Consider the following 53,977-nt stretch of genomic DNA (forward strand, 5'->3'; position numbering starts at 1 on the left):
AGCGCCCAGGATGCCCACGTGCAGGCGCTCAACACGCGCGTCGCCGAACTCGAACAGCAGGCGGCGGCCTCGAAGAACCAGCCCAAGCCCGTCACCCAACCCGACTTCGAGGCCGCCCGCAAGTTGCTGGACGAACGCCTGGCACAGGTGGAGCACACCCAGGGCGCAGACGCCCATGCCGGCGACTTGCAGGCGCTGCAGGCGCGCATGGGCGACCTCGAAGCTCGCATGAAGCGAACCGCCGCGCCTGCCGCGGCACCCCGGCGCACCGCCGAGCCGGCCAAGCCCAAGGTGCCCGAACCGCCGTTCAACGTCGTGGGCGTGGAGCTGCGCGGCGGCGAGCGCTTCCTGTCGGTGGCGGCACCCAAGGCGTCGTCGGTGCTGGACGTGTGGCTGCTGCGCGAAGGCGATGCCGTGGGCGCGTGGCATCTGCTGGCGATCGAGGCGCGCGCCGCCGTGTTCCGCGTGGATGGACAGACCCAGCGCCTCGCGCTGCCGTAGGAGCCGGCCATGAAGCACGCCGCGATCTGCTTCGCCGCCATCCTCGCCGCTGTCGCAGGAACGGCAGGCACGGCCTCGGCACAGTCGGCGCCGGTCGCGTCCTCGCGCACGGTGCCCGCCCAGATTCAGAACAGCAGCGACGCCGCGCTGGACGAACGGCTGGCGCGCGATTGGGGCCTGCGCTCCGATGAGTGGGCGCGCTACCGCCAACTGATGCAGGGGCCGCTGGGCATCTATTCCCCGAACCTCGATCCGCTCACGGCGCTGGGCATCGAGGCGCGCAGCGACGAGGAACGCAACCGCTATGCGGAGCTGCAGGTGCAGGCGGAATCGAAGCGCGTGGGCAAGACGCTGGCCTACCAGCGGGCCTACGACGCGGCGTGGAAGCGGCTCTATCCGGGACAGCAGCGCGTGAACATGCCGGGTGCGAAGGCGCCGGGCGCCGGCAACCGGGGCTCGGGCCGGCTGGCGGTTTTCGTGAAGGCCGAGTGCCCGTCGTGCGAGCAGCGCGTGCGCCAGCTGCAGGTGGCCGGCACCGCCTTCGACCTCTACATGGTCGGCAGCCGCCAGGAGGACGCCCGCATCCGCCAGTGGGCGACGCAGGCCGGCATCGACGCCGGCCGCGTGCGCTCCCGCACCATCACGCTCAACCATGACGCCGGGCGCTGGCTGTCGCTCGGCCTGCCCGGCGATCTGCCCGCCGTGGTGCGCGAGGTCAACGGCCAATGGCAGCGGCAGTAACCCGCCGTGCAGGCTGCGCGGCCTTGGTCCTCGGCCTCAGCGCCCATGCCGCCATCGTCTTCGGCCAGGAGGTGCCACCACCCGCCTACCAGCTCGCCGCCCAGCAGGCGGGCGTGCCGTCGCCGGTGCTGTATGCGGTGGCGCTGCAGGAGAGCGGCGCCCGGCTGCGCGGCCGGCTGATCCCGTGGCCGTGGACGCTCAACGTCGCCGGCCGCGCCGAACGCTATGCCACGCGGGCCGAGGCCTGCGCCGGCATCCGCCGGGCGCTCGCCCGCACGCCGGTCAACCGCATCGACGCCGGCCTCGGCCAGGTCAACCTCGGCTACCACGCGCACCGCTACGCGCATCCCTGCGAGCTGCTCGACCCATACCGCAACCTCGCCATCGCCGCGGAAATCCTGCAGGAGCAGCACACGCCGGGCGAGGACTGGCTGGTCGCCATCGGCCGCTACCACCGCCCCGCGGGCGGGGCGCCCGCCGCCCGTTACCGCCGCAGCGTCCACCAGCACCTGACCCGCGTGCTCGGGCCGGGAGCCTCACTTCCCTCTGCCCGGAGTCCCATGCCATGAACCGCATCCTCGTCGCCGCGACTGCGGCGCTGCTGGCCACCACCGCAGACGCGCAGGACCGCGGCCCCGTTACCAAGAACAGTTCCCCGCCGCTGATCGTGGTCGAGGACAAAGGCGGCACCTCGGCGCTGCCGTACTACCGGGCCTTGAATCCGCAGGATGCGCAGCCCGGTCAGCCAGCCACGCCGCAAACCAAGCCGCGCATTGGCGGCCCGGCCGAAGCCGAGGCGGCCATGCTGCCGGTGCGCTCGATGCGGCTGACACCCGGCGACGAGCCGCGCCGCGTGATCCGCGCGCCGGGCCTGACGCCGCTGTTCCTGATCGGCGACGACGACCGCTCACGAGCCTGGCTCCAACGACGGGGCAAGGACTTGCAGGCGCTACGCGCCGTGGGCTTGGTGGTCAACGTGGCGACGCCCGAAGCCCTGGCCGCGTTGCGTCGCCTCGCACCGGGCTTGATGCTGTCGCCGGCCTCGGGCGACGAGCTGGCGCAGCGCTTGGGGCTCAAGCACTACCCGGTGCTGATCACCGCCACCGGCATCGAGCCCTGACGTGACGTGAAGCACCCGCCATGCCCCAGTCCCAAGCCGTCGAAGTCTTGCTGCGGCCAGCGGTGGAGCTATACACCGTCGCGGTCTGTGCGGGCGCCGCGTTTCTGTGCCTGGTGGCCCCGTGGTCGCTCGCGCTGAGTCCCTTGCTGGGCCTGGGCAGCGCGCTCGCTTTCCTCACCTTCGGCGCGCTGCGCTTTCGCGACGCCTGGGCCATCCTGCGCTACCGGCGCAACATCCGGCGCCTGCCGCGCTACGTGATGACCAGCCGCGACGTGCCGGTCAGCCAGCAGCGGCTGTTCGTCGGCCGGGGCTTCCACTGGGACCAGCGTCACACGCACCGACTGATGCAGACGTATCGGTCGGAGTTCCGTCGCTACGTGGAGCCGACGGCAATCTATCGGATGGCACGGCGCATGGAAGAGCGCCTGGAGTTCGCGCCGTACCCGTTGTCCAAGATGGCGAAGGCCCTGGCCTGGGACAGCCCGCTGAACCCGGCGCGGCCGCTGCCGCCGGTGGGCGGCCTGCCGCGGCTGCACGGCATCGAGCCGCACGAGGTCGACGTCACCCTGCCGTTGGCCGAGCGCGTCGGCCACAGCTTGGTGTTAGGCACCACGCGCGTCGGCAAGACCCGCCTGGCCGAGCTGTTCATCACGCAGGACATCCGGCGCAAGGTCAATGGACAGCACGAGGTCGTGATCGTCTTCGATCCCAAGGGCGATGCGGATCTGTTGAAGCGCATGTACGTGGAGGCCAAGCGCGCCGGACGCGAAGGCGAGTTCTACGTTTTCCACCTGGGCTGGCCGGACATCAGCGCCCGCTACAACGCGGTGGGCCGCTTCGGACGCATCTCGGAAGTTGCCACGCGCATCGCCGGCCAGCTTTCCGGTGAAGGCAACAGCGCGGCGTTCCGCGAGTTCGCCTGGCGCTTCGTCAACATCATCGCGCGGGCGTTGGTCGAGCTGGGGCAGCGGCCCGACTACCTGCTGATCCAGCGCCATGTCATCAACATCGATGCGCTGTTCATCGAGTACGCCCAGCACTACTTCGCCCGGAACGAGCCCAAGGCCTGGGAGGTCATCGTCCAGCTCGAAGCCAAGCTGAACGACAAGAACATCCCGCGCAACATGATCGGCCGCGAGAAGCGCGTCGTCGCGCTGGAGCAGTACCTGTCGCAGGTGCGCATCTACGACCCTGTGCTCGACGGCCTGCGCAGCGCGGTGCGCTACGACAGGACGTACTTCGACAAGATCGTCGCATCGCTCCTACCGCTGCTGGAGAAGCTGACCACCGGCAAGATCGCGCAGTTGCTGGCGCCGAACTATTCGGACCTCGCCGACCCACGCCCGATCTTCGACTGGATGCAGATCATCAGGAAGCGGGCCGTGGTCTATGTCGGCCTCGATGCACTGTCGGACGCGGAAGTCGCGGCGGCGGTCGGCAATTCGATGTTCTCCGACCTCGTATCCGTCGCGGGTCACATCTACAAGTTCGGCATCGACGACGGCCTGCCGGGTGCCGCGACGGGCATCAAGGTGCCCATCAACGTCCATGCCGACGAGTTCAACGAACTCATGGGCGACGAGTTCATACCCATGGTCAACAAGGGCGGCGGCGCGGGCGTCCAGGTCACGGCCTACACGCAGACCCTCTCGGACATCGAGGCACGCATCGGCAACCGCGCGAAGGCGGGCCAGGTGGTGGGCAACTTCAACAACCTGTTCATGCTGCGCGTGCGCGAGACCGCCACGGCCGAACTGCTGACGCGGCAACTGCCCAAGGTCGAGGTCTACACGACGACGGTGATGAGCGGCGCCACCGACAGCTCGGACCCGACCGGCAACACCGCCTTCACCTCCAACACGCAGGACCGCATCAGCAGCAACAGCGTGCCGCTGATTGAACCGGCGCACGTGGTCGGGCTGCCCAAGGGCCAGTGCTTTGCACTGATCGAGGGCGGGCACCTCTGGAAGGTGCGCATGCCCTTGCCGGCGCCCGACCCCGACGAGGCCATGCCCAAGGATTTGCAGGAGCTGGCCGGCTACATGCGCCAGCACTACGTCGAGGCCGGCGATTGGTGGGACAACAATGGGCTTCCCGGACTGCAGGACCAAGCACTGCCCGACGACTTGCTCGCCGACTTCAAGCAGATGGCCAGCGCGGATGAAGGGGCCACGGCATGAGCGACCCCGCCGTCGCCGTCCAGCGCCAGCAGGTTCGCCAGCAGGGCCTGATCGCAGGCCTCATCACGCTGCCGTTCCGGCTGTTCGGGGTGTTGGCCGGTTCGCTGGTGCTGTGCATCGCGATCGAGTGCATCGGCATGCACTTCTTCTGGCCCGAGCAGGGCTGGCGCCATGCGCAGGGCATGCTGAACTACGAGCTGTCGCAGGTCTCGGAGCATTTCACGCAAAGCGTGCTGGTGCAGGAGCCGGGGCGCAGCGCCCTCCAGCTCGTCGAGTGGGCCTACCAAGGACTGTTCGTGAAAACGGGCCTGCTGGACTGGATACGCGACGCGGCGGCGCAATCGCGTGCCGGCGCGCGCAGCCAGGCGCAGGACTTCCGCTACTACATCGGTCAGCTCTACGTGCATGTCGAGAGCTACCTGATCGCCTCGGCGTACACAGTGCTGGTGTTCCTCGTGCGGCTGCTGGTGCTGGTCCTGACCTTGCCGCTGTTCCTGATGGCGGCCTTCACCGGCCTGGTGGACGGGCTCGTGCGCCGCGACGTGCGCGGCTTCGGCGCCGGCCGCGAATCGGGCTTCGTCTACCACCGGGCGAGAGCCAGCCTGATGCCGCTGGCGGTGCTGCCCTGGGTCACTTACCTCGCGCTGCCGGTCAGCGTGCATCCGCTGCTGATCCTGCTGCCCAGCGCGGCGCTGCTCGGCGTCGCGGTGTGCATCGCGTCGGCGACGTTCAAGAAGTATCTGTGAAAGCGGTTCAAGATAATCTCCGTCTCACTCTTCATGGCGACTCATCGACACCAAACATCTTTTGACCTTTGACACTGCATCCACCCTACATCTTCGAGGCCATGTGGCCACTCAGACACACGAACGCAAATGGCCTCAGCGGCGCCTGCTGCGTCCCGGCCACGGTAGCTGCCCAGTGAGTTCAGCCAAGCCACCGTCGTCCTCGACGCGTACACCGAAGCGGTTCACTTCGACCTCAGGTAAATCGTCGCTGTCGAACCAGAGCAGCGAGGTCGTGGTGTCAGTACGTGCGTAGTGCCTGGAGAGTTCCCAGAGATCGAGGCCCTTTTCCCAGTTGTCGAACCAGATGTCTTGTGCAACCTCATCTGTGTCGGCAGCACTGCTGCCTGAAGAACGGAGACGGTGAGCCACAGAGCCGACAGGAATGGCAGACCTGGGAGATATCCAAGCCCCAGCCTGTCGCAAACTGGTGGAGCGTGCCGCGTAGCGCACTGCACCGCGCTCCATGGTGACGAAGGCGCAAGGGATGTCGCTGAGGGAGGCGAACCGCGACGCAGCGGCGGGAAATGATGTGCTGAAAAGCGCCGCCATGCCCTGGATCAGCTCCAGCGAAGGTTCTTCCTTGGGCACAAGCGATAGCCATTGCTGATACGGCATCAGCAACTCGGCGGCGAAAGTGTCGCATGCGATTTCGTTCGGATGCCGCTTCGCATAGGACCAGGACGGCACCTCTTCGTGGCTCGATTCCAGCGCAAGGACGATATGCGCAATTTCGTGGCAGATGGTGAAGCGTTGGCGTTCTTCTGTCTCCAGCGAATTCACCGTGATCACGTGCTTGCCATTCGGCTTGGTGATCGTGTAGCCGGACTCCCCCTCACTAAGCTCCTCTTTCTTGACTTTGGCGTTGGCCGCGACCACATAGGGCGTCAGGTCTTCTCGGATGCCGGACACATCAACCTTCGCAACAAAGGCCCGTGCTTTCTGTGTGACATCCGCTTCATCCATATTCAGTCATCCTCGTCCTCGAATGCTCGCTGTATCCGGGCGATCAGTGTCGCGGGATCGGGCCTTGTATTTCCACGATGCCTCACGCCTGCTGCAGCCGAAAAGATGTCGATGCTGATGGAAGGATCGTTCAGCACGAATTCAACAAGGCGGGGATCGGCCTCCGCATGGTCGACAAGCCACATCACCAGCGCAGCATCTCTTTCACCTGGTTTGAGAACCTTCAGCAGCTTCTCGACTAAGTCCACTGACGGATTTGTCTTTTCGCCGGACTCCAGCCGGTGGACATAGGCATGGTCCACCGAAGACAGTTGACCGATTTCGCGCAATGAGAGGGTTCTGCGCTCGCGTAGCGTCTTGAGGGCGACGCCCAGGCCTGTTTGTGACATCCGTTCCGTTCCTTGTGGCTGCGGCGGACAACGGTGTGTGTCCGGTCCGAAGCAGTTGCGTTCTGCGGCACCAATCCCACCATTTGCAGCTTGGCACCAAGTCTGATACATTGTTGTCCAGCCAGACAACAGAAGTGAGTTCTACGACTGCAGCAAGTTGATTTGGCTTGACTCGCCCGTTGTCTGCAAGAGCAACGAATTTTGCTTCAACCGGTGGTCATTGGCAACCCGGCCGGCTGGCCGGGGTCTCGATGGTTCAACTTTAGGAAATTCGCCATGACAGGCAAAAATCAGCATGTAGTTCCTCACCAGGACGGTTGGGCCGTCAAGGGTGCCGGCAATCAACGGGCAACCTCCGTGCACGATACGCAGCAGCAGGCCATTGACGCGGCGCGGGACATCGCACGCAACCAGCAGTCCGAACTGGTCATCCACCGTCCGGACGGTCGCATCCGTGACAAGGACAGCCACGGTAACGACTCCTTCCCGCCGAAGGGCTGAGTGCCATGATGGGCGTGCCCACCTACCATGTGCTCGCCCTGTCTGGGGGCGGCTATCGCGGCTTGTACACAGCGACGGTTCTTGCCGAGCTTGAAGCCGTGCTAGGCCGCCCCATCGCTTCTCACTTCGACCTGATCTGCGGCACCTCTGCAGGCGGGATGCTGGCCTTGGGGCTGGCCGCGGAAATCCCCGCCATTGAACTCAAAGCCTTGTTCGAACGACAGGGCTCCCGCATCTTTGGTTGCCGAAGTCTCGCTCGGCGCCTTCTGGGCTTCTGGTTGACCGCCAAGCACGACTCCGCAGGGTTGCGGGGCGTGCTGACCGAGCGCTTTCAAGACGCCACGATCGGCAACTTGAAGCACCGCGTTCTCGTGCCAGCCGTCAACTACTCGACGGGGCGCGGCCAGTTCTTCAAAACGCCTCACCATCCCTCATTTGAGATGGACCACCGCATGAGGATCGTGGATGTGGCGTTGGCGACCGCCGCTGCGCCCGTTTACTTTCCGCTAGCGCGCAACGATCGTGGCGTCTTTGCGGATGGAGGACTGGTCGGCAATGCGCCAGGACTGTTCGGGCTGCACGAAGTCAATACGTTCCTCGCGCCGAAACAGAATGCACTGGTCCGGGTGCTGTCCATCGGCACGATGACGATCGGTGCAACCGTCCGTGGCGGCGCCAGCCTCGACCGCGGATTCGGCAAGTGGCGCGGAGGGCTGTTCGATCTGGTGATCTCTGCCCAGGAGTCGTCGGTGGACTACATGCTGCGCCAGTCGTTGGGTAGCAACTACTTCCAGATCGACGACAAGGCCACGCCCGATCAAAGCAAGGACGTAAAGGCGCTGGACCGGGTTTCCATCGGCGCCACGAATACGCTGAAGGACCGCGGCAATCATGCAGCGCAGCGCGCGCTTGGCGACCCTCTTTTCCAACCGTTTCGAGCGCACCAGGCCGGCGCACCCACCTTCTATCACGGCCCCAACAAGAATGTGCCGGAGGCCGAATGCTGAACCTGAGCCCGCTTTTCTTTACCACCGTCGATGACGAATCCTGCATGCATGACGAGCTGGATCTGTCGCCCGAGCAACGAGCCTGGATCGCCAGCGCCCGAAATGATGTCAGGAACTGCCTTCGCACCGGAATTCCGCGCGTGCTGCGCGAACGCGGGTACACGGACGACGTGCCGCAGCCACGCTTCTTCACGCAAGGATCGTGGGCGTACAAGACCTTGAACGGCCCGGCACAACGGCCCCAGCAGGCGGATGTCGATGATGGTTGCTATCTGCCGTTGAGTTTTGTCTCGCAGACGAAGCGTCCCAGCAGGGCCACAACGGTGTTCTTTGCAGCTGCTGAAGAAGCCTTGAGGCTGTTGGTCGAGGAGAAGCACTGGAAGCTTGTCACCGACAAGCCGACATGCATCCGGATTGTCATTGCGGCCTATGCCCACATCGACATTCCGTTGTACGCCATCCCCGACGAAGAATTCGTCACGCTCGCGAAAGCCTCGATGGAGCGATACGGCTATGACTCGCTGACGGAGGCGGTGAACATGGCAGAGCGGGATGCCTGGACGGCATTGCCCGCTGATAAAGTGCTCCTGGCTCACCGCGAGTGCAACTGGATGCCCTCCGACCCCAGGCCTGTGAAGGAATGGTTTTTGGGCGAGGTGGAGGCCAAGGGCGAACAGTTCCGCCGCGTGATTCGCTACTTGAAGGCGTTTCGCGATTGGCGGTGGTCGAGCGGTGGACCGGCTTCGATTCTGTTGATGGCCGCTGCGGCTCCGCTATTCGAGAAGCGGGATCGGCGCGACGACCTGGCGTTGCTGGATGTCGTCGCGGCATTGCCGGCCCGGCTGCGCGCGGGGGTGAACAACCCCGTTGATGAGTCGGAGTCGCTTACTGCACGCCTTGGTAAAGAGGGCGTCGAAGAGGCTGCGAAAGCGTTCGAAGCATTCGAAAAAGTGCTGCGCGGAGCCACCAACGCCGGCAGCCCTTCACAGGCCTGCGTCTGGATGCAAGGCGAATTCGGTCCGCGTTTTCCGAACGAGCCGGACCGGGTCAAGGTGGTATCCGTTGTCGCCACCATTGCCGCAGCGCCGGCTACGGCTGGTCCGAGCGAATTGGTCGGGCGCACGAAGGCCGGATGAGCAGCGTCGCCGTGGTCTCCGATGTGGTCGAAGCCTTCAGGCTGCAAGGCTTCGAGTTTGTCGGCAAGACGGACGACGGCTGGTTCAAGCTGAGGGGGCCGTTGATCCCGTGCGGCGCGGACGATGGCATTCCATGTGAGGTTCAGCTCGACCCTACCTTCTTCGACCTGCCTCGCATTCGGCTGCTCGAAATTCCGCCTGAACTGCCCAATGCAGTTCCTCATCTTGGCGCGGAGGGCGGCCTTTGCTATCTGGCCAAGGGAACTGTCGTGCTGGACATCTACGATCCTGTAGGGCAGTCCTTGGCGTGCCTGCAACGGGCGGCAGCGGTGCTCGGGCAGATCTTGAAGGGCGAGATGATCGAAGATCTCGCCGAAGAGTTCTTTGCCTACTGGAACGGCTGGCTTTGTTTTGTGGACATGCAAGGCGAAGATCTGGGGCGACAAAACTGTATCGTTGCGCAAGCCAATGGGAATCCACTCTGGTTCATCACCGACAACGAAGATCGAACAACAAGAAAGTTGCATTCACTCGGCTACCAGGTCACTGATAAAACGGTGCTGACATACCGGGTCAAGACCACCGCGCAACCCCGCCCACTAACCAGCCACTGGCCCCCCGAAACGGTGGGGGACGTCTTGGCTTGGCAAAGCACCCTGGACCCACGGTGTCGGCGCAAGATTCACGAACGAATCAAGGAAGGGCAAAGCAAAAAAGCAAATGGCGTCCTGATCATCATCGAATCGCCACTGATGACCTACGGCTTTGCCGTGCTCTTTGACCACCAAGTGAGTCAAAAGACCAAGCTTGCTGATCGCAGGGATTCGAGTTTTGGGCTGAAGGTAATGCCCGTCTCAGTGATCAGGATCGATGACCGGTATCTGGCCCAGCGCAACATCCCCAAGTCGAAAACGTTGGCGGGGAAACGAATCGCACTTGTGGGTTGCGGCACGATCGGCGGATACCTCTCGGACATGCTGGTCAAGGCCGGGGCAGGATCATGCGGAGGGAAACTCACGCTGGTGGATTTTGATGGCCTCCTTCCACAGAACATCGGACGGCATCGGCTCGGCTTCCCGGACCTGTTGTCGAACAAGGCTGAGGCGATGGCGAAGGAACTCAAGCGCTTGTCGCCAGGCGTCGAGGTTCATGCGCTCCCCGTGGACGTGAGACAGGCCCAACTGGGAAAGCTGGACCTACTCATCGATGCCACCGGCGAAGAATCCCTCGGGCATTGGCTGTGCGGCCGCTACAGGGCTCCCACGCCCATGCTTTCTGTTTGGATCGAAGGGCCGGGAACGGCTGTGCGTGCGCTCCTGAGAACGAACGCATCGGGTGCGTGCTACCGATGCCTATGGCAGAGCCACAGAAGAGGCGAACTTCGCTCGACCATTGATGCTCTGCCTAACATCTTGGCAGGCCACGGGTGCGAGGGCTTGTATGTGCCATTTCCGGCTTCGGTGTCGGTGCAGGCAGCCAGCTTGGGTGCTGAGATGGCCCTTGATTGGGTCAAGGGCGTCCACTCTCCTGCATTGCGGACCCGGCTGATCGACCAGACCCATCATCTGGCCACGCCTGACTGCGATCCTCTGCGAGATCATGATTGCCCTCTATGCAATTCCTAGGGTCCTGGGCAACTGGCGACAAGAGCAGGTTGCTGCATTTTTCGACCCAGACGCTGGAGACATTCAGTCAGCATATCCAGGCTAGTGATGCCGACTGCGAAGCGGGCGGACTCTTGCTTGGTTCTGTACATGGAGCCCATTTGCTCATTGAGCAGGCGACGGTTCCTACCGCGTGGGACAAGCGGTTTCGCTATCTGTTCGAGCGGATGCCGTTTGGTCATGAGGCTATTGCGTTGTCGCGATGGACGGCGAGTCAGGGAACTGTCCGCTATTTAGGCGAATGGCATACCCACCCGGAAGACCATCCCCAGCCTTCTAGCCTTGACAGATCTGAATGGACTTTGTTGGCAGCGCAGCGTCGGGACAAGCGGCCAGTGCTCGCTGTCATCATCGGGCGTAGATCTCTGTATGCAGAGTTGGTGCCGAGATCAGGCGAAGGGTCGATATTCTTCCCCGTGGAGTAGAGCACTAGCGCAACAACCATCATCGTCTTGACTTGCACCTCCACTCAGACGGTAGTGCATTAAAGACGACGTCATCGGGGAAATTCCTTCCTCTGCAGCGGAGTTTGCCGCGGAAAGCGGTGGCTGGCCGGTTCCGATTGATTGCGGCGCCGGAAGACCGGCCGTTTGAGCATCGAGCCATCCGCATCCCTCGGAGAACGGCTCGATGGAAACCACTCGCAATCCCGCGCAGGTTCGGCGCTTCGCCGTCGAGGCACCCTGGGCCGTGCGTGTTGCCGCGCTGCTGCTTGCCGCTGCCGGATTGCAGCCCGCCATCGCCGCTGACGCCTCCGACAACGCTGCGGAGCGCGAGATGCTCGCCGCGGTAACGCGCCAGCTCGAACTGCTGGACCGCCTCGCCGAGCACGCCGCCACCACCGCGCCGCAGGAGCGCGCCCGCTACCACTTCGACTACGCGCGGCTGCGCGCCGACCTGGAGCGCGTGCGCACCGGCGTGCGCGACTACCTCGTTCCGCAACGCGCCCAGCCGCGTGATCCCGTGCCGCTGGCCGGTGACTACACGCGCAGTAACGCGGCGCCTGCGACGTCGCCCAAGGAGGCGCCGTCGTCATGACGCCTTCCGCCGATCAGGTCGCCGCCTTCACGGCCAACGGCGGCTTCGCGCCCGGGGCCGTCTCCACCGTCGTGCTCGGCTTCGTCTTCGCCATCCTGCTGCTGTGGGGCGTGTGGGCGATGCGCACTGCCTATGTCGGCTGGGCCGAGCACCACCTGACCCAACGCCAGTTCCTCGGCGTCATCGTGCGCTTCGTCGCGATGTACCTGGTGCTGGGCTTTTTCCTCCTGTCCTGACCCCATGAAAGGTACTTCGCCATGAACGCTCCCGCTACTTCTCGCCGTCCCACGTCGCGGCCCGCCGCGCGCATCGCCGCGCTGCTGATCCCGCTGGGCATCGCCGCCACGCCGCTGCCGTCGTTCGCCGACCTTCCCACGCTGGAAGACCCGTCGCGCGGCACCGGCAGCGGCATCATGCAGACGCTGCAAAACTACGGCTACGACATCGTGCTGCTGATCGCGCTGCTCGTCGTCGCCTCGATGTTCGTCGGCGTCTGCTACCACGCCTACACGCGCTACGCCGAGATCCACACCGGCCGCGCAACGTGGGGGCAGTTCGGGTTGACCGTCGCGGTGGGCGCGATCCTGCTGGTCGTCGGCATCTGGCTGCTGACCAAGGCTACCGGCGTCCTGTAAGGCCCGGCAACGATGGCCGGCGCCCTGGAGAGTCCGTCGCGCGACGGGCTCGTGACCTTCCTGCCGCACCGCCTCAACCGCCACCCGGTGGTCGTGCGCGGGCTCACGGCCGACGAGCTGTGGGTCTGCGCCGGGCTGTCCGGCGCGGCCGGTCTCGTGGCCGGCGTACCGCTGGCCTGGCTGACGCACAGCATCGCGATGGTGCCCACGCTGATCGTCGCCGGCATCGGTGTCGGTGTCTTCGTGGGCGGCGGCCTGCTGCGGCGGTGGAAGCGCGGCCGGCCCGACACCTGGCTGTACCGCCAGCTCCAGTGGCGCCTCGCGCTGCGCTACCCCGCGCTGGCTGCGCATGCGGGCGGGGGCCAGCTCATCACCCGGTCGGGCTGGTGGTCCACGCGGCGCCTGCGGCCCGATCCGTCCCTGCGTCGAGGTAGACCATGAGCCGATTCAAGAACGAGGTCGCGCACCTGCAGGCGCATGTGAAGACCTTGCGCCTGGCTGGCGCCGCACTGTTCGTCGTGGCGCTGCTGCTCGGCTTCGGCTGGTGGAGCGCACCCAAGAGCCTGACCATCCACGTGCCACCCGACCTGCGCTCGGGCAGCACGCGCAAGTGGTGGGACGTGCCGCCGGAGAGCGTCTACGCCTTCACCTTCTACATTTGGCAGCAGGCCCAGCGCTGGCCGACCAATGGCGAGCAGGACTACCCGCGCAACCTGCATGCACTGTCTGCGTACTTCACGCCGAGCTGCCGTGCCTTCCTGCAGCAGGACTACGAATTCCGGCGCAGCAACGGCGAGCTACGCCAGCGCGTGCGCGGCATCTACGAGATTCCCGGCCGCGGCTACGGCGACGAGCCGGCCATGCGCGTGCGCACCGTGTCGGCCAACAACTGGATCGTCACGCTGGACGTGAGCGCCGACGAGTACCTGGGCGCCGAGCAGGTCAAGCGCGCGCTCGTGCGCTATGCACTCAAGGTTGTGCGCATGGACGTGGACCCCGAGCGCAACCCCTTCGGCCTGGCGCTGGACTGCCATGCACGCGCGCCGGAGCGCATCGAGACCCCGCCGCCTGCGGCGCCGCCCGGCCGGGCCGCAAGCGCCGGCTCCAACTTGCAGGGAGACACCCCATGAAGTCCCTCGGGAAGCGTTCATCTGCGGCGGCCCTGGCTGGCCTGCTGCTGTGCCTGGCCTTCGTGCCTGCGGCCCATGCCGTCGAAATCCTGCGCTGGGAGCGCCTGCCGCTGGCGGTGCCGCTGGTGGTCGGCCAGGAGCGCGTGGTGTTCATCGAGCGCAACGTGCGCATCGGTGTGCCGCCCACGGTTGGCGAGCAGTTGCGCGTGCAGAGCGCTGGTGGCGCGATCTACCTGCGCGCGAGCGCGCCGATCCCGCCCACACGGCTGCAACTGCAGGACGTGGAGTCGGGCGCGCTGATCCTGCTGGACATCGCGGCCGAGCCGGCGAAGGCGGGCCAGCCTGCACTCGAACCCGTGCGCATCGTCGAAGGCGACGTGCCGGCGACGCGCTACGGCGAGCCGGCCAAGCCGGCGGACGACGATGCGGAGCGCACCGTACCCGCAGCGAAGCGCGCCACGCCGGTGGCGGTTGTGCTCACGCGCTATGCGGCGCAGAACCTCTACGCGCCGCTGCGCACCGTGGAGCCCGTTCCCGGCCTCGGCCGCGTCAATCTGCGCCGTGGGCTGGAGCTTTCCACCTTGCTGCCCACACTGCCGGTGCGTGCGCAGGCGCTGGCCGCTTGGCGGCTCGAAGACCAGTGGGTGACGGCGGTGAAGCTCACCAACGCCTCCGGGCGCTGGCTCGACCTCGATCCCCGCGCGCTGCAGGGCGACTTTCTCGCCGCGACCTTCCAGCACCCGAATCTGGCGCCGGCCGGCCGCGCCGCCGACACCACGGTGGTCTACCTCGTGACCCGTGGCCACGGCCTGGCCGAGTCGCTGCTGCCCAAGCTCTCACCGATCGACGCGACGGTGAACCTGCCGCCGGCCGCGGCGGCCGGCCAGGCCGAAGGAGGTGCCCGCCATGAAAAGTAACCCCCTCCTGAAGTGGCTGCTGATCCCGATGGCGCTGGTGCTGCTGTTCGTCGGCATCAAGATGTTCTCCGGGGATCGCGGCGCCAAGCCCGTTCCGGCCGGCAGCGCCAACTCGCTCACGCCCGAAGAGATGAAGGCGCTGGGCATCGAGGGCGACACGCCGCGCGATACCGTTGCCACACTGGTGGCCCAGGTCAAGCAGTTGCGCAACGAGCTGCAGACGGCGCTCAACGACAACAAGAACCAGAAGAGCGAGAACGAGCGTATGCGCGCGCGGGAAAGCGCGATCGACCAGCGCATCCAGTCCGCGCTGGATGGTGAACGCGGCCGCCTGCAGCAGTACCGCGAGCAGTTGGCCGGCGACCGCCAGCAGACCCAGGGCCTGCTGCAAGACCTGCAGCGGCGCCTGGATGGGCTTTCCGGCAAGGGCGGCCAGGCCGATCTGCCGGTCGGGCTCGGCCTGGAGGACGGCGACGGCAAGGGCTTCAGCGGCAGCCAGGGCGGCGCCGCGCGCAGCACCAGCGGCACGCGCTGGGTGGAACCGGACGATGCGAAGCCTTCGGCGAAGAACGGCAGCAGCGGCGGCCTGAACTTTCCGACCAGCTTCGGGCCGGCGCAGAAGACGCTTTCCGACACGGCCGACAACGTGGCCAGCACCGTCGCGGATGCAGGCAGCCGCGCCGTGGGCACGTCGTCCAAGCCGGTCTACACGGTGCCGTCGAACTCGACGCTGATGGGCTCCATCGCGATGACCGCGCTGATCGGCCGCGTGCCGATCGACGGCACGGTCAACGACCCGTACCCCTTCAAGGTGCTGATCGGCCCGGACAACCTCACCGCCAACGGCATCGACATTCCCGACGTGGCGGGCGCGGTGGTCAGCGGCACGGCCTCGGGCGACTGGACGCTTTCCTGCGTGCGCGGCCAGATTCGCTCGGTGACGTTCGTCTTCAACGACGGCACGGTGCGCACGATGCCGGAGGACGGCAACCGCAACCAGAGCGGCGGCGGCCAGGGCAATGGTGCAAACAGCACGACGCAAGGCGGCCTGGGCTGGATCAGCGATCCCTACGGCATCCCCTGCGTCAGCGGCGAACGGCGCAGCAACGCGCAGCAGTACCTGGGTTCGCAAGCCCTCATCACCGCGGCCGGCGCCGGCGCCGCTTCACTGATCAAGTCGGACAACGGCAGCGTGGCCGTGGTCGCTAACAGCAACGGCTCGCTTGGCACGGTAGGCATCAGCGGCAACGAGGCGATGGGCCGCATCCTGGCCGGGGGCGTCCGCGACATGGCCGATTGGGTCAACAAGCTTTACGGCCAAGCCTTCGCCGCCGTCTACGTGCGGCCCGGCGCCAAGGTCGCGGTGCATCTGGAGCAGCCGCTCAACATCGACTACGACGCCAAGGGGCGCCGGGTCAATCAACGCATCGGAGGCAAGCATGCGTCGGATTTGGATTGAATCGGCCGCGATCCTGTGCGCGGTCCTGGTGCTGGGCGGCTGCGCCACCAGCAAGGACAAGTTGCTGCCGCACGGCGATCACACCATGCTCGACGTGTGGAATCAGGAGACGGGCGGCAGCGCCGGTGGTGGGCAGGCAGCGCGGCAACTGCTCGATGCACGCCAGGACTTGCGCCGGCCGCTGACCGAGGCCGACGTGCAGGCGGTGCCCGCCGCCGCTGCCGCCTACACGCGCACCGCGGCCAACGAGATTTACCGCCAGTTCCGACGCCTGCCGAACCCGGACCTAGTGATGTACGTGTTCCCGCACCTGGCCGGCACCGACCCGGTGCCCGTGCCCGGCTACACCACCGTGTTCCCGCTCTACCAGCGCGTGCAGTACGCGATGCCTGGCGAGCGCCTGGAGGACTACTGATGGCTTGGTCGTTGCCCTGGGCACGCAAGGCCGTCACGCCCGCCGGCCCCGACCTGGATGCCGATGACGCCTGGTCGCAGCATGTCTCGACGCTGGCCGCGCACGGCATTCCCGAGCCCGGCAGCGCGATGGGCAGCCAGCCGCGCCCGCCGACCACCGAAGCGGACCTGCAGGCGCTCTACGGCGTGGCACCGTCCTTCGCCGACCTGTTGCCGTGGATGGAGTACCTGCCCGGCTCCAAGAGCATGTTGCTGGAAGACGGCCAGTCGGTTGCGGGCTTCTTCGAACTGGCCCCGGTCGGCACCGAAGGCCGTGAGATGGCCTGGCTGTGGCAGGCACGCGATGCACTGGAGAACGCGCTGCAGGACTCGTTCGACGAACTCGACGAGAACCCGTGGGTCGTGCAGCTCTACGCCCAGGACGAATCGACCTGGGACACCTACCTGCGCGGGCTGGCCGACTATGTGCGGCCGCGCGCCCAGGGCAGCGCCTTCACGGACTTCTACCTGCGTTTCTTTGGGCACCACCTGCGCGCCATTGCCAAGCCCGGCGGGCTGTTCGAGGACACCACGGTGACGCGGCTGCCGTGGCGCGGCCAGGTCCGGCGCGTGCGAATGGTGGTCTACCGGCGCGCGAACGCTACGACCGCATCGCGGCGCGGCCAGTCCCCCGAGCAGGCGTTGACGACGATCTGCGACCGGCTCGTGGGCGGCCTCGCCAACGCGGGCGTGAAATCCCGCCGCATGGAGGCGGCCGACATCCACGACTGGCTGCTGCGCTGGTTCAACCCGCACCCGACGCTGCTCGGCCCCAGCGCCGACGACCGCGAGCGCTTCTATGCGCTCACGCGCTACCCCGAGGCAGTCGAAGACGGCGAGATCGAGCTGGCTAGCGGAGACTTCGCGCAGCGCCTGTTCTTCGGCCAGCCGCGCTCGGACGTGGCGAACGGCACGTGGCTGCTCGACGGCATGCCGCACCGGATCATCGTGATGGACCGGTTGCGCATGCCGCCTGCGACCGGCCACGTCACCGGCGAAACGCGCAAGGGCGGCGATGCCGTCAACGCGCTGTTCGACCAGATGCCCGAGGACACGGTGATGTGCCTGACCGTCGTCGCGACGCCGCAGGACGTGCTCGAAGGGCACCTGAACCACCTGAGCAAGAAGTCGGTCGGCGAGACGCTGGCTTCGGAGCAGACGCGCCGCGACGTGCAGGAAGCGCGCGGGCTGATCGGCAGCGCGCACAAGCTCTACCGCGGTGCGCTTGCCTTCTATCTGCGCGGACGCGACCTCGCGCAGCTCGACGCCCGCGGCCTGCAACTGGTCAACGTCATGCTCAACGCCGGCCTGCAGCCGGTGCGCGAGGAAGACGAGGTGGCGCCGCTCAACAGCTACCTGCGCTGGCTCCCGTGCGTGTTCGATCCGGCCACCGACAAGCGCCAGTGGTACACGCAACTGATGTTCGCGCAGCACGCGGCGAACCTCGCGCCGGTGTGGGGCCGCAGCCAGGGCACCGGCAATCCGGGCATCACGTTCTTCAACCGCGGCGGCGGGCCGATCACCTTCGACCCGCTGAACCGGCTCGACCGGCAGATGAACGCTCACCTGTTCCTGTTCGGTCCCACCGGCTCGGGCAAAAGCGCCACGCTCAACAACATCCTGAACCAGGTGACGGCGATCTACCGGCCGCGGCTGTTCATCGTCGAGGCGGGCAACAGCTTCGGCCTGTTCGGCGACTTCGCGGCGCGGCTAGGCATGAAGGTGCATCGCGTTAAGCTGGCCCCCGGTGCCGGGGTGAGCCTCGCGCCGTTCGCCGACGCCCACCGGCTGGTGGAAACGCCCAGCCAGGTGCAGACGCTGGATGCCGACGCCCTGGACGAGGACCGCGACGAAGCGGCACAGGCAGCGGATGCCGACGAGCAGCGTGACGTGCTGGGGGAACTGGAAATCACCGCGCGGCTGATGATCACCGGCGGCGAGGACAAGGAAGAGGCGCGCATGACGCGCGCCGACCGCAGCCTGATCCGCCAGTGCATCCTCGATGCGGCCCAGCGTTGCGTGGCCAACCAGCGCACCGTCCTGACGCGCGACGTGCGCGATGCGCTGCGCGAGCGCGGCCGCGATACGGCACTACCCGAGGTGCGGCGCGCGCGGCTGCTGGAAATGGCCGACGCGATGGATATGTTCTGCCAGGGCGTGGACGGCGAGATGTTCGACCGGCCCGGCACGCCCTGGCCCGAGGCCGACATCACCATCGTCGATCTGGCGACCTTCGCACGCGAGGGCTACAACGCGCAGCTTTCCATCGCCTACATCAGCCTTATCAACACGGTCAACAACATCGCCGAGCGCGACCAGTTCCTCGGCCGGCCGATCATCAACGTGACGGACGAGGGGCACATCATCACCAAGAACCCGCTGCTTGCGCCCTACGTCGTCAAGATCACGAAGATGTGGCGCAAGCTCGGCGCCTGGTACTGGCTGGCGACGCAGAACATCGACGACCTGCCCAAGGCCGCCGAGCCCATGCTCAACATGATCGAGTGGTGGATCTGCCTCTCGATGCCGCCCGACGAGGTGGAGAAGATCGCGCGCTTTCGCGAGCTGAACGCGGCGCAGAAGGCGCTGATGCTGTCGGCCCGCAAGGAGGCCGGCAAGTTCAGCGAGGGCGTGATCCTTTCCAAGAGCATGGAAGTGCTATTCCGCGCGGTGCCGCCCAGCCTGTACCTGGCGCTGGCTCAGACCGAGCCGGAAGAGAAGGCCGAGCGTTTCCAGTTGATGCAGCAGTACGGCATCGGCGAACTGGACGCCGCTTTCAAGATCGCCGAGAAGATCGACCGCGCCCGCAGCATCGAGCCGCTGGTGCTCGATGCGCTGGCGTGACGGGGAGTCCACGATGCGCATCCCTCGCTTCGCGCCGTCCCGCACCGTCCTTGTCGTCGCGCTGCTGATGGCCGCGGCCCTGACAACGGCCGCATGGCTCGGCCTGCGGCCGCAGTCGCCGCCCGCCGAACCCGATTTTCCTTCGGCAGAAGCAACGCCTGCGCCGGCAACGGCACCAGCCGGCCCGCCCTGGCGCTATGGCCGCGCCGATGCGCGCTTCACGGTGGTCGAGTACGCCGACCTCGAATGCCCGTTCTGCCGCGCCTACTTCGCAGTGCTCAAGCGCTGGATCGACGCGCACCCGGACGTGAGCTGGCAATGGCATCACCTGCCGTTGCCGTTGCACGAGCCGGCCGCGTCTGCCGGTGCGCGCCTGGTGGAGTGCGTCGGCGAGGCCGGCGGCCAGGCCGCGTTCTGGCAGGCCGCCGAGTGGGTCTACACGCACACCCGCGGCGACGGTCAGGGCCTGCCCGAGGGCCTGCGCTATCCCGACCTCACGCCGGCCGCGCAGCAGTGCCTCGACAGCGACCGCCCCGATGCGCTGATCCGCGCACAGTCGGCGAGCGCGGCGCAGGAGGGCATCAAGGTCACGCCCACGCTGCGCCTGCAGGATCGCCAGTCCGGCAAGACGCTGCTGCTGCACGGCCCGGTCGAAGGAGATGCCTTGCTGTCCGCGATCGACCTGCTGGCGGCCAGTGCAGCGGCCGAGCCCGCATCGAAGGAAATGCCTGCCGAGTCTCTCGGAGACATGCCCAGGTAGCCACGATCTTCAAGGCTACGACGCGGCTTGGCCGTGCTGATCGACCCCGTTCGCTGCGCATCCCTGGACGCGAACAGCCACTGTGCATGCGGTGGCGGATGCCCGCTCTTCTGCCGCTTGTTCTTCATCGTCCCCGGAGGGTTTGTCCCTCCCGGGACAGGCGTCCTCCGACTTCATCCCGTGGAGGTTCGCCATGTCCTATGTCGTCGCCGACTCGCGTCCCGAGTCGCTCAGCCTGATCGCCGCCCAGCACGAAGACTGGATCATCCGCCAGGCCATCGCCTTGCTGGAACAACGCATCTTCAAGGCCGGCCCGATGCTGAACAGTCCCGCCGCCGTGCGCGACTACCTGCATCTGAAGCTGGTCGCGGAGCCCAACGAGGTCTTCGCCGTCGTGTTCCTCAACTCTCAGCACCAAGTCCTCGCCTACGAGCCGATGTTCAAGGGCACGGTCGATCAAACCTCGGTGTACCCGCGGGTGCTGGTGCAGCGCGCCCTGGCCCTCAACGCCTCGGCGGTCATCCTGGCCCACCAGCATCCATCTGGCATGACCGTGCCTTCGGCCGCCGATCAGGCGCTGACCGACCGGCTCAAAGCCGCCCTGGCGATAGTCGATGTCCGGGTGGTGGATTACTTCATCGTCGGCAAGGGCACGCCGTACTCCTTCGCCGAATCCGGCCTGCTGTAGCGCCGCTGACCGCCTGGTCCCCGCGGGAGCCTCGGCTGCCGCTTTTCTTTCGCCTGTCTGCCCAAAGCGGAGCGCGCGCGGTGCGCATTCCTTGTCGCGGTTGGACTGCCTTCGGCGTTCGACTAGAGCCTTGCTCTCATTCCCAGGACGCCCGCCATGACGGCTCCCTTCTTGAAACCCATCCCGCGGCTGCGGTGTACGCGCATCGCCTGCGCGGGAGGGCTGCTGCTGTGCCTGCTCGGCCAGGACGCATCCGCAGCCGACGTGCTGGTCGTGACCGACAGCCGCCATCCCGTGCAGTCCGCATCCGGCGCGCGCGTGATCGAGCTGGATCTGCCCGAGCGCATCGAGGCCGAACTGGCCGCGGGCCTGCCTGCCGATCCGGGCCGCGCGGCCGCGCTCGTGCAGCAACGCCTGCGCGATGGCAGCCAGGCACTACAGCGCCGCATCGGCAGCGCCTACCAGGGCGTCGCCGATGCCTGGGGCTTGGGGCTGGCCAAGGTGCCTGCCGTGGTGGTCGATCGCCGCTACGTGGTCTACGGCGAGCCCGATGTCGCGCGCGCCGTGGCACGCATCGAATCACATCGGAGGGCACAGCCATGAACCGCCTGCTGTCGGCGTCGTCGCGCCGGGCCCGCCTTGCCATCGCTTCGGTGCTGCTCGGCGGCGCCGCTTCGAGCTTCGCGCTGAACACGGCTACCATCGTGTCCTCGGCCCTGTCGCCCGACTGCCTGGAATATCGCGTCGTCGGCATCTGCTACTGGCTGTTCTGCACCTGGACGGGCTGCACGGTGCGCACCTCGGTGAAGGTGCGCCACTACATTCCCGACGCGGTGGTGTCGAGCTACAGCAACACCGGCGAGAACCCGTGGATCGAGGTGCGCGCCATGAGCATGCCCAATCCCACGGCGCAGGCCGGCGGCGACGGGACGACGAACCACGACAACGAGAACAACCTGGCGAAGTTCAAGAACGCCGACGTGATCGGGCATCCCGGCGGTTCGGTGTTCAGCCAGTTCGCCAGCGCGTCCGGCTACGCCTGCCAGGGCGCAGGCACGGCCTTCATGCCGTACCTGCTGAGCACCCTCGACACGCTGGCCTGGCGCTACAACGTCCCGGAGATGGTGTACCCCGAGGCGGTGATCCCCGGCATGCGCGAGATCGGCGGCCGCACGACGCTCAACCTGTGGGGCAACGTCTATCCGCGCGGCGGCTTCCTGCATCAGACCGACGACTACAAGAGCGGCGCCGTCGTCGCGCAGCGCGCGGGCGATGTCGTCACGCGGCGCATGCAGCCGCACGTCTACCAGCCGCTGCTCGCGAGTTCGAGCGACGGCTATTGGCCGGCCGGCGCCCTGGTGGAGAGCGATGCCTCCACCGGCAAGTGGCAGGAGCTGACGCCGACCCTCTCCAACTCCTGCGCCGTGTTCCCCCACTCCAACACGCGCGTGCAGGCCCAGCAAGGCGACTACGCCTGGGCGCTGTGGCGGCCCTATGCCTGCTGCCAGCGCCGCGGGCAGGTCTTCCTCGGCAGCGTCGATTTCCTCTGAGGTATTCCGATGAAAGCGTCTCTCTCCCGTTTCGCACAGCGCGCCAGGCCCTACGCGCTCAGCATCGCGCTCGCCTGCGCCGTCACGGCCGCAGCCGGCGTCGCGTGGGCGCAGACCCGCATCAGCCCCACCGGCGTCGGCGTGAGCGGCAGCGTCATCGGCGACGACGTGCTCTACAGCATCGGCGGCGGCCGGGCCGTGTCCATGGGCGGCGCCGGGAACATGCAGAGCATCGGCGTGGGCATCGGCTGGAACAGCAACCTGATCTGCGGAAACATGAGCATCACGACGACGCTGCAGAACCAGTTGAACGGCCTCACCAATGGCTTTCAGCAGATCATGTCCTCGGTGATCCAGAGCGCCACCAGCGCCGTGGCGTCGCTGCCGGCCCTGATCATCCAGCGCGCCGATCCGGGCCTCTACAACCTGCTGACCAACGGCGTGCTGCAGGCTCGGCTCGATTTCGACCGCAGCAAGTTGACGTGCAAGGCGATGGCCAACCGGATGGCGGACATGGCCGGCGGCCAGGCCGGGTGGGATCAGCTCGCCGAAGGTTTCGCGCTGCGCGATGCGGTGAGCAGCACCGATGCGGTGTCCGCCGTCGAGCAGGCCGAATCGAACAAGGGCAACAACGGCGTGCCCTGGGTGGGCGGCGGCAACGCGGGCGGCTCGGGCCAGGGTTCCATCAAGGTGGTCGGCGACGTGACCCGTGCCGGCTACAACCTGCTCAACAGCCGCGGCGTCAGCGACACCTCATCCATCCCGCGCGCGTCCTGCGGCAACCGGCTGACCTGCCAAACTTGGTCCTCGCCGCAGGCCGCAGCGGACTTCGCAACCCGCGTGCTCGGCGAGCGCGAGCAACGCACCTGCGAGACCTGCACCAAGACGCAGACCACGCCTGGCGTCGGCCTGACGCCGGTGATCCAGGAAGAGTACGAGACCAAGCTGCAGGCACTGCAGGGCCTCGTGACGGGCTCGACGCCGATGACGGTGGCAAACCTCGAAGCCGCCGGCAGCAACTCGCTGCCGATCACGCGCGGCGTGATCGAGGCGCTGCGCGACGAGCCCGATCAAGACCTGCTCGGCAAGCGCCTGGCGTCCGAAGCCGCGCTGTCGAGCGTGCTGGAGAAGGCCCTGCTGTTGCAGCGCACGCTGCTGACCGGCAAGAAGGAGCCGAACGTCGCCGCCAACGAGCTGGCCGTGAAGGCGGTCGATCAGGAGAACAACGCGCTGGAGCAGGAGATCAACAACCTCAAGACCGAGCTGGAGCTGCGGCGCACGCTGGCCGGCAATTCGGCGATGGCGATCGTGCAGCGCCACGGCACCCGCGCCGCGGGCTCGCGCGGCATCTTCGAGGGCGACACGACGCGCGACCGGCTCAAGGAAGTGCAGAAGCCGCGGAGCGGGCCATGACCAGCCGGGCCTGGCTGCGGCCGGCACGGCTGCTCGGCCGCCGCGTTGGCATCGTGCTGCTGTGGGTGCTGCTGGTGGCGGGCATCGCGGTCGGCGTGAACGTCGTCGGCCTCCACATCGTCGGCAGCATCGACGGCTGGGAGCAGTGGCTGCGCGAGCACTCGGGCCACTTCCTCGTCTGGCGGCTGCTGCTCTACGCGGCGACGGCCTACGGCTGGTGGTGGATGCGTCGGCGCCTGCGCGAACGCGAGCCATTGGCCGAGACCCATCAGCGCCTGCTGCGCGCCGAGATCGCGGCCGTCGCCACCCTCGTGCTGCTCGAAGGCAGCCAGCTACTGCGCAATGGCTGAGCCCTGGAGAACGCCATGACGCTCAACACAACGGACTACCTGGAGTATTACCTGACCCTGGTCGGGTGGATCGTCAGCAACGGCATCTGGAACATCCTCGTGGCCAGCGGCGTATTCGCGCTGCCCTTCGTGGTCATGGTGGTGCAGGAATGGCTGCGCGCGCGGGCCGAGGGTGCGGACGAGGGCAACAAGGGGGTGCTGTCATCGATGCGCATCGAGAACCGCGTGTGGGTGGCGATCGTCGTCATCCTGTTCGCCGGCATCCCCTTCATTCCGGTCGACCTCAGCACCATCAAGTTCGACACGACGCGCTCCGCGCAATGCCAGGTCAGCGTCCCGCAGCCCACCGACACGGGCTGGTCGAACGCCTACACCACGCTCAACAACCAGAGCGCGCTGGTGCCGGTGTGGTGGTTCTTCATGCACGCCATCTCGAAGGCGGTGACGGGCGGCGCGGTGGCGGCCATCCCCTGCGGAACGGATCTGCGTCAGATGCGCATGGACGTGGATGCCACGCGCATCGATGACCCGGTGCTGGCCCAGGAGGTCGGCGACTTCGTGCATGACTGCTACGGCCCCTCGCGCGCCAAGCTGTTCATGTCTCGGCCCACGCTCTCCGACGAGCAGATGAATGACGTGACCTGGATCGGTTCGAGCTACTTCCTGAACAACGCGGGCTTCTACGACACCTACCACTCGAACACGCCACGCACGGCCTGGCCCTACGACGCGACGCGCGATGCGGGGCTGGCCCAGGTGGATAGCGGCGGGGGCTACCCCACGTGCCGGCAGTGGTGGTCGGACGGCGGCAGCGGCCTGCGCGCGCGCCTGCTGGCCCAGGTCGATCCCGACCTGCTGACGCGCATCGGCCGCTGGGCGGGCTTCCTGTCGCAGAGCGAGGTGAACGACTCGGTGATCCGCGCCGTGGTCTCGCCGCGGCAGCAGAAGATGAACCAGGGCTCGGTCTACACCGACTACGGCGGCCAGATCGAGAAGACGCTGCCCAACGTCGTGACGCGCGGCGCCGGCGACCTGGGGCTGACCATGGGCTCGCTGGGCTTCTTTCCGGCGATGGACGTGGTACGCCAGGCGCTGCCGATGGTGCTGTCGCTGCTCAAGATGGCGCTGGTGATCTGCATCCCGCTGGTGCTGGTCTTCGGCACCTACGAGCTGAAGGCGCTGGTCGCGGTGAGCTGCGTGCAGTTCGCGCTGTTCTTCGTGGACTTCTGGTTCCAGCTCGCGCGCTGGCTGGACAGCACGATCCTCGACGCGCTCTACGGCTGGGGGTTCGGCGCGAACCGGCCGCACAGCAACTTCGATCCGCTGATCGGCCTGAACAACGCCTTCGGCGACATGCTGCTGAACTTCGTCATGGCGACGATGTTCATCGTGCTGCCTACCTTCTGGGTGGCTGCGCTGGGCTGGGTAGGCGTGCGCGCGGGAACGGCAATTCAAGGGCTGGCGGCAGGAACCAGGGATGCCCAAGCTGCTGGCGGCAGGGGTGCGGGTGTCGCTATGAAAGCAGCGAAGTAACGCCTCTAGGCTTGCTCGTCTTCTGGATCGTGGGGGTCGATCCGGTAATCGTCATGGGTGTAGAGGCCGTACCCGGCAGGGCCGTATCGCCATTCCGGCTTGTGTTCCTCGTCGTAGCTCCCATCGTCGTTGCGGACTACCCAGGCGCCGACCAGCGCGAACGCAAGCAGCAGTGCCAGCCAGAACGCGGTGTAGAGCAGGACACCGATCGCAGCGAGCTTGACGGCCAGCAGCGCGGCCTTGGCAATGCCAGGCGCCCATCCCTGCGCGAGCAGCCAGCCCTGCGCCCGCCGATCCAGACGCGCGCAGCCTCTCCACGCCCGGCCCAGTGTCCGGCCGAGGCGTTCTGCGAAGGTGGTCTGTGCGGCGGTCTTCATGGTGGCTACCTCATGTTCATCCTGTCGTGTGGCTGTGATCCCTGTCCGTGTCGCGATTGAAACCTGTGCTGTTCTTCAACCGCGGTCTAGTCCTTGTCTGCTGCGCGCCAGTCGGCCTGGCTTGCGGCCACCAGCGCCGCCCAATCGTCCGGCGGGTTGCCGCGTCCCAACATCTTCTCGAACACCGCATAGGGGTCGGACTTGCTGCCCGACGACCGCAAGGTCTGCTCGTCGTTGACCCAGGCGAACACGATCGCCTTGGCCTTGGAGTCGAAGCGGAAGAACAGCCGGAACCGCCTCCCGATCTTTGCGCGCCGCCAGTGCCGGTAGGCCGGCCCCAAGGTGTTGCCCTGGCGGAATTCGTCGCGCGCAGGATCGCTCGGCACGACATCCATGATCAACTGGCTCAACGCCCGGAACAGCTTGACGTTGGCGTTGCTCTCGAACCCCTGCGGGTCGTTCTGTTCGGCCCGTTCCGCGGCCGCGTGCAGCTTGCGCAACTGCTCGATCACGCCCTCGTGGAACAGGAGCGTCCAACCGTGCCGCTGCATCAGAGCGCCACTTCGCCTTCGATGTCTTCATCGAGGTTCACCGCGTGGTGCGCGTTGGCCAGCATGGCCCGCGCCAGATCGTCCGGCAGGGACTGGACGTGCCGCCCGGCCCGGATGTCCGCTTCCAGCAGCCCCAGGAAGGCGCCGATGGCCGGGTCTTCATGGTCGGCGTCGGCGCGGGTCACGACGACTTCGCCGCCGCGCAGGTCGAACGCCACCTTGCCGCCGGTGTCCACGCCCAGCGCTTGCCGGATGGACTTGGGCAGCGTGATCTGACCCTTGGAGGTCAGCGTCGCGACTTCGTGGATTTCGGGCATGGCGGCACTCCTGATGGCAATGCCTGGATGGTAAGGAAATTTCCTTACCTTGTCAATCTGGGTGTGCATGGTGCTCCGTCCGGTCGATGAAACGGCTCCATCGTAGGGGCGGCACAGCCAGCCTTCCCGCATCAATCCGACTTGGGCCAAACCCGCATTGGTTGTGGTTCGGCAGGCGTCGTTGCCCTATATCCAAAGGTTTCCGTAAAGGCCAAAGGGCTGGGGAAGGGGCAAGGGAATGGGGCCAAGGGGAAAGGCCCTACCCGAAAAGGCCAAAAGGCTCTCCCGACCGGCCCGCCGTCTGGGGTTCGCCATGCTCTCGCTGTTCCAACGCAAACGGGTGCCACCTGCCGCCAGTGCGCCACCGCCCAAACCTCCCGCCGAGCCCGGCAAAGGGCTGATGCGGCCGGAGCCGGCCGCATCGCTGCTGGCGACGCCGCGCCGGCAGAAGCTGCTGGAACACATCTGGCAGCGCACCTCGCTGTCGCGCCGGCAGTTCGCCACGCTGTACCTCGCCCCGCTGGAACGCTACGCCGAGCTGGTCCAGCAATTCCCCGCGTCGGAGGCCCATCACCACGCCTATCCGGGCGGCATGCTGGACCACGGCCTGGAGATCGTCGCCTACGCGCTCAAGCTGCGGCAGTCGCATCTGCTGCCCGCCGGCGCCACGCCGGAGGCGCAAGCCGCCCAGGCCGAGGCCTGGACCGCAGGCACCGCCTATGCTGCGCTGCTGCACGACATCGGCAAGATCGCGGTCGACCTGCACGTCGAGTACGCGGACGGCACGGTCTGGCATCCCTGGCACGGCCCGCTGCGGCGGCCGTACCGCTTCCGCTACCGCAGGGAGCGCGAATACCGGCTGCACAGCGCCGCCACCGGGCTGCTCTACGCCCGGCTGCTCGATCCGGGCATCTTCGACTGGCTCGCCGACTACCCCGACCTGTGGGCCGCGCTGCTGTACGTCCTGGCCGGCCAGTACGAGCACGCCGGCATGCTCGGCGAACTGGTCGTGCAGGCGGACCAGGCATCCGTCGCCCAGGAACTCGGCGGCGATCCGAGCAAGGCCCTGGCAGCGCCCCGGCACGCACTGCAGCGCAAGCTGCTCGATGGCCTGCGCTACCTCCTGAAGGAAGAATTCAAGCTGAACCAGCCCCAGGCCTCGGATGGCTGGCTGACCCAGGACGCGCTCTGGCTGGTGAGCAAGACCGTCTCGGACAAGCTGCGCGCGCATCTGCTGTCGCAGGGCATCGACGGCATCCCGGCCAGCAACACGGCGGTGTTCAACGTGCTGCAGGATCACGGCATCGCCTTGGCCACACCGGACGGCAAGGCGATCTGGAAGGCCACCGTCACCAGCGATGCCGGCTGGTCGCACAGCTTCACCTTCCTGAAACTGTCTCCGGCCATGGTCTGGGATGCGGCCGACCGGCCGGCGCCGTTCGCGGGTCGCGTGCAGGCCGACGAGGAACAAGGGGCGCCGACACCGCAGGCACCGGCATCCGAAGCGCCAGGCTTGGAAAGCGCCGATACGGCGCCACCAAGCATCGCGCCGACCGTCCCTATGCCCAGCGACAACGGCGTGGCTGCGCTGCTCGATCTGCTGAGTGACACGGCCCCACCCGTAGCGCCGGAGGCCCCGAGCGAACCCGAGCCTGCCTCGCCACCGGCGCCTACGGTGCTGCCGCAGATAAGCCTCGCGCCATTTCAGGATCGGCCGGAGCCATCCGGCGAGCATTTCATGGCCTGGCTGCGTCAGGGCATCCAGACGCACAAGCTCATCATCAACGACGCCAAAGCCTTGGTGCACAGCGTCGCCGGAACGGCCTACCTGGTGAGCCCCGGCGTCTTCCAGCGCTATGCGCAGGAACATCTGCAAATCGCCGCACTGGCGAAACCGGAGAACCTGGAGGGATGGCAGTGGGTGCAGAAGCGTTTCGAGAAGCTAGGCCTGCACCGCAAGCAAGCCAGCGGGCTGAATATCTGGACCTGCGAAGTCACGGGGCCGCGCAAATCCAGGCGACTGCACGGCTACCTGCTGAGCGCTCCCGAAGCGCTGTTCCAGGAAATGCCTCCGGACAATCCATACCTGCGCCTCCTCACCGAGGCCGTAAAGCGCGAAAATTCAGCCGCCGGTAATAAGAACGACAACGAACAGGGGTAGACAAGGAGCCACGGCGCGGGCCGGCTTCAGTCCGCTGATTTAGGCGGAGCCGTCTCTGCCAGCTTGGCTTCAGTCAGCGCCATCAAGTGGGCAGAACTGCATTTCAGCGCACGGGCGATTTTGAGAATGAGGGGGAGCGTGGGGACATGCTCGCCACGCTCGATCTTTCCCATGTGCGAACGCTCGATTCCTGACAGATGAGCCAGCGTTTCCTGGGCGATGCCTTGACTGGTTCTTTCTTCGCGCACGGAGGCCCCAAACGCGATGGCTGGTTCCGCTTCGTAGGTTGTTGTCCCGGTGGGCCGGCCTCTTTGAATCGAACGCTTTTGCATTGCCAAAAGCGTCGAGGATTGACACGATATAAACCACGTTAAACTTAACTCAATAGAAGCGACTTCATCGGTCGCCGCGAGTTCACTGCCTGGAGGAACTGGACGTGAAATCGAGCGATGCCTCCACTGAAATCCGGGTGGCTGTGCTCGGCGAGTGGGTGCCTTCACCGCTTGCCGACTTGCTGGCGTTGCAGCGCGCCGAAGAGCCAGAGACCGCCACCGCCTTGATCGGATGCAGTTCCACAGCGCAGGCGCAGGAACTGCCGCACGATAACTTTGACTTGGCCCTGTCCACAGCCGCCTGGGAGTGGCCAGGCTGGGTGTGCGAGCCGTTGTGGCATGACACGCTGGCAGTCGCCGTCGCCAAGCGCTCGCACCTGCTGTCCTACCGTGAAGTGCCTCGCCAAGAGCTGCTCAAGCAGCCGTTGATCTGCGCGCAGTCAACGGCCGACGAGCCGTGGCGCGCGGTGGCGCATGGCCTGGTCGAGGATGCACCGCAGGGCCATGAGCAGACCGTCAGCACCTTCGACATGGCGATGACGCTCGTCTCCGCGGGCTACGGCATTGCCGTCGCACCCGCCGCGAGACTGACCTGCTACCTGCGTCGCGGCATCGCCGCGCGGCCATTGGCTGGCGCACCCATCATCGTGATGGCCTACCTGCTTCGCCCGTCCTCGTCCTTGACCGAGCCCCAGGAAAGATTCGCCCGCCGCGCGCGCTCCGTGTCCTGAGACAGGGGCGCGCACTGCTGGGCGCTGGCGCGCTACGCAAACGCCACCTGCTGCGGGGACCACTCGCTTTCCTTCACCGTCGTGCTCACCGCCATGATGATCTTGTCGAGATTTGTGGCACTGACGCTTTCCAGAGCCGAGCCGCCGCGCAGCTTCGCGCGCGGCTGCAGGAGCGCGTTGTAGATCTGCCAAGGGTCGGCGCCCCTGGTCAGCTTGAGGACCGCCTGGATCAGCGCGTGCTTGACCGGATCGAGATGCCAATCCGGCACGCGCTGACCACGGTTGCCCAGGTTCAGCGCCAGCAGGTTGCCGGCCTTGATCTCGTAGCTGATCCACCGGCGGGACTTGCCCGCCATCTTCGCGTACTCGGCGACTGGCAGGTTGTGTGGTGCCTCGAAGACATCGACCAGTTCCATCCGCTGGCGCTGTATGTCGGACAGCGGTTCCTCCATGACGGAACGCGGCAACGGCACTGCGGGCAGCCGATGCGTCTCGGCTGACACCAGTGGCATCGCGTCTCCCGGCCTGGTCACGATCAGGAGCGGCGCCGACGCGGCCGCTGGTTTGGGTGGCGCACTCGCGGCTTCCTCATCCGAGAGGACGGGCACGCCCTCCAAATGAATGGTGAGCGGCATGCTCGCTGCCTCGACCATGTTCTGCTCGAAGAGATCGAGCCGGTCGGCCCAATCCTGCATCATCCGCCGCCGCTGCTCGACGTACTCGGCGTGGTTGTAGGTGGCACTGACCTTGTTGGGATCGACGTGCGAGAGTTGCGCGTCCACCCACACCTTCGGGTAGCCGATCTCGTTGAGCGCGGTGGACATCGTGCCCCGGATGCCGTGCCCGGTCAGCAGGTCGCGATAGCCCATGCGCTTGAGCGCGCCGTTGAGCGTGTTCTCGCTCATGCGCTTCTTCAACTCGCTGTCGTGGCGGAACAGATAGTGCTGGGCCGGTTTGAGCTGTTCGAGCAGGTGCCGGACGATCTCGATGGCCTGCACCGACAGCGGCACGATGTAGGGTGGAATGTCCTTGGGCAACTGGCGCTTCCTGCGCATGTCCACCTGGAGCTGCTTCACGACCTCGGGCGGGATGATCCAGAGGCCCCGATCGAGGTCGAACTGATCCGGCGTCGCCAGGCGCAGCTCGCCCGTGCGCACGCCGGTGAATAGCAGCAGCCGCAGACCGAGCTGGGTCTGCAGCCGGCCACGATACTTGCGCAGGCGCTGCAACAGCTTCGGCAACTCGGCCATGCGCAGGAACGGGTTGTGGTTCACCGGGGGCAGCGGCAGCGCCACCACGTCGAGGTCGGAAGCCGGGTTCTGCTCCAGGCCCGGCACGACCACCAGCGCGTAGCGGAACATCTGGTTGAACCACGTCCTGACTTTCTCGGCGACGGAGAGCGCCTTGCGCCGCTCGATCCTGGCGATCACTTCCAGCAGGTCAGGGCGTTTGATGTCGTAGATCGAGCGCTTGCCCAGCAAGGGCAGCACATCCTTGGCGAAGACGCGAGGGAGGATCGAGAGGGTGGTCTGCCGGCCCTTCTTGAGGCCGCGTTCGCGGTGGGCAAGCCACTTCTTGTAGATCGCCTCGAAGGTGTTTTCACCGGCGAGTTTGACCGCGGCGCGCTTTTGCTTGCGGTGAAGGCGCGGGTTGATGTCCTTGGCCACCAAGGCGCGCGCCTCGTCACGCAGGGCGCGTGCCTCACGAAGGGACACCTCGGGATAGGTGCCCAGCGACATGCGCTTGGGCTCCTTCATCCAGTAGTAACGGAAGTGCCAGCTCTTGCTGCCCGTGGCCGTCACGGCCAGGGAGAGACCATCGATGTCTGGAAGTGTGTAGGCCTTGCCGGTGGCTTTGGCTTGGCGGACCACCAAGTCTGAGAGTGCCATGCTCTAGCTCCTGAACATGAGTCAGGAACCAGATGCTTAACCCATCGACCTCAGCGCCCTAGCAACAATCCGGAAGCCGTCGTGCCCGCAAAAATGGACACAAAAATGGACATAAACGTCGTGGCTTCAGGTGGATTTCCGTGGAGCCCACTGGAACATCGAGGTGTCGAAAACTCAACCAGAATCAACGACTTACGATGCCTCTTGGACTTCCTCAGAATTCCCTGGAACGATGCAGTGGAGCGGGCGAAGGGAATCGAACCCTCGTATAGAGCTTGGGAAGCTCTCGTTCTACCATTGAACTACGCCCGCTTTGAGGTGCGTAAAGCATTATAGACCTTACGCCTCTTCATACAAGCCTCTTCGCAACTAAATGGCGATAAAATAATCACTTAGCACTTCGGCTTGCTGCCCTGTGCCGGAAGATAACGCTGCGGGTCGATGGCGGTGGCCTTATAACGGATCTGGAAGTGCAGCTTCACCGTATCCGTCCCCGTGCTGCCCATGGTGGCGATCTTCTGCCCCGCCTTCACGTTCTGACCGTTATTGACCAGCATTGTGTCGTTATGCGCATAAGCCGTGATGTAGTCTTCACCATGCTTAATCATGATCAAATTACCGTAACCGCGCAGCTGGTTGCCCACGTACACGACCTTCCCAGCCCCGGAGGCATAAACCGGCGTACCGCGCGCGGCGGCAATATCGATGCCCTTATTGCCGCCTTCAGACAAGGAGTACGGCAGCACAACTTTACCGCTGGCCGGCCAAATCCAGCAGCGCTGTCCGACAGGCGGCCAGGAGGATTGCGGCACCGCATAGGATGGCGTCACTTTGGCGGTTTTGCCTTTCGATGAAGATTTTTTGCCCGAGGATGAACCGCCATTAACCTTCAGCTTCTGCCCCACTTCGATGGTATATGGCGGAGAGATATTATTCAGACGCGCCAGCTCCTTCACGCTGGTCCCTGTCGCACGCGAAATCCGGTACAGCGTATCCCCGCGCTTCACGGTATAGACCGCGCCGGAATAGCTGCCCATATCCGAAGATTTACTCCCTGAACAGCCTGCCAGTAATAGCGTCAGCATCAGGCAGAACACGGCAGTGATGGGGTTTCTCGTCAGGCTTCCTGCAAACAAAACAGATCCTCGGTCAGCGTGAATGGCGCCCTATAATACCAGCCCAAACAGATATGGGTCAGCCCTTTTCCGCTCTGTGGAACAAACCGTTCGTACCGGAATGCAGTATAATGACATCGCTGGTGGTGCTGAACCATCCGCATGGTTAGCACTGGAGCATCAATGAGTATTCAAGAACACGTTATTTTGGTAAATGACCAGGGAATGGTGATTGGCACTCAGGAAAAATACGCTGCACATACCTCCCATACCCCACTCCATCTGGCGTTCTCTTCCTGGCTCTTTAATGCCAAAGGGGAGTGTCTTATCACCCGTCGCGCATTAAGCAAAAAAGCCTGGCCGGGCGTCTGGACGAACTCAGTCTGCGGCCATCCGCAATCTGGTGAAGCGATTGATCAGGCCATTGTGCGCCGCTGCCGCTATGAAGTGGGAGCCGAAATTACCGGGATCACCCCTGTCGCCGCTGAGTTTCGCTACTGTGAAACCGATCCTTCCGGGATCGTCGAAAATGAGATTTGCCCGGTCTTTGCCGCCAGGATCACGAATGCGCTGACGATCAACAGTGATGAAGTGATGGCATACGAATGGGTTGATCTGGACGCGTTGTTCCTGGCTCTGGATGCCACACCGTGGGCCTTTAGCCCCTGGATGGTGATGGAGGCGACGGCGGCACGCGAAAAACTGCGGGCCTTCGCCGCCAAATAAAAAAGCCCCGGCGACTATCGCACGGGGCTTTTTACGATCTGCAGACGTTATTTAACCGGACGCATCGCCGGGAACAGGATCACGTCGCGGATGGTGTGGCTGTTGGTGAACAGCATTACCATACGGTCGATACCAATACCCAGACCCGCCGTTGGTGGCAGGCCGTGCTCCAGCGCCGTCACGTAGTCTTCGTCGAAGAACATCGCTTCGTCGTCGCCTGCCGCTTTTGCGTCAACCTGATCCTGGAAGCGCTGCGCCTGATCTTCTGCATCGTTCAGCTCGCTAAAGCCGTTGCCGATTTCACGGCCACCGATGAAGAATTCAAAGCGGTCAGTGATCTCCGGGTTCTCGTCATTACGACGCGCCAGCGGGGACACTTCAGCCGGGTATTCAGTGATGAAGGTCGGCTGAATCAGGTGCGCTTCTGCCACTTCTTCAAAGATCTCGGTCACGATACGGCCCAGACCCCAGCTCTTCTCCACTTTAATACCGATGCTTTCAGCGATCGCTTTTGCAGAATCGAAGTTATCCAGATCCGCCATGTTGGTTTCCGGGCGGTATTTCTTGATGGCTTCGCGCATGGTCAGTTTTTCGAACGGCTTGCCGAAGTCGAACACTTCTTCACCGTAAGGTACCTGCGTTGTGCCCAGAATATCCTGCGCCAGGGTGCGGAACAGGGATTCGGTCAGCTCGATCAGATCTTTGTAATCTGCATACGCCATATAGAGTTCCATCATGGTGAACTCTGGGTTATGACGCACGGAGATGCCTTCGTTACGGAAGTTACGGTTGATTTCGAACACGCGATCGAACCCACCCACCACCAGACGCTTCAGGTACAGTTCCGGCGCGATACGCAGGTACATGTCCAGGTCCAGGGCATTGTGATGGGTGATGAACGGACGTGCGGAAGCACCGCCCGGGATCACCTGCATCATTGGGGTTTCCACTTCCATAAAGTCGCGGTTAACCATGAACTGGCGGATACCGGCCATGATCTGGGAGCGAATTTTGAAAGTCTTGCGGGACTCATCGTTAGAGATGAGGTCCAGATAACGCTGGCGGTAGCGCGCTTCCTGATCCTGCAGGCCGTGGAATTTGTCCGGCAGCGGGCGCAGGGCTTTGGTCAACAGACGCAGTTCGGTGCAGTGGATAGACAGTTCACCGGTCTTGGTTTTGAACAGTTTACCTTTCGCGCCCAGGATATCGCCCAGGTCCCACTTCTTGAACTGCTCGTTGTAGATGCCTTCTGGCAGATCGTCACGGGAAACGTACAGCTGAATGCGGCCGCCCACGTCCTGCAGGGTAACGAAAGAGGCTTTACCCATGATACGACGGGTCATCATACGGCCCGCAACGGCCACTTCGATGTTCAGCGCTTCCAGCTCTTCGTTTTCTTTAGCGTCGAAGTCAGCGTGCAGTTGGTCTGAGGTGTGGTCACGACGAAAATCGTTCGGGAACGGCACGCCCTGCTCGCGCAGCGCTGCCAGCTTCTCGCGGCGGGTTTTCAGTTCGTTGTTAAGATCGACTACCGCGTCAGCGCCCTGTGCTTGTTGTTCAGACATGTTGGTTCCTCATAACCCTGCTTTCAAACTTGCTTCGATAAATTGGTCCAGGCTGCCGTCCAGCACCGCCTGCGTGTTACGGGTTTCAACCCCGGTACGCAGGTCTTTGATGCGGGAGTCATCAAGGACGTAAGAACGGATCTGGCTGCCCCAGCCGATATCAGACTTGTTGTCTTCCATCGCCTGTTTCTCAGCATTTTTCTTCTGCATTTCCAGCTCATAAAGCTTCGCTTTCATCTGCTTCATGGCCTGGTCTTTGTTCTTATGCTGGGAACGGTCGTTCTGGCACTGTGTTACCAGCCCGGTTGGAATGTGGGTAATACGTACCGCCGATTCCGTACGGTTAACGTGCTGTCCGCCCGCGCCAGATGCGCGGTAAACGTCGATACGCAGATCTGCCGGGTTGATTTCGATATCGATATCTTCGTCAACTTCGGGGTAAACAAACGCGGAGCTGAAGGAGGTATGACGACGACCACCGGAGTCGAACGGGCTCTTACGTACCAGGCGGTGAACGCCGGTTTCGGTACGCAGCCAGCCGTAGGCGTAGTCACCAATGATCTTGATGGTGACGGACTTAATGCCAGCCACTTCGCCTTCAGACTCTTCGATAATCTCGGTTTTGAAGCCACGCGCTTCAGCCCAGCGCAGATACATGCGCATCAGCATGCTGGCCCAGTCCTGCGCTTCAGTACCGCCAGAACCTGCCTGGATATCGAGATAGCAGTCAGCACTATCGTATTCGCCGGAGAACATACGACGGAACTCAAGCTGCGCCAGCTTCTCTTCCAGCACGTCGAGCTCTGCCACGGCTTCGTTAAAGGTTTCTTCGTCGTCGGCTTCTACAGCCAGCTCCAGCAAACCGGAAACGTCTTCCAGCCCCTGAGCCATTTGATCCAGCGTATCTACGATAGCTTCGAGAGAGGAACGCTCTTTACCCAGCGCCTGCGCGCGTTCAGGCTCGTTCCAGACGTCCGGCTGTTCCAGCTCGGCGTTTACTTCTTCAAGACGCTCTTTCTTGGCATCGTAGTCAAAGATACCCCCTAAGAACGTCAGAGCGCTCCGTGAGGTCCTGAATACGGTTTTTTACCGGATTAATTTCAAACATGGTCTGTTTTCTTTTATGGACTTGTCAAAATGCGGTGATAAGAGCGGGATTGTACCGAATCCACGCCCTTTTTTATAGAGATTACTGCCGCTAAATTGGCCAGATATTGTCGATGATGATTTGAAGGGAGCGGTTACCGCGAAACTCGTTGATATCCAGTTTGTAGGCCAGTTCGACCTCGCGTACGCCATTGTCCGGCCAGACAGCGGTATCGACGTTAAAGGCAATACCATCCAACAGCGGGCCGCCGCCCACCGGTTCCACCATCACTTTCAAGTGACGTTCGCCCACGATGCGCTGTTGCAGCAGACGGAAGCGGCCATCGAACAGTGGCTCCGGGAACATCTGTCCCCACGGGCCTGCATCGCGTAGCATTTGCGCCACTTCCATGGTCATCTCCATCGGTGCGAGCTCACCGTCGGAAATCACTTCACCCTGCAGCAGAGCAGGGTCGATCCAGTCAGTCACCAGTTCGCCAAACAGACGCTGGAACTCGTCGAATTTCGCCTCTTCCAGCGACAAGCCTGCCGCCATCGCGTGACCACCGAATTTGAGCATCAGGCCCGGGTAGAGCGTATCCAGACGCTCCAGCGCATCGCGCATGTGCAGCCCCTGAATCGAACGACCGGAGCCCTTCAGCGTGCCATCGCCTGCGGGCGCAAATGCAATCACCGGACGGTGGAAACGCTCTTTAATACGCGACGCCAGAATGCCCACCACCCCCTGATGCCATTCAGGGTGGTACATCGCCAGCCCGCCCGGCAATGTTTCACCGCTGCGTTCAAGCTTTTCACACAGGGTTAGTGCTTCAGCCTGCATTCCCTGTTCGATCTCTTTGCGGGTCTGGTTCAGCGCATCCAGTTCATTCGCCAGCACGCGCGCTTCACCAATGTTATCGCACAGCAGCAGCGCGACGCCGACGGACATATCGTCCAGCCTGCCGGCCGCGTTCAGGCGCGGGCCGAGGGCAAAGCCCAAATCGCTGGCGGCGAGCTTGAGCGGATCGCGGTTCGCAATCTCCAGCAGCGCCTTAATACCCGGACGACACTTGCCCGCACGAATGCGGCTTAACCCTTGCCAGGTGAGGATACGGTTATTGGTATCGAGCGGTACCACGTCCGCCACGGTGCCGAGCGCAACAAGATCGAGATACTCGGCAAGATTGGGCACGGCGATCCCGCGGGACTCGAACCAGCCTTTATCCCGCAGCAGGGTGCGCAGCGCCAGCATCAGATAAAACGCCACGCCCACGCCCGCCAGTGATTTCGACGGGAAATCGCAGTCGCGCAGGTTCGGGTTAATAATGGCTTCAGCGGCCGGCAGCGTTTCCCCCGGCAGGTGGTGATCGGTAACCAGCACCGGGATCCCCAACTGATGCGCGTGATCGACACCCGCATGGGAGGAGATCCCGTTATCTACGGTCAGGATCATCTGCGCGCCGCGGGCATGTGCCTGATCGACCACTTCCGGGCTAAGGCCATAACCATCTTCAAAGCGGTTAGGCACCAGATAGGTAACGTTTTCGCAGCCCAGCGCGCGCAGGCTGAGCACGCTCAGCGCGGTGCTGGTGGCGCCGTCGGCATCGAAATCCCCCACCACCACAATGCGCGTGCCTTCACGAAGCGCGTTGTAGAGCATTTCAGTGGCTTTTTCGATGCCGTTCAGCTGCTGCCAGGGCAGCATCCCTTTGACGCTGCGCTCAAGATCGCCTGCACTCCGCACGCCGCGGCTGGCGTAGAGCCGCTTTAACAGCGGCGGAAGATCGGCTGGCAAATCAACCTGTGCAACCGCGTCGCGGCGGCGCAATTTTATTGGGGCTTTCACGCGGATTATTTACCACCAAACTGTTTCTGGTGCGCGTCGAGGAACTCTTTCATCTCTTTTGGCCCCTGATAGCCCGGGACAACGTAGCCGTTGCTTAAGACAATGGCTGGCGTACCGGTCACGCCAAACTGCACGCCCAGCGCGTAGTGGTTGGCAATATCAATATCACAGGAAGCCGGCTGCACACCCTTACCGTTCATCGCGTCATCAAACGCTTTGTTACGATCTTTTGCACACCATATGGCCTTCATGTCCTGCTCAGGCTGGCTCTGCACACCCGCGCGAGGGAAAGCCAGGTAACGCACGGTAATGCCCAGCGCGTTGTAATCTTTCATCTCTTCATGCAGCTTGTGGCAGTAGCCACAGGTGATGTCGGTAAAGACGGTTATAACGTGTTTTTCCTGCGCCGCCTTATAAACGATCATCTCTTTTTCGAGCGCATTCAGGTTTTTCATCAGCAGCTGGTTGGTCACGTTCACCGGCTGCGCGCCGCTTACGTCGTACATCGGCCCCTGAATAATGTGTTTGCCATCTTCGGTCACGTACAGCACGCCGCTGTTGGTTAAAACGGTTTTCATCCCCGCCACCGGCGCAGGCTGAATTTCGCTGCTGGTTACGCCGAGTTTCGTCAGCGACTGTTTGATAGCGGCGTCATCCGCATGGGCAAAACCGGTAAAAGAGGCTGCCAGCAGGGTGAACAGCGCAAAAGACTTTTTCATATAAGATCCTGTAACAATTCGTCGGCACTCACGCGCGAGGGTGGTGCTGTTGGTGTAGCTGCCGCAGGCGTTCCGTCGCGACATGGGTGTAAATTTGCGTCGTGGAAAGATCGCTGTGTCCCAGCAGCATCTGCACCACGCGCAGATCGGCGCCGTGGTTCAGCAGATGTGTCGCAAAGGCATGCCGCAACACGTGCGGCGACAGCTTTTCACTGTCAATGCCCGCCAGTGTGGCGTAATGCTTGATGCGATGCCAGAACGTTTGCCGCGTCATCTGCTGCGCACGCTGACTGGGGAACAAGACATCGATAGAAACGCCGTTCAGCAACCACGGACGACCGTGCTCCAGATACGTTTCCAGCCAGTACACCGCCTCTTCTCCCAGCGGGACCAGCCGTTCCTTGTTCCCTTTACCGATCACACGAACCACGCCCTGACGCAAGCTGATATCGCTCATCGTCAGGCCAACCAGTTCCGAAACGCGCAAGCCGGTAGCATACAATAGCTCAAGCATGGCTTTATCGCGTAACTCCAGCGGCAGGTCAACAGCCGGAGATTGTAATAATCTCTCAACTTGTGCTTCGCTGAGATCTTTCGGTAGCCGCTGCGGGAGTTTAGGCGATGCCAGGAGGGCGCTGGGATCGTCCGCGCGAATTTTCTCACGGTAGAGATGCTGGAACAGTCGACGCATTGCACTGAGCAGACGCGCAGAGCTGGTGGCTTTGTAGCCCCCTTCCATACGCTCGCCCAGCAGCGCCTGCAGGTCGTCGCTTTGTGCGCTCTCCAGCGACAGTCCCCGGTGTGCCAGCCACTCCACCAGCATGGTGAGGTCCCGCCGATAGGCGCTCAGCGTATTTTGGGCCAGGTTTTTCTCCAGCCACAGCGCGTCGAGAAACTGTTCGATGAGTGCGAGATCCTTTTCCACATCAGCCCCTTTGATTCTGCAATCCGGGCATTATGCCTGATTGCGAGCGGTTTCTGGTACACTACGCGCAAAGTCATAGCAAGAATTGAGATAGATACGCGATGAATATTGGTCTGTTTTATGGTTCCAGCACCTGCTACACCGAAATGGCGGCAGAGAAAATTCGCGACATCATTGGCCCGGAACTGGTGACGTTGCATAACCTGAAGGACGATGCGCTCACGCTGATGGAGCAGTACGACGTATTGATCCTCGGCATCCCGACCTGGGATTTCGGTGAGATACAGGAAGACTGGGAAGCCATCTGGGATCAGCTCGATACGCTCAACCTCGACGGCAAAATCATTGCCATGTACGGTATGGGCGACCAGTTCGGTTATGGGGAATGGTTCCTGGATGCTCTCGGCATGCTGCACGATAAGCTGGCACCGAAGGGCGTCACGTTTATCGGCTACTGGCCAACGGAAGGTTACGAATTCACCAGTAAAAAACCGATTATCGCAGACGGCCAACTGTTTGTCGGGCTCGCGCTGGATGAAACCAACCAGTACGATCTGAGCGACGAGCGTCTGCAAACCTGGTGCGAACAGATTCTGGGCGAAATGGCCGAGAAGTTCAGTTAACGCGTATTATTCCTGCGTCGGTTGCTGCTGCAGTAGCATCCGGCGCAGTTCCCGCCACTCCGCAATATCCATACTGTCGGCGGCCAGCCACAGATGCTGGCACTTACCGCCGCCCACCTGGCGTAACCGTAGCATCATGCCGGAACTGAGCATCCAGGGCATACCGAGGATATCCCACTCTTTACCCTGCCAGCGCAGGCGGGAGTCCATCAGTAATTTGATCTCACCCTGGCGGGCATTGATCCGGCGCTGGCTGCGAACGCTGTCAAAAACGACGAACGACAGCAACAACAGCCACAGCGGCGTATAGCTAAGCGGCCACGGCATCAGTAAAACAAATGCCGCGACCAGGCCGTGGAGCAATAACGACATCCACTGCGAGCGCCACGAGACGCGAAGATCAGATTGCCACAGGACCACGTTCCCGATTCCGTGTTTGAATTAATTGCACCATCCGTTGCAACTCGGTGTCGGCGGGCTTGCCGTGGTTCATCAGCCAGTTGAATAAATCGGGATCGTCAGACTCAAGCAGGCGAACAAACAGACGCTTATCCTCATCGCTTAAGCTGTCATACTCATATTCGAAGAAAGGCATGATGGAGATATCAAGTTCACGCATGCCGCGTCGGCATGCCCAGTGAATACGGGCCTTGTTGTTAATATCCATGTTCTGTTTCCTGCATTACGTTTGGCACAGTCGGTACCCCGTTCAGTCTTCTTTATTTCTCTGCGGGGACACTCGCTAGTGTAACGTGTTTTTGACCGTTTCTTTACTGGAATATTGCGAAGCTGAAGCGGGCTTCCAGAATAACCCCTATAAAGACAGCGGATTACACTATTTTGCGTGGCGCTACGCATTGCTGCGTTATGGCACGAATGGCCTGCTGAAAGCGCTTGCAATGGCTGTAGTCTCTTTTACCATTAGGCATTATCAAAGCGTTAAGCAATTCAGGATACCGTTATGGCATTTACACCATTTTCTCCTCGCCAGCCCGCCGCCTCTGCGCGTCTGCCGCTGACGCTTATTTCTCTTGATGACTGGGCACTGGCCACACTCGTTGGTGCCGACGCCGAAAAATACCTTCAGGGCCAGGTCACGGCAGACGTGAGCCAGATGACCGAACATCAGCACCTGCTGGCTGCGCATTGCGATCCAAAAGGCAAAATGTGGAGCAACCTGCGTCTGTTCCGCCGTCAGGATGGCTTTGCCTTTATTGAGCGCCGCAGCCTGCGTGATGACCAGCTTAAAGAGCTGAAGAAATACGCGGTCTTTTCCAAAGTCACGATTGCGCCAGATGACGAGCACGTGCTGCTGGGCGTGGCCGGTTTCCAGGCGCGTGCCGCGCTGAAAAACCTGTTCAACGAACTGCCGGATGCAGAAAAGCAGCTGGTTAGCGAAGGTGAGACCTCCATCCTGTGGTTTGAACACCCTGCAGAGCGTTTCCTGCTGGTGACCGACGCCGCGACCGCCGAGCGCGTAACTGAGGCCCTGCGCGGTGAAGCCCAGTTCAATAACAGCCAACAGTGGCTGGCACTGAACATTGAAGCGGGTCTGCCGGTGATTGACGCGGCCAACAGCGCGCAGTTTATTCCGCAGGCGACCAACCTGCAGGCGCTGGGCGGCATCAGCTTTAAAAAAGGCTGTTACACCGGCCAGGAGATGGTCGCGCGGGCAAAATTCCGCGGCGCGAATAAGCGCGCGCTGTGGACACTGGCGGGTCACGCCAGCCGTGTACCGGAAGCGGGTGAAGATTTAGAACTGAAGATGGGTGAAAACTGGCGCCGTACCGGCACCGTGTTAGCCGCTGTTCAGCTGGATGATGGCCGTCTGCTGGTGCAGGCGGTGATGAACAACGACATGGAAGCCGACAGCGTGTTCCGCGTGCGTGATGATGCCAATACCTTGAGTATTGAGCCGCTGCCGTATTCACTGGAAGAGTGATGCTGTATCGCCCGGTGGCGCTGCGCTTACCGGGCCTACGGTTTTGGTGTTCTCCCTCTCGCTGTGGGAGAGGGTTAGGGTGAGGGCAACAGGCCGCAAGATGTAAAAACTACACCTGCCCCACATACAAATAAATTGCCAGGAAGTGACACACGCTGCCCCCAAGTACAAAGCCGTGCCAGATCGCATGGTTATAAGGGATGCGCTTGCAGACATAGAAAATGACGCCCAACGAGTAGACCACGCCGCCTACGGCAAGCAGGGTCACGCCCCCTACCGCCAGCTTAATCGCCAGCTTAATCGCCAGCTGATAAACCACTATCAGCGACAGCCAGCCCATCGTCAGGTAGGTCATCAGCGACAGCACCTTAAACCGGTGCGCAATGGTCAGCTTAAAGAGGATCCCCAGCAGCGCCAGGCTCCAGATCACAATCATCAGGCCACGCGACAGCGGTGAGTTCAACCCCACCAGCAGGAATGGCGTGTAGGTGCCTGCAATAAGAAGATAGATAGCGCAGTGGTCAAATTTTTTGAGCCATATCTTTGCCCGCTGATGCGGAATGGCGTGATACAGCGTCGACGCCAGAAACAGCAGGATCATACTTCCGCCATACAGGCTGTAGCTGGTAATGGCCATGGCACTGGCGTTGGTGTCCACCGCCTGCACCAGTAATAACACTAAACCGACAATCCCAAACACCAGGCCAATGCCGTGGCTGATGCTGTTGGCTACTTCCTCAGCCAGTGAATATCCCTGTGCGATTAATGGTCTGCTCACCATACAAAACTCCGGGAAAACGAAAGATGATTATTCATCGCATGACTATGCTAACTGAGAATTATTCCAGTGAACACCTGTTAGCTAAAATAATTTCAATCCATAATTTATATATAAAAATCATAGATATAAAAAACATTTTCACCTTACATTTGTTCACATTAAAATTTAATCATTATGAATCAAAGGCATAAAAATGGATCCTGCCCTCTGGCTGCATGTTATGATGGGTCAATGAGGTCTGAATGAGAGTTATGCCACTGTGAGTATGTTCACCCACGCCACCATTGCCAGTCTCAATAATCTGGAGATGATGGTCTACAACTATGTCATCAAAAATCGTGACAAAGTGATGTACATGACTATCCGCGAACTGGCGGACGCGGCAGGTGTCTCCACCACCACTATCCTGCGCTTTTGCCGCAAACTCAACTGCGAAGGCTACTCTGAATTCCGCGTACGCTTTAAGCTCTACCTGGAGCAGAACGAACCTCAGCAGATAAATTTTGGTGCCAGTGAAATTATCAGCTTCTTTAAAAGCGTTAATAATGAAGAGTTCGATACATTATTAGATGAAGCGGTGGAGATAATATTATCGTCCGAGCGAATTATCTTTGTCGGCGCAGGGACCTCAGGCTCGCTGGCAAAATATGGTGCACGCTTCTTTTCTAATATCGGTAAATTCAGCAACCATATCGACGATCCTTATTTCCCGGTGACCAATGATATGGCCAAAAATGCGCTGGCGATTGTACTGTCGGTATCCGGTGAAACGGAAGAGATCCTGCGCTTCGCCAGCCAGTTCAGCCTGCATCACTGCAAGGTACTTTCCATTACCAGCCATGAACATTCGCGGCTGGCAAAACTGGCCGATTTTAATCTCTCCTGGCATGTTCCCCAGACGCGTATTGCAGGCGTGTATGATATCACCACCCAAATCCCCGTTATTTATATTCTGGAGTCGCTCGGGCGTAAACTGGCGAAGAAATTAACAGAATAAAACATCCTGTTTTTTGCATGTAACAAATTACAATTTAGGCAAATTGTTATATCGTGACATTTAATGTCGCTTTGCTAGACTCGATTCCAATAAGTCATGAATTGAGAATAGCAGCGATGAAAAAATTAACCTTACCAAAAGATTTTTTATGGGGCGGCGCGGTTGCTGCTCACCAGGTGGAAGGCGGCTGGAACAAAGGCGGCAAAGGGCCGAGCATCTGTGACGTGCTGACCGGTGGCGCGCATGGCGTTCCCCGTGAAATCACCCAGGAAGTGGTACCGGGTAAATACTACCCAAACCACGAGGCCATCGACTTCCACGGCCACTACAAAGAAGACATCAAGCTGTTTGCCGAGATGGGCTTCAAATGTTTCCGCACCTCTATCGCCTGGACGCGCATCTTCCCGAAAGGTGACGAAACGCAGCCCAATGAAGAAGGGCTGAAGTTTTACGACGATCTGTTCGATGAGTTGCTAAAGTACAACATCGAGCCGGTGATCACCCTCTCCCACTTCGAAATGCCGCTGCACCTGGTGCAGGAATATGGCGCCTGGACCAACCGTAAAGTGGTCGATTTTTTTGTCCGTTTCGCGGAAGTGGTCTTCGAGCGTTACAAAAACAAGGTCAAATACTGGATGACCTTCAACGAAATCAACAACCAGCGTAACTGGCGTGCCCCGCTGTTCGGTTACTGCTGCTCCGGTGTGGTCTATACCGAGCACGACAACCCGGAAGAGACCATGTACCAGGTGCTGCATCATCAGTTTGTGGCAAGCGCCCTGGCAGTGAAAGCTGCGCGTCGTATTAACCCGGAAATGAAGGTCGGCTGTATGCTGGCGATGGTGGCGCTCTATCCGTTCTCCTGTAAACCGGAGGACGTGATGTTTGCCCAGGAATCCATGCGTGAACGCTATGTCTTTACCGACGTTCAGCTGCGCGGTTATTACCCGTCTTATGTACTGAATGAGTGGGAGCGCCGTGGTTTCACCATTAACATGGAGCCGGGTGATGAGCAGATCCTGCGTGAAGGTACCTGCGACTACTTAGGTTTCAGCTATTACATGACTAACTCCGTCAAAGCAGAAGGCGGTACCGGCGATGCAATCTCAGGCTTTGAAGGCAGCGTGCCCAACCCGCATGTGAAAGCCTCTGACTGGGGCTGGCAGATTGACCCTGTGGGTCTGCGCTACTCTTTGTGTGAGCTATACGAGCGTTATCAGAAACCGCTGTTTATCGTCGAGAACGGTTTTGGCGCCTACGATAAAGTGGAAGAAGATGGCAGCATTAACGACGACTACCGCATCGACTATCTGCGCGCTCACGTGGAAGAGATGATCAAAGCCGTGACGCACGATGGCGTGGACCTGATGGGTTATACGCCGTGGGGCTGTATCGACTGCGTGTCGTTCACCACCGGCCAGTACAGCAAGCGCTATGGTTTTATCTACGTGAACAAGCACGACGACGGCACGGGCGACATGTCGCGCTCCCGTAAGAAAAGCTTCGAGTGGTATAAAGGTGTGATTGCCAGTAACGGTGAGACGCTTTAACTCTGTAACGCCGGGCGGCGCTACGATTGATCCCCTCTCCCTTTTGGGGAGAGGGTTAGGGTAAGGGGTTTACTTCCCGCCCGCTAACTCAATAAAACTGCCCGTCACGTACGACGCTTTCTCGCTCAGCAGCCAGACAATCGCCTGGGCTACCTCTTCAGGCTGGCCGCCGCGCTGCATCGGCAGCAACGACTTAACGCGATCCACACGTCCCGGCTCTCCACCGTCGGCATGGATGTCGGTATAGATAAGCCCAGGGCGCACGCAGTTAACGCGGATACCTTGCGCCGCCACTTCCAGCGCTAACCCGGTTGTCAGTGAATCCACCGCCCCTTTGGACGCCGCGTAATCCACATACTCACCCGGTGCGCCCAGTCGTGACGCCGCGGAGGAGACATTCACAATCGCCCCACCCTTGCCGCCATGTTTGTGCGACATACGCTTTACCGCTTCACGGCAGCAAAGGAAATACCCCGTGACGTTGGTTGCCAGCACGCGATTAATGCGTTCAGCCGAAAGATTTTCGATAGTGGATTGCTCAAACAGGATCCCGGCGTTATTCACCAGCGCGGTCAGCGGCTCAGCTTCTCGGTCAAGACTGTCGAACATCGCCAGTACCTGCGCTTCATCGCTAATATCTGCGCGCAGGGCAAAGGCTTTACCGCCCGCCCCGACGATCTGGTTGATAACGTCCGTCGCAGCCTTGATATTGTGGTGATAATTCACCGCCACGGTGTAGCCTTCGTTTGCCAGCTGCAGCGCGGTGGCTTTACCGATACCGCGGCTGGCGCCTGTTACAAGTGCAATACCCATTCTTTTCTCCCAATAAAAAATGTCCGCAGTCAAGCGATTGTTGAAATCAGCCTGATGGCCGGAAGTCTATATGGGGTGCGGGTTTGGCTCTACTTCGGGCCGCCTTGCGGGGCTGTGGCGTTGTGGGCTGGGAGCCACATAGGAGCTTCGCGGTAGAAAGCCCGAGCGTGCTGCATCGGGGGCGGTTGCCTGCAGGCGGTAGCCGCGTTTGGTCTTCATAGCCCAATCGGTCGCCGTCCTCCAGAATGAAGAACGCGCAGCCTTGGGCTGCGCGTTTGAGGGATGGCCGCCAGCGGAAACCGGCATCATCAGCTTGGCTTCGGCGGCGCGGCCTTGCCCGCGCCTCCCTTCCTGAATCCCCGATCTCCGACCATGAAGGCTTCTAGCATGTGCGGAATTAGCACCGTGGCATCGACCGCCTCGCCGTAGGTCTGCGCGTGCAGCGTAGCGTAGCGGTCGAGGTCGGCTTTCAGGCTGGCCGGGCAAGCAAAAGTCAGCTTCGTGGATTCCGTTTTCGGCAGCGGCCCGAGCCGTAGCTTGCGCGTCGTCATCGCGAAGTCCCCCTGTTGAAGAAAAGTGGCTGGTACGGCCGCAGCACCAGATCGCGGTTGACGATGATGCGAACCGGCAAGCCGGGGCGCTCCGTCAAGGTGGGCTGGATGTTGAGGTTGCGCCGGGTCATCTCCTGACCGACCTGATTGATGCTGTCCTGGGCGCTATCGCGGCCGGCGATGATGACGCGATCACCGTCCTGCCGGTTCTCCGGCGCAGCCAGTTCGGCACCGATGCCCAGTAGCGTCGTCAGTGCCGCACCGGCAAAGACGCGATCCCAATGCCAATCCACATCATCTTCCAAGCCGGCGTAGCCGGCCGGATCGGTGCCGGCCAAGTTGTCGAGCTTGAGCGAAGACGTGTCGGGCAGGATGATCCGGTTCCACACCACTTGCACGCGGCTCTGCCCGTAGCTGACCTGGCTGTTGTATTTGCCCAGGATGCGTGACCCCTGCGGGATCAGCAGGAACTTGCCGGTAGCCGTGTCATAGACCGGCTCCGTCACTGTGGCGATCACATCGCCCGGCAAGTCCGACTTGATGCCCGTCACCAGCGCCCCGGCGACCACCGTTCCGGCCATGACCTGATACGGCGACGCCGGCAGCGTCAGGTTGCCGGAATCACGGGCTTCCGTGGTTCCGGCTTTCTGGAATGCCTCTTTCTGGTCTTGCCGGTTCTGCACGGCGGTCGGGTCGGCGGGCTGGGCCGCCGTCGACGCAGGCCCGGCCGCCAGCGGGTCGAAGGCCGCATTGGCGGTGAAGCCCGGCGCAGCGGCTACCTGTGTCTGCGCCACCGGCGCGGCCTTCTGCGAACCAGAGCGGAAGAACACCGCCGATGCCGCTGCTGCTTCGGCTTCCTTGCGCAACGCGTCGTTGGGGTCGTTGCCGGGGGCCGCGTAGGCGGCCGTCACCGGCTGCTGCGACTTCACAATGGCCGGGCCAAGATCGCCTGGCAGCGGCGGCCCCAACTCCGGCACGGATGCCGCCAAGGGGGGCGGCAGCTTCGAGTAGTCCGCCGGCAGCGCGTCCAACCCTTCGGACTTCGAGACGCGATCGACGTTGTAAAGCTCGGTCTGCTCGCCTGCACCGCGCCGCTGCGGTTGCAGCGACCACATCAGCGCGCCGAGCACAGCGACCGAGAGACCGCCGACGAGGATGGCCAGCGTGCGCCGGTTCAGGCGCGTGACCGGGCGCGGTTGGGCGCGCAGCGCAACTGCCTCGGGTGCCACCTTGCCCGCATGCGGCGTGGCGAGGTCGGGAGTGTCGTCCTGGCTCATGGTCAGTTCCTCCGCGCCAAGCCATCCGTGCGTTCGATACGCACCACGTCACCCTTGTCGCCGCCCAGGCGCAGTTCGGCCGCGCCGAACAGCCGATCCACGATGTAGTAAGGCGAGCGAAAACGGTAATTCACCAGTTGTCCGTCGCCCTGCGCGCCGATGACGAACAGCGGTGGCAGCTCGCCTTGGGCGATTCCCGGCGGGAACTGGATATAGACCTTCTCGCCATCGTCGAAGGCGCGCAGCGGCTTCCACGGCGGATTGCTGCCTGAGACGGAATATCGGAAGCGGATCTTCTCCAGCGACAGTCCGGTATCGACCGGTGCGGCGGCGCTAGCCGCCTGCGACTGGCGCTGCAAGGCCAACATCCGGTCTTTTGGGTAGTCCCAGGACACCGACGCCATCCATGCCTTTTCCGTCGAGGTCAGTTCCAGCAGGTATGTTCTGCGACTGGTGGTGATGACCAAATTCGTCTTGAGGCCTGAGCGGATGGGCTTGACCAGCACATTGATGCGCATCGCGTCGCCGCTGCCGCTGGACGTGTCACCGACGATCCAGCGCACGGTATCGCCGGCTGCGACCGTCACTAGTTCCTCGCCCGGCTGCAAGGAAACCACGGTCACGCGTCCCGGCGCGGCATAGACTTGGTAGAGCGCACCATCGGTGAAGGGCCACACCTGAATCGCATTGACGTAGCCCTCGCGCGTGGGCGCGATGCGCGCCTCGGCATTGGCACGGGAAACGCGCACCTTCTCATCGGCCGGCTCCGGCTTAGCCGGGGCCGCGTCCAACTCGTGCAGCGGCTTCAACTGCGCTGGCAGCGCCAGCGGCTCGGGCATGGCGACGACTTCCACTGGAGCAGGCGGCTCCGGCAGCGGCTGTGCCTGCACCGGCTCATCGAGCGAAATGGACGGAGGCGGCTTGCCCTGCGAAGCGCAGCCCGACAGGGCCACCACGGTCAGCGCGAAAGCGTATAAGCGGAAAGACAGGTTCATGGCTTGGCTCCTTCAGAAGAATCCAGTTCGCGGCTCCACGACAGGCCGTTGACGTAGATACCCAGCGGGTTCTTGCGCAGGCGCTGTTCGGTGCGCGGGGTTTGCAGGACGGTGGAAAGCACCGCGTTCCATCGCTCGGTCCCGGCGGGGGCACCGTTGATGAACCGTTGCTCCGTCCAACGGACGTTGAACGAGGCATCGCTGGCGCGTACCACGCTGGTGATCTGCACCGTCACCGACTCGCGGCCAACACGGGCGAAAGGATCGTTCTTGCTGGCGTAGTCGTTGAGCACCGCCGCGCCTTTGTCGGTGGTGTAGTCGTAGGCGTCCAGCCAGTTTTGCCGCACCACGATGGGATCGATAGACAGCGAGCGCACCAGCGTCACGAAGCGCGCCAGGTGGTGCGCGATCTGCGCATCGGCGGGCCGGTACGGCGTGGCGGCTTCGCCGACGGCGCGCACCTGCCCCGACTGATCGACCTCGATGACGTAAGGGGTGACGATGGACTGCGCCGAGCGCCACACCAGGCCACCGGCCATCAGCAGCGCAAGCGTGAGGCAGCCGAAGGCCATAAAACGCCAGTTCTTGGCCTGGACGCGGGCCGAGCCGATGCGCTCGTCCCACACCTGCGCGGCGGATTGGTACGGGGTGGCAGGCTGCGGCGTGTCGGCATAGCGCACCTGCGGGCGTTTGAATCGCATAGGGTTCTCCTTGGTGGTCAGGTATCGGGTCACGCATCGGGGCGCAGGCTTGGGCCTTGCCCTGAGCCGCCGCCGTCGCCACTGCGCAGCGTGTGGGCTGCGGTGGTTGCGGCATGGGTGATCTGCTGGCGGCGGTGCATCCGCTTTGCCCAGGCGGGTTGCTCTTGCTTCGGCGCGCTGGCTGCGCCTTCGCCTGCGGCGGCCTGGCCGGAACCGGCAGCGCCGACATCCGCACCGTTCCATCCTGCCCGGAAGGAGTCGGCCACCTTCTGACCGGCAGCGGAAGCGCCCGATGCAGCTCGGCGGCCTGCCGCTTGCGCGCCGGTCTTGGCGACATTGCCGAGGCCCGCAGCCGCGCCTTTAGCCCCGCCGCCCGCAGCGGCGGAACCGGCCTGGAATGCGGACTTGGCGCTGCTGGCCGCCGACGTGGCGGCGCGTGCGCCGCTCCCGGCCAGCTTTGCGGCGGCCGGGGCCATGCGTGCGCCCGCCATGACGGCACCGCCCACGCCGGTCGCGGCGGCACCGATGGCAACACCCGTGCCTACCGCGCCGACGGCAGCGCCCGCCATCGCACCCGCGCCGAGCTGCGGCGCACCGGACACAAGGCCCGTGGCGATGCCGGGGCCGAAGATGCCCAGCGCCAGCAAGGCAAGCGAAGCCAGCATCACGACAAGCGCATGGTCGATGGAAGGCTCGTCGGGATGAACCTGGAACTCCGCGAACAGGCCCGAGCCGATGCCGACGATTACCGCCAGCACCAAGACCTTGATGCCTGACGAAACCACATTGCCGAGCACCTTTTCCGCGAGGAACGAGGTTTTGTTCCAGAGCGCAAACGGGATCAAGACGAAGCCGGCAAGCGTGGTCAGCTTGAACTCGATCAACGTGATGAAAAGCTGAACCGCGAGCACGAAGAAACAGAGGATCACCACCAGCCAAGCGATGAACAGCACCACGATGGGGTCGAGGTTCACGAACACTTCGGGGAAGCCGGCCATGTCACCGATCTGGTCGAGGATCGGCGCAGCGGCGTCGATGCCGGTCTTGGCAAGCCGACCCGGCTGCAAGAAGTTCTCCATCGTTATGGCCGAGCCAGTGGCGGTGATGCCTAGCCCGGCGAACGAGCGGAACACGATGCTCGACAGCCAATTGAAGTTACCGATGATGTAGGCGAAGGCACCGACGTAAAGCACCTTGCGCAGCAGCTTGGCGATCACGTCCTCGCCCTGGCCGGTCGCATGGCTCATGGCCCAATACAGACCGGCAATGGTCATGTCGATGACAATGAGAGTGGCCGTCAGGAACGCGACTTCGCCTTGCAGCAGACCGAAACCGGAGTCGATGTAGCGCGAGAAGGTATCGAGGAATCTGTCGATGATCGTTACGTCGTTCATGGCGTGTCCTCCGCAGCGGCGAGCGACGCATCACCTTCCGGCGCGTCGTCGGTTGGCGTGTCGAAACTCGCCGGAATCGGCGGCAGTTCTGCCAGCGTCCGGTATTCGTCCGGCCCAGTCTGGCCGGTGAAGAAGCGCCGCCGGAAGGCTTCGGCAGCGGCGCGACAGGTGTCTTCGCCTGCGGTTTGCCGGTCGGCTGCGCATTGGGCGCGCAGCGCCTTGAGCCGCACGGGATCGGCGGCCAAGGTGGCGGTCAGGTCTTCAGCCGGCTGCTGGCCGCATGCGGTCAGCAGCACGGCCAGCAGGACAGGAACGCATCGCATGGCCGCCTCCCGTCAGTTGTTGTAGAAGTTGACGGACTGCGGTGTGTACGGCGTGCCGGTGCCCAGGAAGCGCCGCCGCACTTCGCGGGCGCGCTCGGTGGCCGCTGCCTGCCGCGCCAGCTCCAGCGAGGCCGCCCTGTCTTGTGTGATCTGGAGCTGCTGGGCCTGGATGGACTGCTTGGCCTGCAAGGCGAGAAGCTGGTTCGTTGCCTGCATCGCTTGCAGCGCACCCGTGGCCGATTGGCTTTGGCTCACGAGGTCGGCCAGCGCGCTTTCGTCTTGCGTCAGGTTCTGCGACACCTGCGCCTGCATCCGCATCGCGGTGTGCAGGCCGTCGAGCGTGTTCTTCCAGCGTTCGCGTGCGTCCTGTGCCATGCGGTCGCCGCTGATGGTGGCGGCGTACTGCTCCGGGTACAGGCGCGAGAACGTGGCATCCATGCTCTGCACGTCGTAGGCCAGCCCTTGCGCCTCGGCAATCAGGCGTTCAGTCGTGGCGAGCGTCGAGCGCAGCCGGTTGACGATGTTGAAGTCGAGATTCGCCAGGTTGCGCGCCTGGTTCATCAACATCTGCGCTTCGTTCTGGAGCTGGTTGATCTGGTTGTTGATCTGCTCCAGCGTGCGGATGGCAGTCAGCGTGTTCTGCACCAAGTTGACGGGATCAACGAAAGTGAGCGCCGCCGCTGGCTGAGCGAGCATCAGCGAGCCGGCCAGCGCGGCGGCGAGCGAAACGGAAAGTACACGGGTCTTCATGGCGAAATCTCCAGGGGTTGAGTAGCGAGGAAAGAAGCCGCCGACGGCGAGGACGGCAGCAGGTCGGCGGCCCAATCGAGGCCGCGATGGCGTAGCCACGCACCGGCGAAGCCGGGAGCGCCGGCCTGCGTCAGCACTCGGTCAATGTCGCGTTGGTCTTGCGGTGTGGATGCGCCCGAGAAGGCGAGCGCGGCTGGCCCCAGGTCGAGGTCGAACAGACGATTGCCCAGGCGCGATTGGTAGTAGTAGTCGCGCTTGGGCTGCGCGGTGGCGACGATTTCGATTTGCCGACTGTTGAGGCCAAAGCCCTCGTAGACCGTGCGAATCTGCGGCTCGGTCGCCTGCGGGTTGGGCAAGAAAATCCGGCTCGCGCAGCTTTCGATGATCGCGGGCGCGATGGTCGAATCCTTGATGTCGGCAAGCGACTGCGTGGCGAAGATCACCGACACGTTTTTCTTGCGCAGAGTTTTCAACCATTGCCGGATGCGTGCCGCGAAGGACGGTTCATCAAGGAATAGCCAGGCTTCATCGAGAATCAGCAGCGTGGGAGCACCGTCGAAACGTGCATCGAAGCGGGCGAACAAGTAGCGCAGCACCGCTTGCACGGCGGCGGGGCTGTGCATTAGCTCTTCCATCTCAAAGCCCTGCACGTCGCCGCTGCCGAGCCGGTCGCGGTCGGCATCCAGTAGCTTGCCGTGCGCGCCGCCCAGCACATACGGCGACAATGCCTGCCGCAGCGCGTTCGATTGCAGCAGCACCGAAAGCCCGGTCATCGTGCGCTGCTCCACCGGCGCACCAGCGAGGCTGCCGAGCGCCGACCAAATGGCGGCTTTCTCGTCGGGGCCGACGGTCACGCCTTCATGCAGCAGGCGGCCTTCGATCCACTCGGCGGCCCAGGTGCGATAGCCTTCGCTGTCGATACGGGCCAAGGGCTGAAAGGCAATGGCGCCGTCCGCGCCGAGGTCGTAGTGTTCGCCGCCCAGGCCCAGCACCGTCGCCCGCATGGATCGCCCCATGTCGAAGGCGAAGATGCGCGAGCCGCCATAGCGGCGGAACTGCAAGGCGAGCATCGCCAGCAGGACAGATTTTCCCATGCCCGTCGGCCCCGCGACCAGCGTATGCCCCACGTCGCCGATGTGCGTCACCAGCCGGAACGGCGTCGCGCCATCCGTGCGCGTGA

At 63.2% G+C, this 53,977-nt stretch carries 59 protein-coding genes and 1 tRNA gene (2 of these 60 cut by a window edge); 34 read left to right on the forward strand and 26 right to left on the reverse strand.

What is annotated here, in order from left to right:
• The 6 genes in view from ACMWKA_RS08380 to ACMWKA_RS08405 are tightly spaced (at most 20 nt apart) and all read left to right on the forward strand, a layout consistent with a single transcriptional unit that may run on beyond the window.
• On the forward strand, window positions 1–501 hold the 3' portion of the coding sequence (locus ACMWKA_RS08380; RefSeq protein ID WP_004265569.1) for a hypothetical protein. It extends 144 nt beyond the left edge of the window; 501 of the gene's 645 nt are visible here — the last part of the coding sequence; its start codon lies off the left edge, out of view; its stop codon occupies window positions 499–501.
• A gap of 9 nt (window positions 502–510) precedes the next feature.
• Window positions 511–1,242 carry a TIGR03759 family integrating conjugative element protein gene (locus ACMWKA_RS08385; RefSeq protein WP_004265574.1) on the forward strand — a complete coding sequence of 244 codons (732 nt, stop codon included), beginning with the start codon at window positions 511–513 and terminating at the stop codon, window positions 1,240–1,242.
• Window positions 1,227–1,811 carry a transglycosylase SLT domain-containing protein gene (locus ACMWKA_RS08390; RefSeq protein WP_016451647.1) on the forward strand — a complete coding sequence of 195 codons (585 nt, stop codon included), beginning with the start codon at window positions 1,227–1,229 and terminating at the stop codon, window positions 1,809–1,811. Before ACMWKA_RS08385 ends, ACMWKA_RS08390 begins: the two co-directional genes overlap by 16 nt.
• Window positions 1,808–2,362, forward strand: coding sequence for an integrating conjugative element protein (locus tag ACMWKA_RS08395; protein ID WP_004265578.1), 555 nt, complete (start codon window positions 1,808–1,810; stop codon window positions 2,360–2,362). Before ACMWKA_RS08390 ends, ACMWKA_RS08395 begins: the two co-directional genes overlap by 4 nt.
• Window positions 2,363–2,382: 20 nt before the next feature.
• Window positions 2,383–4,542, forward strand: a complete 2,160-nt coding sequence (traD, locus tag ACMWKA_RS08400; protein ID WP_004265579.1) for a type IV conjugative transfer system coupling protein TraD — start codon at window positions 2,383–2,385, stop codon at window positions 4,540–4,542.
• The gene (locus tag ACMWKA_RS08405; RefSeq protein WP_004265580.1) at window positions 4,539–5,288 is read left to right on the forward strand and encodes a TIGR03747 family integrating conjugative element membrane protein; all 750 of its coding nucleotides are present in this window, start codon (window positions 4,539–4,541) and stop codon (window positions 5,286–5,288) included. Before traD ends, ACMWKA_RS08405 begins: the two co-directional genes overlap by 4 nt.
• A gap of 135 nt (window positions 5,289–5,423) precedes the next feature.
• Here the strand turns inward: ACMWKA_RS08405 and ACMWKA_RS08410 are convergent, their stop codons facing one another.
• Together ACMWKA_RS08410 and ACMWKA_RS08415 are read right to left on the reverse strand one after the other, a co-directional pair.
• On the reverse strand, window positions 5,424–6,293 hold the full coding sequence (locus ACMWKA_RS08410) for an ImmA/IrrE family metallo-endopeptidase (RefSeq protein WP_003454806.1): 870 nt from the start codon (window positions 6,291–6,293) through the stop codon (window positions 5,424–5,426).
• Window positions 6,294–6,295: 2 nt separating this feature from the next.
• Entirely contained in the window at window positions 6,296–6,682 is a 387-nt protein-coding gene (locus ACMWKA_RS08415) for a helix-turn-helix domain-containing protein (protein WP_003454804.1), read from the reverse strand.
• Window positions 6,683–6,958: 276 nt separating this feature from the next.
• On the opposite strand from ACMWKA_RS08415, the gene ACMWKA_RS08420 reads away from it, so the two are divergent.
• From ACMWKA_RS08420 to ACMWKA_RS08520, 21 genes are all read left to right on the forward strand, one after another.
• Complete coding sequence (locus ACMWKA_RS08420; RefSeq protein WP_003454802.1) at window positions 6,959–7,183, forward strand: DUF2188 domain-containing protein; 225 nt, start codon at window positions 6,959–6,961, stop codon at window positions 7,181–7,183.
• Window positions 7,184–7,188: 5 nt separating this feature from the next.
• Window positions 7,189–8,190, forward strand: a complete 1,002-nt coding sequence (locus ACMWKA_RS08425) for a CBASS cGAMP-activated phospholipase (RefSeq protein WP_003454800.1) — start codon at window positions 7,189–7,191, stop codon at window positions 8,188–8,190.
• On the forward strand, window positions 8,184–9,326 hold the full coding sequence (locus tag ACMWKA_RS08430) for a CBASS cGAMP synthase (RefSeq protein WP_003454798.1): 1,143 nt from the start codon (window positions 8,184–8,186) through the stop codon (window positions 9,324–9,326). Before ACMWKA_RS08425 ends, ACMWKA_RS08430 begins: the two co-directional genes overlap by 7 nt.
• On the forward strand, window positions 9,323–10,951 hold the full coding sequence (locus ACMWKA_RS08435) for a ThiF family adenylyltransferase (protein WP_003454796.1): 1,629 nt from the start codon (window positions 9,323–9,325) through the stop codon (window positions 10,949–10,951). Before ACMWKA_RS08430 ends, ACMWKA_RS08435 begins: the two co-directional genes overlap by 4 nt.
• Window positions 10,939–11,415, forward strand: coding sequence for a Mov34/MPN/PAD-1 family protein (locus ACMWKA_RS08440; RefSeq protein WP_003454794.1), 477 nt, complete (start codon window positions 10,939–10,941; stop codon window positions 11,413–11,415). The genes ACMWKA_RS08435 and ACMWKA_RS08440 overlap by 13 nt, the downstream gene beginning before the upstream one ends.
• A gap of 205 nt (window positions 11,416–11,620) precedes the next feature.
• Complete coding sequence (locus ACMWKA_RS08445) at window positions 11,621–12,028, forward strand: RAQPRD family integrative conjugative element protein (protein WP_004265602.1); 408 nt, start codon at window positions 11,621–11,623, stop codon at window positions 12,026–12,028.
• A complete protein-coding gene (locus ACMWKA_RS08450; RefSeq protein WP_003454790.1) occupies window positions 12,025–12,264 on the forward strand; it encodes a TIGR03758 family integrating conjugative element protein in 240 nt (79 codons plus the stop codon). Before ACMWKA_RS08445 ends, ACMWKA_RS08450 begins: the two co-directional genes overlap by 4 nt.
• A 21-nt stretch (window positions 12,265–12,285) precedes the next feature.
• A complete protein-coding gene (locus ACMWKA_RS08455; protein ID WP_003454787.1) occupies window positions 12,286–12,663 on the forward strand; it encodes a TIGR03745 family integrating conjugative element membrane protein in 378 nt (125 codons plus the stop codon).
• A gap of 12 nt (window positions 12,664–12,675) precedes the next feature.
• Entirely contained in the window at window positions 12,676–13,104 is a 429-nt protein-coding gene (locus tag ACMWKA_RS08460) for a TIGR03750 family conjugal transfer protein (protein ID WP_003454784.1), read from the forward strand.
• Window positions 13,101–13,793, forward strand: coding sequence for a PFL_4703 family integrating conjugative element protein (locus ACMWKA_RS08465; RefSeq protein WP_003454780.1), 693 nt, complete (start codon window positions 13,101–13,103; stop codon window positions 13,791–13,793). Before ACMWKA_RS08460 ends, ACMWKA_RS08465 begins: the two co-directional genes overlap by 4 nt.
• Window positions 13,790–14,710, forward strand: coding sequence for a TIGR03749 family integrating conjugative element protein (locus ACMWKA_RS08470; protein WP_016451648.1), 921 nt, complete (start codon window positions 13,790–13,792; stop codon window positions 14,708–14,710). The genes ACMWKA_RS08465 and ACMWKA_RS08470 overlap by 4 nt, the downstream gene beginning before the upstream one ends.
• Window positions 14,700–16,169, forward strand: a complete 1,470-nt coding sequence (locus tag ACMWKA_RS08475; protein WP_016451649.1) for a TIGR03752 family integrating conjugative element protein — start codon at window positions 14,700–14,702, stop codon at window positions 16,167–16,169. The genes ACMWKA_RS08470 and ACMWKA_RS08475 overlap by 11 nt, the downstream gene beginning before the upstream one ends.
• On the forward strand, window positions 16,150–16,584 hold the full coding sequence (locus ACMWKA_RS08480; RefSeq protein WP_004265606.1) for a TIGR03751 family conjugal transfer lipoprotein: 435 nt from the start codon (window positions 16,150–16,152) through the stop codon (window positions 16,582–16,584). Before ACMWKA_RS08475 ends, ACMWKA_RS08480 begins: the two co-directional genes overlap by 20 nt.
• Window positions 16,584–19,466, forward strand: coding sequence for a conjugative transfer ATPase (locus ACMWKA_RS08485; RefSeq protein WP_016451650.1), 2,883 nt, complete (start codon window positions 16,584–16,586; stop codon window positions 19,464–19,466). The genes ACMWKA_RS08480 and ACMWKA_RS08485 overlap by 1 nt, the downstream gene beginning before the upstream one ends.
• A gap of 13 nt (window positions 19,467–19,479) precedes the next feature.
• On the forward strand, window positions 19,480–20,226 hold the full coding sequence (locus ACMWKA_RS08490) for a DsbA family protein (protein WP_003454752.1): 747 nt from the start codon (window positions 19,480–19,482) through the stop codon (window positions 20,224–20,226).
• 193 nt (window positions 20,227–20,419) lie between these two features.
• Window positions 20,420–20,914, forward strand: coding sequence for a JAB domain-containing protein (locus tag ACMWKA_RS08495; RefSeq protein WP_004265610.1), 495 nt, complete (start codon window positions 20,420–20,422; stop codon window positions 20,912–20,914).
• A gap of 156 nt (window positions 20,915–21,070) precedes the next feature.
• Entirely contained in the window at window positions 21,071–21,517 is a 447-nt protein-coding gene (locus ACMWKA_RS08500; RefSeq protein WP_003454745.1) for a TIGR03757 family integrating conjugative element protein, read from the forward strand.
• On the forward strand, window positions 21,514–22,464 hold the full coding sequence (locus ACMWKA_RS08505) for a TIGR03756 family integrating conjugative element protein (protein ID WP_003454742.1): 951 nt from the start codon (window positions 21,514–21,516) through the stop codon (window positions 22,462–22,464). Before ACMWKA_RS08500 ends, ACMWKA_RS08505 begins: the two co-directional genes overlap by 4 nt.
• Before the next feature lie 9 nt (window positions 22,465–22,473).
• Window positions 22,474–23,877, forward strand: a complete 1,404-nt coding sequence (locus ACMWKA_RS08510; RefSeq protein ID WP_003454739.1) for an integrating conjugative element protein — start codon at window positions 22,474–22,476, stop codon at window positions 23,875–23,877.
• Window positions 23,874–24,227 (forward strand): hypothetical protein, encoded by a 354-nt coding sequence (locus ACMWKA_RS08515; protein ID WP_004265620.1) that lies wholly within the window; start codon window positions 23,874–23,876, stop codon window positions 24,225–24,227. The genes ACMWKA_RS08510 and ACMWKA_RS08515 overlap by 4 nt, the downstream gene beginning before the upstream one ends.
• 15 nt (window positions 24,228–24,242) lie before the next feature.
• On the forward strand, window positions 24,243–25,760 hold the full coding sequence (locus ACMWKA_RS08520) for a conjugal transfer protein TraG N-terminal domain-containing protein (protein WP_003454733.1): 1,518 nt from the start codon (window positions 24,243–24,245) through the stop codon (window positions 25,758–25,760).
• A gap of 5 nt (window positions 25,761–25,765) precedes the next feature.
• Here ACMWKA_RS08520 and ACMWKA_RS08525 read toward each other — a convergent pair whose 3' ends face one another.
• The 3 genes from ACMWKA_RS08525 to ACMWKA_RS08535 all read right to left on the reverse strand — a co-directional run bounded on the left by ACMWKA_RS08525 (window position 25,766) and on the right by ACMWKA_RS08535 (window position 27,005).
• Window positions 25,766–26,137, reverse strand: coding sequence for a DUF3742 family protein (locus ACMWKA_RS08525; RefSeq protein ID WP_003454730.1), 372 nt, complete (start codon window positions 26,135–26,137; stop codon window positions 25,766–25,768).
• A gap of 86 nt (window positions 26,138–26,223) precedes the next feature.
• Entirely contained in the window at window positions 26,224–26,688 is a 465-nt protein-coding gene (locus tag ACMWKA_RS08530) for a type II toxin-antitoxin system YhaV family toxin (protein WP_003454727.1), read from the reverse strand.
• Entirely contained in the window at window positions 26,688–27,005 is a 318-nt protein-coding gene (locus ACMWKA_RS08535; protein WP_003454724.1) for a type II toxin-antitoxin system PrlF family antitoxin, read from the reverse strand. The genes ACMWKA_RS08530 and ACMWKA_RS08535 overlap by 1 nt, the downstream gene beginning before the upstream one ends.
• Window positions 27,006–27,318: 313 nt before the next feature.
• On the opposite strand from ACMWKA_RS08535, the gene mobH reads away from it, so the two are divergent.
• Window positions 27,319–29,166, forward strand: a complete 1,848-nt coding sequence (mobH, locus tag ACMWKA_RS08540; protein WP_016451652.1) for a MobH family relaxase — start codon at window positions 27,319–27,321, stop codon at window positions 29,164–29,166.
• Window positions 29,167–29,192: 26 nt separating this feature from the next.
• Here the strand turns inward: mobH and ACMWKA_RS08545 are convergent, their stop codons facing one another.
• A complete protein-coding gene (locus tag ACMWKA_RS08545; protein ID WP_003454714.1) occupies window positions 29,193–29,498 on the reverse strand; it encodes a helix-turn-helix domain-containing protein in 306 nt (101 codons plus the stop codon).
• A gap of 104 nt (window positions 29,499–29,602) precedes the next feature.
• Here ACMWKA_RS08545 and ACMWKA_RS08550 point away from each other — a divergent pair, with 104 nt between their 5' ends.
• The gene (locus ACMWKA_RS08550; RefSeq protein ID WP_003454711.1) at window positions 29,603–30,229 is read left to right on the forward strand and encodes a LysR substrate-binding domain-containing protein; all 627 of its coding nucleotides are present in this window, start codon (window positions 29,603–29,605) and stop codon (window positions 30,227–30,229) included.
• Window positions 30,230–30,261: 32 nt separating this feature from the next.
• On the opposite strand, the gene ACMWKA_RS08555 is transcribed toward ACMWKA_RS08550, so the two are convergent.
• From ACMWKA_RS08555 to actS, 3 genes are all read right to left on the reverse strand, one after another.
• Window positions 30,262–32,118, reverse strand: coding sequence for a tyrosine-type recombinase/integrase (locus ACMWKA_RS08555; protein WP_004265627.1), 1,857 nt, complete (start codon window positions 32,116–32,118; stop codon window positions 30,262–30,264).
• A gap of 238 nt (window positions 32,119–32,356) precedes the next feature.
• A tRNA-Gly gene (locus ACMWKA_RS08560) sits at window positions 32,357–32,430 on the reverse strand.
• Between the two features lie 80 nt (window positions 32,431–32,510).
• The gene (gene actS, locus ACMWKA_RS08565) at window positions 32,511–33,254 is read right to left on the reverse strand and encodes an amidase activator ActS (protein ID WP_013098606.1); all 744 of its coding nucleotides are present in this window, start codon (window positions 33,252–33,254) and stop codon (window positions 32,511–32,513) included.
• A gap of 162 nt (window positions 33,255–33,416) precedes the next feature.
• Between actS and idi the strand changes: the two genes are divergently transcribed.
• Window positions 33,417–33,959 (forward strand): isopentenyl-diphosphate Delta-isomerase, encoded by a 543-nt coding sequence (gene idi, locus ACMWKA_RS08570; RefSeq protein ID WP_414760124.1) that lies wholly within the window; start codon window positions 33,417–33,419, stop codon window positions 33,957–33,959.
• Between the two features lie 47 nt (window positions 33,960–34,006).
• Here the strand turns inward: idi and lysS are convergent, their stop codons facing one another.
• The 5 genes from lysS to xerD all read right to left on the reverse strand — a co-directional run bounded on the left by lysS (window position 34,007) and on the right by xerD (window position 40,100).
• A complete protein-coding gene (gene lysS, locus ACMWKA_RS08575; RefSeq protein ID WP_013098608.1) occupies window positions 34,007–35,524 on the reverse strand; it encodes a lysine--tRNA ligase in 1,518 nt (505 codons plus the stop codon).
• Window positions 35,525–35,533: 9 nt separating this feature from the next.
• A protein-coding gene (gene prfB / locus ACMWKA_RS08580; protein WP_095908218.1) for a peptide chain release factor 2 occupies window positions 35,534–36,632 on the reverse strand; the annotation gives its coding sequence in 2 pieces (ribosomal slippage) (window positions 35,534–36,556 and window positions 36,558–36,632; 1,098 coding nt in all).
• Between the two features lie 90 nt (window positions 36,633–36,722).
• The gene (gene recJ, locus ACMWKA_RS08585; RefSeq protein WP_057071755.1) at window positions 36,723–38,456 is read right to left on the reverse strand and encodes a single-stranded-DNA-specific exonuclease RecJ; all 1,734 of its coding nucleotides are present in this window, start codon (window positions 38,454–38,456) and stop codon (window positions 36,723–36,725) included.
• A gap of 5 nt (window positions 38,457–38,461) precedes the next feature.
• Window positions 38,462–39,175, reverse strand: coding sequence for a bifunctional protein-disulfide isomerase/oxidoreductase DsbC (dsbC, locus tag ACMWKA_RS08590; RefSeq protein WP_129327561.1), 714 nt, complete (start codon window positions 39,173–39,175; stop codon window positions 38,462–38,464).
• 28 nt (window positions 39,176–39,203) lie between these two features.
• Complete coding sequence (gene xerD / locus ACMWKA_RS08595) at window positions 39,204–40,100, reverse strand: site-specific tyrosine recombinase XerD (protein ID WP_013098612.1); 897 nt, start codon at window positions 40,098–40,100, stop codon at window positions 39,204–39,206.
• A 101-nt stretch (window positions 40,101–40,201) separates the two neighbouring features.
• Between xerD and fldB the strand changes: the two genes are divergently transcribed.
• Window positions 40,202–40,723, forward strand: a complete 522-nt coding sequence (gene fldB / locus ACMWKA_RS08600) for a flavodoxin FldB (protein ID WP_013098613.1) — start codon at window positions 40,202–40,204, stop codon at window positions 40,721–40,723.
• Window positions 40,724–40,729: 6 nt separating this feature from the next.
• Here fldB and ACMWKA_RS08605 read toward each other — a convergent pair whose 3' ends face one another.
• Window positions 40,730–41,143 carry a protein YgfX gene (locus tag ACMWKA_RS08605; RefSeq protein ID WP_023620447.1) on the reverse strand — a complete coding sequence of 138 codons (414 nt, stop codon included), beginning with the start codon at window positions 41,141–41,143 and terminating at the stop codon, window positions 40,730–40,732.
• On the reverse strand, window positions 41,124–41,390 hold the full coding sequence (gene sdhE / locus ACMWKA_RS08610) for an FAD assembly factor SdhE (protein ID WP_013098615.1): 267 nt from the start codon (window positions 41,388–41,390) through the stop codon (window positions 41,124–41,126). The genes ACMWKA_RS08605 and sdhE overlap by 20 nt, the downstream gene beginning before the upstream one ends.
• A 294-nt stretch (window positions 41,391–41,684) precedes the next feature.
• Between sdhE and ygfZ the strand changes: the two genes are divergently transcribed.
• Window positions 41,685–42,665, forward strand: a complete 981-nt coding sequence (ygfZ, locus tag ACMWKA_RS08615; protein WP_023620448.1) for a tRNA-modifying protein YgfZ — start codon at window positions 41,685–41,687, stop codon at window positions 42,663–42,665.
• Between the two features lie 109 nt (window positions 42,666–42,774).
• Here ygfZ and trhA read toward each other — a convergent pair whose 3' ends face one another.
• Window positions 42,775–43,446 (reverse strand): PAQR family membrane homeostasis protein TrhA, encoded by a 672-nt coding sequence (gene trhA, locus ACMWKA_RS08620; protein ID WP_414760125.1) that lies wholly within the window; start codon window positions 43,444–43,446, stop codon window positions 42,775–42,777.
• A 265-nt stretch (window positions 43,447–43,711) separates the two neighbouring features.
• Between trhA and ACMWKA_RS08625 the strand changes: the two genes are divergently transcribed.
• Window positions 43,712–44,443 (forward strand): MurR/RpiR family transcriptional regulator, encoded by a 732-nt coding sequence (locus ACMWKA_RS08625; protein ID WP_248032307.1) that lies wholly within the window; start codon window positions 43,712–43,714, stop codon window positions 44,441–44,443.
• A 116-nt stretch (window positions 44,444–44,559) separates the two neighbouring features.
• Window positions 44,560–45,993, forward strand: coding sequence for a 6-phospho-beta-glucosidase (locus ACMWKA_RS08630; RefSeq protein ID WP_414760126.1), 1,434 nt, complete (start codon window positions 44,560–44,562; stop codon window positions 45,991–45,993).
• A 69-nt stretch (window positions 45,994–46,062) separates the two neighbouring features.
• On the opposite strand, the gene ACMWKA_RS08635 is transcribed toward ACMWKA_RS08630, so the two are convergent.
• The 9 genes from ACMWKA_RS08635 to trbE form a co-directional block, all read right to left on the reverse strand.
• Complete coding sequence (locus ACMWKA_RS08635; RefSeq protein WP_013098620.1) at window positions 46,063–46,806, reverse strand: SDR family oxidoreductase; 744 nt, start codon at window positions 46,804–46,806, stop codon at window positions 46,063–46,065.
• A 308-nt stretch (window positions 46,807–47,114) separates the two neighbouring features.
• The gene (locus ACMWKA_RS08640; RefSeq protein WP_004883121.1) at window positions 47,115–47,357 is read right to left on the reverse strand and encodes a DUF2274 domain-containing protein; all 243 of its coding nucleotides are present in this window, start codon (window positions 47,355–47,357) and stop codon (window positions 47,115–47,117) included.
• On the reverse strand, window positions 47,354–48,634 hold the full coding sequence (locus tag ACMWKA_RS08645) for a TrbI/VirB10 family protein (RefSeq protein WP_004883119.1): 1,281 nt from the start codon (window positions 48,632–48,634) through the stop codon (window positions 47,354–47,356). Before ACMWKA_RS08645 ends, ACMWKA_RS08640 begins: the two co-directional genes overlap by 4 nt.
• A 2-nt stretch (window positions 48,635–48,636) precedes the next feature.
• Entirely contained in the window at window positions 48,637–49,629 is a 993-nt protein-coding gene (gene trbG, locus ACMWKA_RS08650) for a P-type conjugative transfer protein TrbG (RefSeq protein ID WP_004883112.1), read from the reverse strand.
• Window positions 49,626–50,330 (reverse strand): conjugal transfer protein TrbF, encoded by a 705-nt coding sequence (gene trbF / locus ACMWKA_RS08655; RefSeq protein WP_004883108.1) that lies wholly within the window; start codon window positions 50,328–50,330, stop codon window positions 49,626–49,628. The genes trbG and trbF overlap by 4 nt, the downstream gene beginning before the upstream one ends.
• A gap of 29 nt (window positions 50,331–50,359) precedes the next feature.
• The gene (gene trbL, locus ACMWKA_RS08660; RefSeq protein WP_004883106.1) at window positions 50,360–51,724 is read right to left on the reverse strand and encodes a P-type conjugative transfer protein TrbL; all 1,365 of its coding nucleotides are present in this window, start codon (window positions 51,722–51,724) and stop codon (window positions 50,360–50,362) included.
• Complete coding sequence (locus ACMWKA_RS08665) at window positions 51,721–52,047, reverse strand: hypothetical protein (protein WP_004883103.1); 327 nt, start codon at window positions 52,045–52,047, stop codon at window positions 51,721–51,723. Before ACMWKA_RS08665 ends, trbL begins: the two co-directional genes overlap by 4 nt.
• A gap of 12 nt (window positions 52,048–52,059) precedes the next feature.
• A complete protein-coding gene (gene trbJ, locus ACMWKA_RS08670; protein WP_004883101.1) occupies window positions 52,060–52,797 on the reverse strand; it encodes a P-type conjugative transfer protein TrbJ in 738 nt (245 codons plus the stop codon).
• Window positions 52,794–53,977 carry the end of a conjugal transfer protein TrbE gene (gene trbE / locus ACMWKA_RS08675; RefSeq protein ID WP_004883099.1) on the reverse strand. It continues 1,267 nt past the right edge of the window, so 1,184 of the gene's 2,451 nt are visible here — the last part of the coding sequence; the start codon falls outside the window, past its right edge; it ends in the stop codon at window positions 52,794–52,796. Before trbE ends, trbJ begins: the two co-directional genes overlap by 4 nt.

Source organism: Enterobacter sp. 03-F-07-AD-ECC (assembly GCF_047530935.1).
GTDB classification, from domain to species: Bacteria; Pseudomonadota; Gammaproteobacteria; order Enterobacterales; family Enterobacteriaceae; genus Enterobacter; species Enterobacter cloacae.

Coding starts and splice junctions, on each gene's coding strand:
- trhA (WP_414760125.1), bottom strand. CDS start 43,446: ATGGTGAGCAGACCATTAATCGCACAGGGATATTCACTGGCTGAGGAA.
- ACMWKA_RS08520 (WP_003454733.1), top strand. CDS start 24,243: ATGACGCTCAACACAACGGACTACCTGGAGTATTACCTGACCCTGGTC.
- ACMWKA_RS08450 (WP_003454790.1), top strand. CDS start 12,025: ATGACGCCTTCCGCCGATCAGGTCGCCGCCTTCACGGCCAACGGCGGC.
- ACMWKA_RS08635 (WP_013098620.1), bottom strand. CDS start 46,806: ATGGGTATTGCACTTGTAACAGGCGCCAGCCGCGGTATCGGTAAAGCC.
- trbF (WP_004883108.1), bottom strand. CDS start 50,330: ATGCGATTCAAACGCCCGCAGGTGCGCTATGCCGACACGCCGCAGCCT.
- ACMWKA_RS08515 (WP_004265620.1), top strand. CDS start 23,874: ATGACCAGCCGGGCCTGGCTGCGGCCGGCACGGCTGCTCGGCCGCCGC.
- ACMWKA_RS08485 (WP_016451650.1), top strand. CDS start 16,584: ATGGCTTGGTCGTTGCCCTGGGCACGCAAGGCCGTCACGCCCGCCGGC.
- ACMWKA_RS08535 (WP_003454724.1), bottom strand. CDS start 27,005: ATGCCCGAAATCCACGAAGTCGCGACGCTGACCTCCAAGGGTCAGATC.
- ACMWKA_RS08480 (WP_004265606.1), top strand. CDS start 16,150: ATGCGTCGGATTTGGATTGAATCGGCCGCGATCCTGTGCGCGGTCCTG.
- ACMWKA_RS08415 (WP_003454804.1), bottom strand. CDS start 6,682: ATGTCACAAACAGGCCTGGGCGTCGCCCTCAAGACGCTACGCGAGCGC.
- ACMWKA_RS08470 (WP_016451648.1), top strand. CDS start 13,790: ATGAAGTCCCTCGGGAAGCGTTCATCTGCGGCGGCCCTGGCTGGCCTG.
- ACMWKA_RS08530 (WP_003454727.1), bottom strand. CDS start 26,688: ATGCAGCGGCACGGTTGGACGCTCCTGTTCCACGAGGGCGTGATCGAG.
- sdhE (WP_013098615.1), bottom strand. CDS start 41,390: ATGGATATTAACAACAAGGCCCGTATTCACTGGGCATGCCGACGCGGC.
- ACMWKA_RS08475 (WP_016451649.1), top strand. CDS start 14,700: ATGAAAAGTAACCCCCTCCTGAAGTGGCTGCTGATCCCGATGGCGCTG.
- ACMWKA_RS08510 (WP_003454739.1), top strand. CDS start 22,474: ATGAAAGCGTCTCTCTCCCGTTTCGCACAGCGCGCCAGGCCCTACGCG.
- mobH (WP_016451652.1), top strand. CDS start 27,319: ATGCTCTCGCTGTTCCAACGCAAACGGGTGCCACCTGCCGCCAGTGCG.
- ACMWKA_RS08500 (WP_003454745.1), top strand. CDS start 21,071: ATGACGGCTCCCTTCTTGAAACCCATCCCGCGGCTGCGGTGTACGCGC.
- ACMWKA_RS08445 (WP_004265602.1), top strand. CDS start 11,621: ATGGAAACCACTCGCAATCCCGCGCAGGTTCGGCGCTTCGCCGTCGAG.
- ACMWKA_RS08425 (WP_003454800.1), top strand. CDS start 7,189: ATGATGGGCGTGCCCACCTACCATGTGCTCGCCCTGTCTGGGGGCGGC.
- ACMWKA_RS08420 (WP_003454802.1), top strand. CDS start 6,959: ATGACAGGCAAAAATCAGCATGTAGTTCCTCACCAGGACGGTTGGGCC.
- fldB (WP_013098613.1), top strand. CDS start 40,202: ATGAATATTGGTCTGTTTTATGGTTCCAGCACCTGCTACACCGAAATG.
- trbJ (WP_004883101.1), bottom strand. CDS start 52,797: ATGAAGACCCGTGTACTTTCCGTTTCGCTCGCCGCCGCGCTGGCCGGC.
- ACMWKA_RS08640 (WP_004883121.1), bottom strand. CDS start 47,357: ATGACGACGCGCAAGCTACGGCTCGGGCCGCTGCCGAAAACGGAATCC.
- ACMWKA_RS08545 (WP_003454714.1), bottom strand. CDS start 29,498: ATGCAAAAGCGTTCGATTCAAAGAGGCCGGCCCACCGGGACAACAACC.
- ACMWKA_RS08625 (WP_248032307.1), top strand. CDS start 43,712: ATGTTCACCCACGCCACCATTGCCAGTCTCAATAATCTGGAGATGATG.
- ACMWKA_RS08630 (WP_414760126.1), top strand. CDS start 44,560: ATGAAAAAATTAACCTTACCAAAAGATTTTTTATGGGGCGGCGCGGTT.
- ACMWKA_RS08555 (WP_004265627.1), bottom strand. CDS start 32,118: ATGGCACTCTCAGACTTGGTGGTCCGCCAAGCCAAAGCCACCGGCAAG.
- lysS (WP_013098608.1), bottom strand. CDS start 35,524: ATGTCTGAACAACAAGCACAGGGCGCTGACGCGGTAGTCGATCTTAAC.
- ygfZ (WP_023620448.1), top strand. CDS start 41,685: ATGGCATTTACACCATTTTCTCCTCGCCAGCCCGCCGCCTCTGCGCGT.
- ACMWKA_RS08490 (WP_003454752.1), top strand. CDS start 19,480: ATGCGCATCCCTCGCTTCGCGCCGTCCCGCACCGTCCTTGTCGTCGCG.
- ACMWKA_RS08395 (WP_004265578.1), top strand. CDS start 1,808: ATGAACCGCATCCTCGTCGCCGCGACTGCGGCGCTGCTGGCCACCACC.
- ACMWKA_RS08405 (WP_004265580.1), top strand. CDS start 4,539: ATGAGCGACCCCGCCGTCGCCGTCCAGCGCCAGCAGGTTCGCCAGCAG.
- idi (WP_414760124.1), top strand. CDS start 33,417: ATGAGTATTCAAGAACACGTTATTTTGGTAAATGACCAGGGAATGGTG.
- dsbC (WP_129327561.1), bottom strand. CDS start 39,175: ATGAAAAAGTCTTTTGCGCTGTTCACCCTGCTGGCAGCCTCTTTTACC.
- ACMWKA_RS08665 (WP_004883103.1), bottom strand. CDS start 52,047: ATGCGATGCGTTCCTGTCCTGCTGGCCGTGCTGCTGACCGCATGCGGC.
- trbL (WP_004883106.1), bottom strand. CDS start 51,724: ATGAACGACGTAACGATCATCGACAGATTCCTCGATACCTTCTCGCGC.
- ACMWKA_RS08430 (WP_003454798.1), top strand. CDS start 8,184: ATGCTGAACCTGAGCCCGCTTTTCTTTACCACCGTCGATGACGAATCC.
- ACMWKA_RS08410 (WP_003454806.1), bottom strand. CDS start 6,293: ATGGATGAAGCGGATGTCACACAGAAAGCACGGGCCTTTGTTGCGAAG.
- ACMWKA_RS08390 (WP_016451647.1), top strand. CDS start 1,227: ATGGCAGCGGCAGTAACCCGCCGTGCAGGCTGCGCGGCCTTGGTCCTC.
- trbG (WP_004883112.1), bottom strand. CDS start 49,629: ATGAACCTGTCTTTCCGCTTATACGCTTTCGCGCTGACCGTGGTGGCC.
- ACMWKA_RS08460 (WP_003454784.1), top strand. CDS start 12,676: ATGGCCGGCGCCCTGGAGAGTCCGTCGCGCGACGGGCTCGTGACCTTC.
- ACMWKA_RS08645 (WP_004883119.1), bottom strand. CDS start 48,634: ATGAGCCAGGACGACACTCCCGACCTCGCCACGCCGCATGCGGGCAAG.
- ACMWKA_RS08505 (WP_003454742.1), top strand. CDS start 21,514: ATGAACCGCCTGCTGTCGGCGTCGTCGCGCCGGGCCCGCCTTGCCATC.
- ACMWKA_RS08495 (WP_004265610.1), top strand. CDS start 20,420: ATGTCCTATGTCGTCGCCGACTCGCGTCCCGAGTCGCTCAGCCTGATC.
- ACMWKA_RS08525 (WP_003454730.1), bottom strand. CDS start 26,137: ATGAAGACCGCCGCACAGACCACCTTCGCAGAACGCCTCGGCCGGACA.
- ACMWKA_RS08440 (WP_003454794.1), top strand. CDS start 10,939: ATGCAATTCCTAGGGTCCTGGGCAACTGGCGACAAGAGCAGGTTGCTG.
- traD (WP_004265579.1), top strand. CDS start 2,383: ATGCCCCAGTCCCAAGCCGTCGAAGTCTTGCTGCGGCCAGCGGTGGAG.
- ACMWKA_RS08465 (WP_003454780.1), top strand. CDS start 13,101: ATGAGCCGATTCAAGAACGAGGTCGCGCACCTGCAGGCGCATGTGAAG.
- ACMWKA_RS08435 (WP_003454796.1), top strand. CDS start 9,323: ATGAGCAGCGTCGCCGTGGTCTCCGATGTGGTCGAAGCCTTCAGGCTG.
- ACMWKA_RS08385 (WP_004265574.1), top strand. CDS start 511: ATGAAGCACGCCGCGATCTGCTTCGCCGCCATCCTCGCCGCTGTCGCA.
- ACMWKA_RS08455 (WP_003454787.1), top strand. CDS start 12,286: ATGAACGCTCCCGCTACTTCTCGCCGTCCCACGTCGCGGCCCGCCGCG.